43 protein-coding genes are annotated in these 49540 nt (G+C 73.3%); 24 read left to right on the plus strand and 19 right to left on the minus strand.

The window, feature by feature from the left end:
* The 3 genes from AB0B41_RS13760 to AB0B41_RS13770 form a co-directional block, all read right to left on the minus strand.
* Positions 1 to 503 (minus strand): hypothetical protein (locus AB0B41_RS13760; RefSeq protein WP_358202631.1); only part of this gene is annotated, 503 nt, incomplete at its 3' end.
* Between the two features lie 11 nt (positions 504 to 514).
* The gene (locus tag AB0B41_RS13765) at positions 515 to 2263 is read right to left on the minus strand and encodes a nickel-dependent hydrogenase large subunit (protein ID WP_358202722.1); all 1749 of its coding nucleotides are present in this window, start codon (positions 2261 to 2263) and stop codon (positions 515 to 517) included.
* 59 nt (positions 2264 to 2322) lie between these two features.
* Entirely contained in the window at positions 2323 to 3393 is a 1071-nt protein-coding gene (locus AB0B41_RS13770) for a hydrogenase expression protein HypE (RefSeq protein WP_358202634.1), read from the minus strand.
* A gap of 371 nt (positions 3394 to 3764) precedes the next feature.
* Between AB0B41_RS13770 and AB0B41_RS13775 the strand changes: the two genes are divergently transcribed.
* Both AB0B41_RS13775 and AB0B41_RS13780 read left to right on the plus strand, forming a co-directional pair.
* Entirely contained in the window at positions 3765 to 4466 is a 702-nt protein-coding gene (locus AB0B41_RS13775) for a YoaK family protein (RefSeq protein ID WP_358202636.1), read from the plus strand.
* 1 nt (position 4467) lies between these two features.
* The gene (locus AB0B41_RS13780; RefSeq protein ID WP_358202638.1) at positions 4468 to 5244 is read left to right on the plus strand and encodes a DUF6544 family protein; all 777 of its coding nucleotides are present in this window, start codon (positions 4468 to 4470) and stop codon (positions 5242 to 5244) included.
* On the opposite strand, the gene AB0B41_RS13785 is transcribed toward AB0B41_RS13780, so the two are convergent.
* Positions 5237 to 5614: a hypothetical protein gene (locus AB0B41_RS13785; protein WP_358202724.1), complete on the minus strand. Its 378-nt coding sequence runs from the start codon at positions 5612 to 5614 to the stop codon at positions 5237 to 5239. The two genes, AB0B41_RS13780 and AB0B41_RS13785, sit on opposite strands and share 8 nt — an antisense overlap.
* Positions 5615 to 5912: 298 nt before the next feature.
* The gene (locus tag AB0B41_RS13790; RefSeq protein WP_358202641.1) at positions 5913 to 6068 is read right to left on the minus strand and encodes a DUF6131 family protein; all 156 of its coding nucleotides are present in this window, start codon (positions 6066 to 6068) and stop codon (positions 5913 to 5915) included.
* A gap of 308 nt (positions 6069 to 6376) precedes the next feature.
* On the opposite strand from AB0B41_RS13790, the gene AB0B41_RS13795 reads away from it, so the two are divergent.
* Both AB0B41_RS13795 and AB0B41_RS13800 read left to right on the plus strand, forming a co-directional pair.
* The gene (locus AB0B41_RS13795) at positions 6377 to 7555 is read left to right on the plus strand and encodes an LLM class flavin-dependent oxidoreductase (RefSeq protein ID WP_358202643.1); all 1179 of its coding nucleotides are present in this window, start codon (positions 6377 to 6379) and stop codon (positions 7553 to 7555) included.
* Positions 7552 to 8883: an MFS transporter gene (locus tag AB0B41_RS13800; RefSeq protein WP_358202645.1), complete on the plus strand. Its 1332-nt coding sequence runs from the start codon at positions 7552 to 7554 to the stop codon at positions 8881 to 8883. The genes AB0B41_RS13795 and AB0B41_RS13800 overlap by 4 nt, the downstream gene beginning before the upstream one ends.
* Here AB0B41_RS13800 and AB0B41_RS13805 read toward each other — a convergent pair.
* The 5 genes from AB0B41_RS13805 to AB0B41_RS13825 all read right to left on the minus strand — a co-directional run bounded on the left by AB0B41_RS13805 (position 8807) and on the right by AB0B41_RS13825 (position 16056).
* Positions 8807 to 10993, minus strand: coding sequence for an FUSC family protein (locus tag AB0B41_RS13805; RefSeq protein WP_358202648.1), 2187 nt, complete (start codon positions 10991 to 10993; stop codon positions 8807 to 8809). The two genes, AB0B41_RS13800 and AB0B41_RS13805, sit on opposite strands and share 77 nt — an antisense overlap.
* Positions 10990 to 12450: a glucose-6-phosphate dehydrogenase gene (zwf, locus tag AB0B41_RS13810; RefSeq protein ID WP_358202650.1), complete on the minus strand. Its 1461-nt coding sequence runs from the start codon at positions 12448 to 12450 to the stop codon at positions 10990 to 10992. Before zwf ends, AB0B41_RS13805 begins: the two co-directional genes overlap by 4 nt.
* Positions 12447 to 13472, minus strand: coding sequence for a phosphogluconate dehydrogenase (NAD(+)-dependent, decarboxylating) (gene gnd / locus AB0B41_RS13815; RefSeq protein WP_358202652.1), 1026 nt, complete (start codon positions 13470 to 13472; stop codon positions 12447 to 12449). The genes zwf and gnd overlap by 4 nt, the downstream gene beginning before the upstream one ends.
* Before the next feature lie 19 nt (positions 13473 to 13491).
* Positions 13492 to 15366, minus strand: a complete 1875-nt coding sequence (locus AB0B41_RS13820) for a glycoside hydrolase family 15 protein (RefSeq protein ID WP_358202655.1) — start codon at positions 15364 to 15366, stop codon at positions 13492 to 13494.
* Between the two features lie 63 nt (positions 15367 to 15429).
* Positions 15430 to 16056, minus strand: coding sequence for a QsdR family transcriptional regulator (locus AB0B41_RS13825; protein WP_358202657.1), 627 nt, complete (start codon positions 16054 to 16056; stop codon positions 15430 to 15432).
* A 126-nt stretch (positions 16057 to 16182) separates the two neighbouring features.
* Between AB0B41_RS13825 and AB0B41_RS13830 the strand changes: the two genes are divergently transcribed.
* The gene (locus AB0B41_RS13830; protein WP_358202659.1) at positions 16183 to 17262 is read left to right on the plus strand and encodes an alpha/beta hydrolase fold domain-containing protein; all 1080 of its coding nucleotides are present in this window, start codon (positions 16183 to 16185) and stop codon (positions 17260 to 17262) included.
* A 189-nt stretch (positions 17263 to 17451) separates the two neighbouring features.
* Here the strand turns inward: AB0B41_RS13830 and AB0B41_RS13835 are convergent, their stop codons facing one another.
* The gene (locus tag AB0B41_RS13835) at positions 17452 to 18162 is read right to left on the minus strand and encodes a GntR family transcriptional regulator (RefSeq protein WP_358202661.1); all 711 of its coding nucleotides are present in this window, start codon (positions 18160 to 18162) and stop codon (positions 17452 to 17454) included.
* A gap of 149 nt (positions 18163 to 18311) precedes the next feature.
* Between AB0B41_RS13835 and manD the strand changes: the two genes are divergently transcribed.
* From manD to eda, 6 genes are all read left to right on the plus strand, one after another.
* Positions 18312 to 19520, plus strand: a complete 1209-nt coding sequence (gene manD, locus AB0B41_RS13840) for a D-mannonate dehydratase ManD (protein ID WP_358202663.1) — start codon at positions 18312 to 18314, stop codon at positions 19518 to 19520.
* A 2-nt stretch (positions 19521 to 19522) separates the two neighbouring features.
* A complete protein-coding gene (locus AB0B41_RS13845; protein ID WP_358202726.1) occupies positions 19523 to 20959 on the plus strand; it encodes a mannitol dehydrogenase family protein in 1437 nt (478 codons plus the stop codon).
* A 64-nt stretch (positions 20960 to 21023) separates the two neighbouring features.
* Entirely contained in the window at positions 21024 to 22400 is a 1377-nt protein-coding gene (locus tag AB0B41_RS13850) for an MFS transporter (protein ID WP_358202666.1), read from the plus strand.
* Positions 22397 to 23413: an L-idonate 5-dehydrogenase gene (locus AB0B41_RS13855; RefSeq protein WP_358202668.1), complete on the plus strand. Its 1017-nt coding sequence runs from the start codon at positions 22397 to 22399 to the stop codon at positions 23411 to 23413. Before AB0B41_RS13850 ends, AB0B41_RS13855 begins: the two co-directional genes overlap by 4 nt.
* Positions 23410 to 24381, plus strand: coding sequence for a sugar kinase (locus AB0B41_RS13860; RefSeq protein ID WP_358202670.1), 972 nt, complete (start codon positions 23410 to 23412; stop codon positions 24379 to 24381). Before AB0B41_RS13855 ends, AB0B41_RS13860 begins: the two co-directional genes overlap by 4 nt.
* A 17-nt stretch (positions 24382 to 24398) precedes the next feature.
* On the plus strand, positions 24399 to 25028 hold the full coding sequence (gene eda / locus AB0B41_RS13865) for a bifunctional 4-hydroxy-2-oxoglutarate aldolase/2-dehydro-3-deoxy-phosphogluconate aldolase (protein ID WP_358202673.1): 630 nt from the start codon (positions 24399 to 24401) through the stop codon (positions 25026 to 25028).
* A 3-nt stretch (positions 25029 to 25031) separates the two neighbouring features.
* On the opposite strand, the gene xylA is transcribed toward eda, so the two are convergent.
* The 6 genes from xylA to AB0B41_RS13895 form a co-directional block, all read right to left on the minus strand.
* Positions 25032 to 26222, minus strand: coding sequence for a xylose isomerase (gene xylA, locus AB0B41_RS13870; RefSeq protein WP_358202675.1), 1191 nt, complete (start codon positions 26220 to 26222; stop codon positions 25032 to 25034).
* Between the two features lie 79 nt (positions 26223 to 26301).
* Entirely contained in the window at positions 26302 to 27543 is a 1242-nt protein-coding gene (locus AB0B41_RS13875; RefSeq protein WP_358202677.1) for an ROK family transcriptional regulator, read from the minus strand.
* Between the two features lie 32 nt (positions 27544 to 27575).
* Entirely contained in the window at positions 27576 to 28076 is a 501-nt protein-coding gene (locus tag AB0B41_RS13880) for an NAD(P)H-dependent oxidoreductase (protein WP_358202679.1), read from the minus strand.
* Entirely contained in the window at positions 28073 to 29200 is a 1128-nt protein-coding gene (gene ribB, locus AB0B41_RS13885) for a 3,4-dihydroxy-2-butanone-4-phosphate synthase (protein ID WP_358202682.1), read from the minus strand. The genes AB0B41_RS13880 and ribB overlap by 4 nt, the downstream gene beginning before the upstream one ends.
* A complete protein-coding gene (locus AB0B41_RS13890; protein WP_358202684.1) occupies positions 29200 to 29697 on the minus strand; it encodes a flavin reductase family protein in 498 nt (165 codons plus the stop codon). Before AB0B41_RS13890 ends, ribB begins: the two co-directional genes overlap by 1 nt.
* A gap of 172 nt (positions 29698 to 29869) precedes the next feature.
* Positions 29870 to 30697, minus strand: coding sequence for a GntR family transcriptional regulator (locus AB0B41_RS13895; protein WP_358202686.1), 828 nt, complete (start codon positions 30695 to 30697; stop codon positions 29870 to 29872).
* Between the two features lie 402 nt (positions 30698 to 31099).
* Between AB0B41_RS13895 and AB0B41_RS13900 the strand changes: the two genes are divergently transcribed.
* The 13 genes from AB0B41_RS13900 to AB0B41_RS13960 all read left to right on the plus strand — a co-directional run bounded on the left by AB0B41_RS13900 (position 31100) and on the right by AB0B41_RS13960 (position 47148).
* Complete coding sequence (locus tag AB0B41_RS13900) at positions 31100 to 32020, plus strand: ABC transporter ATP-binding protein (protein ID WP_358202688.1); 921 nt, start codon at positions 31100 to 31102, stop codon at positions 32018 to 32020.
* Complete coding sequence (locus tag AB0B41_RS13905) at positions 32017 to 32874, plus strand: ATP-binding cassette domain-containing protein (RefSeq protein WP_358202690.1); 858 nt, start codon at positions 32017 to 32019, stop codon at positions 32872 to 32874. The genes AB0B41_RS13900 and AB0B41_RS13905 overlap by 4 nt, the downstream gene beginning before the upstream one ends.
* Positions 32871 to 33956: an ABC transporter permease gene (locus tag AB0B41_RS13910; protein WP_358202692.1), complete on the plus strand. Its 1086-nt coding sequence runs from the start codon at positions 32871 to 32873 to the stop codon at positions 33954 to 33956. Before AB0B41_RS13905 ends, AB0B41_RS13910 begins: the two co-directional genes overlap by 4 nt.
* On the plus strand, positions 33953 to 34846 hold the full coding sequence (locus tag AB0B41_RS13915) for an ABC transporter permease (RefSeq protein WP_358202694.1): 894 nt from the start codon (positions 33953 to 33955) through the stop codon (positions 34844 to 34846). The genes AB0B41_RS13910 and AB0B41_RS13915 overlap by 4 nt, the downstream gene beginning before the upstream one ends.
* A gap of 109 nt (positions 34847 to 34955) precedes the next feature.
* A complete protein-coding gene (locus tag AB0B41_RS13920; RefSeq protein WP_358202696.1) occupies positions 34956 to 36638 on the plus strand; it encodes an ABC transporter substrate-binding protein in 1683 nt (560 codons plus the stop codon).
* Positions 36635 to 37942, plus strand: a complete 1308-nt coding sequence (locus AB0B41_RS13925) for an NtaA/DmoA family FMN-dependent monooxygenase (RefSeq protein ID WP_358202698.1) — start codon at positions 36635 to 36637, stop codon at positions 37940 to 37942. Before AB0B41_RS13920 ends, AB0B41_RS13925 begins: the two co-directional genes overlap by 4 nt.
* Positions 37942 to 39258: an NtaA/DmoA family FMN-dependent monooxygenase gene (locus AB0B41_RS13930; protein WP_358202701.1), complete on the plus strand. Its 1317-nt coding sequence runs from the start codon at positions 37942 to 37944 to the stop codon at positions 39256 to 39258. The genes AB0B41_RS13925 and AB0B41_RS13930 overlap by 1 nt, the downstream gene beginning before the upstream one ends.
* 13 nt (positions 39259 to 39271) lie before the next feature.
* Complete coding sequence (locus AB0B41_RS13935; RefSeq protein WP_358202703.1) at positions 39272 to 40582, plus strand: NtaA/DmoA family FMN-dependent monooxygenase; 1311 nt, start codon at positions 39272 to 39274, stop codon at positions 40580 to 40582.
* Entirely contained in the window at positions 40582 to 41871 is a 1290-nt protein-coding gene (locus AB0B41_RS13940) for an NtaA/DmoA family FMN-dependent monooxygenase (RefSeq protein WP_358202706.1), read from the plus strand. The genes AB0B41_RS13935 and AB0B41_RS13940 overlap by 1 nt, the downstream gene beginning before the upstream one ends.
* A 1-nt stretch (position 41872) precedes the next feature.
* Positions 41873 to 43327, plus strand: coding sequence for an MFS transporter (locus AB0B41_RS13945; protein ID WP_358202708.1), 1455 nt, complete (start codon positions 41873 to 41875; stop codon positions 43325 to 43327).
* Complete coding sequence (locus tag AB0B41_RS13950; RefSeq protein WP_358202710.1) at positions 43327 to 44631, plus strand: NtaA/DmoA family FMN-dependent monooxygenase; 1305 nt, start codon at positions 43327 to 43329, stop codon at positions 44629 to 44631. The genes AB0B41_RS13945 and AB0B41_RS13950 overlap by 1 nt, the downstream gene beginning before the upstream one ends.
* A 10-nt stretch (positions 44632 to 44641) precedes the next feature.
* Positions 44642 to 45928, plus strand: a complete 1287-nt coding sequence (locus AB0B41_RS13955; RefSeq protein ID WP_358202712.1) for an NtaA/DmoA family FMN-dependent monooxygenase — start codon at positions 44642 to 44644, stop codon at positions 45926 to 45928.
* Between the two features lie 17 nt (positions 45929 to 45945).
* Positions 45946 to 47148, plus strand: a complete 1203-nt coding sequence (locus AB0B41_RS13960; protein ID WP_358202714.1) for an MFS transporter — start codon at positions 45946 to 45948, stop codon at positions 47146 to 47148.
* A 40-nt stretch (positions 47149 to 47188) separates the two neighbouring features.
* Here AB0B41_RS13960 and AB0B41_RS13965 read toward each other — a convergent pair whose 3' ends face one another.
* Positions 47189 to 48079, minus strand: coding sequence for an acyl-CoA thioesterase domain-containing protein (locus AB0B41_RS13965; protein ID WP_358202716.1), 891 nt, complete (start codon positions 48077 to 48079; stop codon positions 47189 to 47191).
* 330 nt (positions 48080 to 48409) lie between these two features.
* The gene (locus AB0B41_RS13970; protein ID WP_358202718.1) at positions 48410 to 49408 is read right to left on the minus strand and encodes a 2-oxoglutarate and iron-dependent oxygenase domain-containing protein; all 999 of its coding nucleotides are present in this window, start codon (positions 49406 to 49408) and stop codon (positions 48410 to 48412) included.
* Positions 49409 to 49540 lie beyond the last annotated feature (132 nt).

Here is a 49540-nt window from a genome sequence, read left to right on the forward strand (position 1 = left end):
GACCCACCCCCGCGGACCCGGTTCTGCCGGTGGCGCGGGCGGGGGTGGGGTTGGCCGACCGCGACCCCGGCCGTGTCCGGCGCCGCGGCCGCGACCTCGTCGGCGACGATCTCGCGCATCGTCCCGGTGCCGCAGCCGTTCGCCGGCACCGCGACCCGGACGGTGCCATCCGGGTCGATGCCGAGGAGCTCGACGTCGCCGCCGTGGGAGCCGAGCTTGCGCGCGGCGACGCCCATGGCCTGCTCCACCCGCACCCGCAGCTCCACCGGATGCAGGTCGTGCAGCGCGAGCAGGCCCCCCACCAGGGGGTCCGCCGCCAGGCGGTGCACCAGCGCGTCGCCGCCCGCGGCCCGCGCCACCGTGACGACCTGCTCCAGCCCCGCCCCGTAGAGCTGCATCAGCAGCCGGACGAGTTCCTCGCCGGCCGGGCGGGTGCGTGGATCGAGCCGGTCGAGCACCTCCTCCAGACGTTCGGCGACCCGCGCCGGGTCCCAGTCGCCCATCTCGACCGTCCCTACAGGACGTTCAACGAGCCGGGGGAGTGCGTCTTGTGCAGTTCCTTCCCGCCGCCGAGGTACATGTGCACGCCGCAGGGCAGGCACGGGTCGAAGCTGCGGACCGTGCGCATGATGTCGATGCCCTTGAAGTTCTCCCGCCCGTTCTCCTCGAAGATCGGCGTGTTCTGCACGGCGTCCTCGTACGGGCCGGGGGTGCCGTAGGTGTCGCGGACGCTGCCGTTCCACGGCGTCGGCGGGTACGGGTGGTAGTTCGCGATCTTCCCGCCGCGGATGACCATGTGGTGGCTGAGCACGCCGCGGACCGCCTCGGTGAAGCCGCAGCTGTTCGCGTCCTCGGGGACCGTGAACTTCTCCCAGGTCTTCGTGTTGCCCGCGCGGACCTCGGCGAGCGCCTGCTCCACGAAGTGCAGCGCGACGGCGGCGGAGTAGGCCTGGAAGTAGGTGCGGGCGCGGTTGCGCTCGATCGCGTTGGACAGCGGCCTGCCCTGCTCGTCCGTCGGAGGCCTCCACTCGAAGCCCACCTCGGGCCTGAGCGCCGTGCGCGGCAGGTTGATCTGCACGCTGTGCCCGGTCGACTTCACGAACCCGCAGTCGACCAGACCGGACAATGCGGTCGCCCAGAGCCGGGCGAGGGGACCGCCGCCGGTGTCGAGCGGCAGGTGGTCGGTGCCGTCGAACCAGCGCGGCGACATCGTCCAGGAGTACTTGTCGTCGAAGTCGCGCTTCTGCGGTGCCGGGATGGTGTGCTGGTTCCACGGGTGCCGCCGGTCCACCGGGTTGCCCAGCGGGTCGTGCGTCACGAAGGTCTCCTGGTCCTCCCAGTCCCGGTAGAAACTGTGCCCCAGCAGGATCCGGATGCCGAGGTTGATCCGCACGAGGTCGTTGGTGACCAGCTCCCCGTCGACGACGACGCCGGGCGTCACGAACATCTTCCGGCCCCAGTCCGTCATGTGCCGGTAGTCGAAGTCGCAGTGCTCCGGGTCGTTGAGGGAGCCCCAGCAGCCGAGCAGCACGCGCCGCCGGCCGACCTCCTCGTAGCCCGGCAGGGCCTCGTACATGAAGTCCCACAGGTCGTCGTGCATCGGGACGACCTTCTTCATGAACTCCACGTACCGCATCAGGCGCGTGTAGTAGTCGGTGAACAGCTGGATCGTGGCGTGCGTGCCGACGCCGCCGGGGTAGAGCGTCGACGGGTGGACGTGCCTGCCCTCCATGAGGCAGAACATCTCGCGGGTGTACCGGCTGACCTGCAGCGCCTCGCGGTAGAACTCGCCGGTGAACGGGTTGAGCGCCCGCATGAGGTCGCCGACGGTCCGGTAGCCGTGGTCGCCCGCGTGCGGCGCCTCGGTGCGGTCCGCCAGCTCGAGCACCCCGGGGTTGGTCTCCGAGACCATCTTCTCGCAGTAGTCCACCCCGACCAGGTTCTCCTGGAAGATGTTGTGGTCGAACATGTACTCGGCGGCCTCGCCGAGGTTGATGATCCACTCGCCGAGGTGCGGCGGGCGCACCCCGTAGGCCATGTTCTGGTTGTAGACCGAGCAGGTGGCGTGGTTGTCGCCGCAGATGCCGCAGATCCGGCTGGTGATGAAGTGGGCGTCGCGCGGGTCCTTGCCCTTCATGAAGATCGAGTAGCCGCGGAAGATCGACGACGTCGAGTGGCACTCCGCCACGCGCTTCTGCGAGAAGTCGATCTTCGTGTAGATCCCGAGGCTGCCGACGATGCGGGTGATCGGGTCCCACGCCATCTCGGTCAGTCCGGTGGTCCCCTCCGGCGCGATGCGGGGTTCGGTGGCGGTCACGTCGGTCACCAGGCCTTCCGGTAGCCGGTGGTGAGCTCCTCGCCGCGGTGCCGCCACTTCGGCTCGGCGTCGAGCTTCCTCTCGGTGATTGCGCGCAGCTTGCGGATCACGCCGCCGTAGGCCTTGCTGGCCGTGCCGGAGACGAGGCTCCCGGGCGGGGCGTCCATGAACGGCATGAACTTGTCCGGGAAGCCCGGCATGGTGCAGCCGATGCAGATCCCGCCGACGTTCGGGCAACCGCCGACGCCGTTGATCCAGCCCCGCTTCGGGACGTTGCACTTCACGACCGGGCCCCAGCAGCCGAGCTTGACCAGGCACGTCGGCTGGCCGTACTCGGTCGCGAACTCGCCCTGCTCGTAGTAGCCGCCCCGGTCGCAGCCCTCGTGCACGGTCCTGCCGAACAGCCAGGTGGGGCGCAGGGCGTCGTCGAGGGGGATCATCGGTGCGGCGCCGGTGGCCTGGTAGAGCAGGTAGAGGATGGTCTCGGAGAGGTTGTCCGGGTGAGTCGGGCAGCCGGGGACGCAGACGATCGGGATGCCGGCCTTCGACTTCCAGTCCCAGCCGAGGTAGTCGGGCACACCCATCGCGCCGGTGGGGTTGCCGGCCATCGCGTGGATGCCGCCGTAGGTGGCGCAGGTGCCCGCGGCGAGGACCGCGAGGGCCTTCGGTGCCAGCCGGTCCAGCCACTCGCTCGTCGTCATCGGCTGGCCGGTGAGGGGGTTGTTGCCGAAACCGCACCAGTAGCCCTCGGGCTTGATCGCCTCGTTGGGGATCGACCCCTCGACGACGAGCACGAACGGCTCGAGCTCGCCGCGCTCGGCCTTGAAGAACCACTCGATGAAGTCGTTCGTGCCGCCGACCGGCCCGTTGTCGAAGTCGATCAGCGGCCAGTGCACGGCGACCTTCGGCAGGCCGGGAAGCGCACCGAGGGCGATCTCCTCGATGGTGGGCTGGGTGGCGGCGGTGAGGGCGACCGAGTCGCCGTCGCAGCTCAGCCCGGCGTTGATCCAGAGGATGTGGACGGGGGCCTCCTCGGCCGCCTCCGCGGGGCCGGTCCCCGTGGTCGGTGCTGACATCGCGGTCACCCCCAGAGGCAGCGGTCGTTGCGCCGCCGAGCCGACGTGCGGAAGGAGATCACCGTTGTAGCGGCGGCGCCCTTGCGGAGTAAGTGCGCGGGACAGATAGGCGCGTGGGGCAGCGAGAACCGACAAGATCGACTTGCGGGCTACCGGCGGCGCCCCGACGCTCGATGCCGAGACGTCGGGAGGCGGTGGCGCGGGTGGCGCGGATACTGAAGGACCTGAGCGGCCCTCGGCGTGGGCCGCGTCCGGCGGGCGGCCCGCTCGGCCGGGTGCTGGTGCTGGTGCCGCTGATCGGTTCCCTGGTGCGCCGGGGTCCGCGGGCCTGACCCTTCCGCGTGCGGCGCGGGGCTGCTTCACTCGTCCGTATGACGGCCGGCCCGCGGTTGCTCCTCGCCGGGGAGCGCCACGGGTCCCTCCCCGTGCTGCTGCTCGTCCTCACCACGGTCACCGGGGTCATCGACGCGATCAGCCTGCTCACCCTCGGCCGGGTCTTCGTGGCCAACATGACCGGTAACGTCGTGATCACCGGTTTCGCCATCGCGGGTACGCCGGGGTTCTCCCTCCGCACCTCGCTGGCCGCGCTGGTGGGGTTCCTGGCCGGCGCGACGGCGGCGGGGTTCCTCATCGACAGGGTCGACGGGCGGGGTGCGCTGCTGCGGGCCGCGGTCCTGATCGAGTGGGTGCTGCTGGCGGTCTGCCTGGTCCTGGTGGTCGTGCACCCGCCGGTGGTCGACTCCGCCTCGACCCTGGCGACGGCCGTGATCGCGGCCGTGGCGATGGGCCTGCAGAACGCGGTGGGCCGGCGGATCGCCGTCCCGGACCTCACCACCAGCGTCGTCGGGATGTCGATGACGGGGCTCGTCGCGGACCGCACGCATTCGACCCGGGAGGCGGTCCTGCGGCGGGCGTCGGCGGTGCTCAGCCTGCTCGTCGGGGCGATCGTGGGGGCGGTCCTGGTGCGGACCGTCGGCGACGTCCCCGCGTTCGCCCTGATCCTCGTGCTCCTCGCGGGCGTCGGGATCGCGGCCCACGCGCTGCTGCGGCGGGGGCCGGACTGGGAGGGGTGAGGTGGCGCTGCGGCGACTCGACCGGGCCGTCCGTGCCCTGGCGCTGCCCTGGGACCCGGCCGAGCGCCCGGCGGTGACCGCGGCGGACCTGGCGGGCCTGCCCGAGCCGGCGCAGCGGTACCTGCGGGCGATGGGCGTGCCGGGCCGGCCGCGCCCGCGGTCCTTCCGTGTCCGGCTCCGCGCCCGGTTCCGTGTGCGGCGCACCGGGGGTCGGTTGCCGTGCGTCGCCTGGCAGTACAACCTCGCCGACCCCGTCGCCCGAGTGTTCGTCATGCGGCTGCGGGTCGCCGGCGTCGTCCCGATGCTCGGCATGGACACCTATGTCGGCGGGCACGGGCGGATGCGGGGCACGCTGCTCGGCCTGGTCCCCGTCGCCGACGGGCGGGGGCCGGAGTTCGACCTCGGCGAGCTCGCCACCTGGGTCGACGACGCCTGCCTCCTCGCCCCGGCCATGCTCCTCACCCCCGCCGCGACCTGGAGCCCGGTCGACGACTCGTCGTTCGACGTCACGGTCGTCGACTCGGGCCTGACCGTCACCGTCCGGCTGACGGTCGACCAGCTGGGCCGGCTCGTGGACGTCTCCACCACGGACCGGTACCTCGCCCTGCCCTCCGGACCGGTCCGGGCCCGCTGGACCACGCCGGTCGACGGCTGGGAGTGCGTCGCCGGGCACCTGCTCCCCACCCGGGCGCGGGCGGTGTGGCATCTCGACGACGGCGACTTCTGCTACGTCGACGGCCGGTTCGAGCAGTTGCAGCTCGACGTGCGGCCTAGATGACGGCGAACGCGGCGAGGCCGAGCACGACGAGCCCGCCGACCTTGACGACCTCCAGGGCGATGTAGGCGAGGTGGGCCCGCGAGCCGGTGTGCGGGTCGCCGGCGAGGACGCGGCGGGTGCGGGCGGTGAGCGCGGGCCGGATCGCGGCGAGCTGGACGACGAGCAGGAGGGCGACCGCGGCCGTCGTCCAGAGGATCGGCGCGGACCGCGGCCCGGCGAGCAGAGCGACCCCGATCCCCAGGAGCAGCACGACCTCGACGATGTTCAGTGCCCGGAACACGAGCCGCCCGATGCCGAGGCCCAGCGGCACCGTGATGCCGGGGGCGCGGAACTTCAGGGGCGCCTCCAGGAACGACAGCGCGAGCACCATGCCCAGCCACACGAAGGCGATCGCACCGACCGCGAGGTTCACCGCCGACTCCCTTCTCCTGCTCCCCTCATCCTGCCTCGGCGCCGAGGTGGTGGCGGACCACCTGAAGCGTCGCTCCTACCCCTGTGAGTGGCGATAGTCGTGATAGCGACTATTGCCACTCACGGTGTGCGGAGGTCCAGAGGAGACCGGCGCCGGAGGAGCGGGTGGTGACACACCGCGGCCGTGCCGGCGCACGGGGCGTCGGCACGGCCGCGAGGTGACCCCGGAAGCCCGGGCCCGAGAAGGAGCAGGGCTCCTAGAAATAGTGCTTACGCCCACCGACCGCCCGGCCGGCGGTACCGAGGATCGCCAGGACCGCGCCGACGACCAGCAGGATGATCCCGAGGATCCACAGCAGGGAGATCTTCAGCAGGAATCCCAGCACCAGCAGGATCAGACCGAGAATGATCATTGTGTTCCGTTTCCTCCACAGTGTCGCGCCCCCACACGCACTGTCGGCAGAGGACGGATCTCCTAATCACGGGTTGTCGTTTCGATGCGAAACCGTGATCACCCGTGGAGGAGAGCGGTACGGGAGTCGGTCACACCACGCCGCCGCCGGCTTGCCCCGGCGACGCGGTCGTGCTGGTGTCGGGGCATGGGAGGGAGCGAGCTGACCCGACGTCGGTGGGTCGACCTCGGCCGGATCCGGTCCGCGGTCTGTCCGGCCTGACCTCGCCCCGACGTCCGCACCGCTCCGCCTCCCTCGAAGGACCCCGCATGCCCCCGCTCACCCTGCACTGGTTCCTGCCCACCAACGGCGACGGCCGCCAGCTCGTCGGCGGCGGCCACGGCGTCGGCACCGGCTCCGCCGGGTCGATCCGGCCGGCGTCGCTCCCGTACCTGACCCAGGTCGCCCGCGCGGCCGAGCAGGTCGGCTTCACCGGCGCGCTCACCCCGACCGGCGCCTGGTGCGAGGACGCCTGGCTGACGACCGCGATGCTGGTCGCACACACCGAGCGGCTGAAGTTCCTGGTCGCCTTCCGGCCCGGCTCGATCTCGCCGACGCTGGCCGCCCAGCAGGCCGCGACCTACCAGCGCCACTCCGGCGGCCGGCTGCTGCTCAACGTCGTGACCGGCGGCGAGTCGAAGGAGCAGCGCGCCTACGGCGACTTCCTCGACAAGGACGGCCGCTACGCCCGGACCCGCGAGTTCCTGCAGGTCGTGCGCGCGTTGTGGCGCGGCGAGACCGTGGACCTCGACGGCGGGCACGTGCACGTCGAGGGCGCGTTCCTCGACCGGCTGCCCGAGCCGGTACCACCCGTCTACTTCGGCGGGTCCTCGCCGGTCGCGGGCGAGGTGGCCGCCGAGCACGCCGACGTCTACCTGACGTGGGGCGAGCCGCCGGCGCAGGTCGCCGAGAAGATCGAGTGGATCCGCAAGCTGGCCGCCGACCGGGGCCGCACCGTGCGCTTCGGCATCCGGCTGCACGTGATCACGCGGGACACCGCCGACCAGGCCTGGACGCAGGCGGAGTCGCTGCTCACCGCGCTGGACCCGGCGACGATCGAGAAGGTGCAGGCCGGGCTCGCAGCCAGCGAGTCCGAGGGGCAGCGGCGGATGCGCGCCCTGCACAACGGCGTCCACGGCGGCACCGCGAAGAGCCTGGAGATCGCGCCGAACCTGTGGGCGGGCGTCGGCCTGGTCCGCGGCGGCGCGGGCACCGCGCTGGTCGGCAGCCACACCGAGGTCGCCGACCGGATGAGCGAGTACCACGAGGCCGGCATCGACGAGTTCGTGCTCTCCGGCTACCCGCACCTCGAGGAGGCGTGGTGGATGGGGGAGGGCGTGATGCCGATCCTCCGGCGCCGCGGCCTCTGGGAGCCGCCCGCGGGTGGCGGCGTGACGACCGACGCGGCCCGGACCGTGCCCTTCGCCTCGCTGGAGGGTCGCCGGTGAGCGCGACGGTCGACACCCGCCCGGCGTCGACCACCCGGCCGCGCACCGTCCTCCTCGCGAGCCTCGTCGGCACCACCGTCGAGTGGTACGACTTCTTCCTCTACGCCACCGCCGCCGGGCTGGTCTTCCCGCAGCTCTTCTTCCCGGTCGGGAACGAGGTGGCCGGCACGCTGCTGGCCTTCGGCACCTTCGCCGTCGGGTTCGTCGCGAGGCCGGTCGGCGGGGTGCTGTTCGGGCACATCGGGGACCGGCTGGGCCGCAAGCGGACGCTCGTCGCGACGATGGTGCTGATGGGCGCGGCCACCGCGCTGATCGGGCTGCTGCCCTCGTACGCGACGATCGGGATCGCGGCGCCGGTGCTGCTCGTCGTCCTGCGGGTGCTGCAGGGTCTCGCCGTCGGCGGGGAGTGGGGCGGTGCCGTGCTGCTCGCGGTGGAGAACGCGCCGCCGGGGAAGCGGGCGCGGTTCGGCAGCGTCCCGCAGATCGGCCTCGGGCTGGGGCTCGCGCTGGGCACCGGGGTGTTCGCGCTGCTCGGCGAGGTGCTCGACGACGAGACGTTCCTGCGCATCGGCTGGCGGATCGCGTTCCTGATCAGCGTGGTGCTGGTGGCGGTCGGGCTCCTCGTGCGGCTGGCCGTGCTGGAGACCCCGGAGTTCCGCCGGCTGCGCGAGTCCGGCGCGACGGCGAAGGTGCCGGTCGTCGAGGTGTTCCGCACCCGCGGGCACCGCCGCGGCCTGGTCGCCGGCCTGCTCGCCCGCTGGGCCGAGGGCGCGGCGTTCAACACCTGGGGCGTCTTCGTGGTCACCTACGCGACGGCCACGGTGAAGGTCGACAAGATCGTCGTGCTGCTCGCCGTGACGGCCGGAGCGGTGCTGATGGCCCTGCTGACCCCGCTCGCCGGGGTGCTGGCGGACCGGTTCGGCCGGCGCCCGGTGTTCGGGGCGGGCGTGGCCGGGTTCGGGATCACGGTCGTGCCGTCCTTCCTGGCCCTGCAGACCGGGATCACCTGGCTGGTCGTCGTGGTGATCCTGGTGCAGCTCGGAGTGTTCTACGCGTTCATGACCGGCGCGGAGTCCACGCTCTTCGCCGAGCTGTTCGACACCGACGTCCGCTACACCGGGATGTCGCTGGTCTTCCAGGGCTCCGGGATCTACGCGTCCGGTCTCACCCCGGTCTTCCTCACCGGCCTGCTCGCCGCGGGGTCGGGCGGCCCCTGGTGGGCCGCGGGCTACCTGGCCCTGACCGCGGTGATCAGTCTGGTGGCCGTCGTCGCGATGCCGCGCTGGATCGGCTGGCGTCCCGCGTGGACCCGGGAGGATCGCTGGTGACGGGCGGTCCGGCGTCGCCGGCCAGGGCACGCCGGACGCGGGCGAGGTTGTCGCACAGCGCGTGCAGCCACCCCCAGCCGTCGAGCAGCCGGGAGTCGCCCTCGGCCGGGACCGGCGGGAACCGGCCCCGGCACTCCTCGGCGAGACCCTCCGGCACCCGGTCCTCGGCGACGGCGTCGGCGGTGCGCCGGTAGGCCCGTGCGACGTCGGCGGCCGCCTCGCGCAGCGCGTCCGCGTCGGGATCGGCCGGGCCGGAGCGGACGGTCAGCAGCGCGGGATGGCGCTCGCGGAGGGCGCCGGCGTAGGAGTCGAGCCGGTGCACCACGAGCACGACGGCCAGCCAGTCCGGGCCCGCGGCGCCGTGCGGCATCGGCTCGGTCCGGTACTGGACGTAGGCGTGCTCGAGCAGGACCGCGGTGGTGTGCAGGCGGTCGGGCTCGTCGGCGTCCGCGACGGGGGACCGGCTCAGCACCGCGGCGACGGCCTCGGCGTCGTCGGCCACCGCCCGCAGGGCGTCGGCGGCCACCCGCCGGACCTCCCCGCCGCCGCCCCGCGGCCACACCGCCGCGCCGATCACCGCGCCGATCACCCCGCCCACCAGCACGTCGACGAGCCGGACCTCGGCCAGCTGCCAGGTCGGCGGCGCGAGCTGCGCGAACAGTGCGGCGACCAGCACCGTGAACCCCGCCTGCCCGGCGGCGAGGCCCAGCAGCGGGCCGGCGGCGAACGTCGCGACCATGACGACCGGGAGCAGCCAGACGTAGACCGCGCGATGGTCGCCGACGAGGACCAGTACCCCGGCGGCGAGCACCGCGCCGACGATCGTGCCGGCGAAGGCCCGGACCAGCACCGGCCGGTCCGCCGACGCCGACGTGCGCATCAGGCTGAGCGTCGCCAGCAGGACCCAGAAGCCGTGCTGCAGGTCGAACACCCCGGCCACGACCCGCGCGACGGCCAGACCGAGCGCGAGGCGGACGGCGTTCTGCAGGTAGACCGAGCGCGGGGTGAGGTGCGCCCGCAGCCGCCGCCCCCACAGCTCCGCCCGCCCGGCGTGCAGGAACCACAGCATCGGCGGTGTGTCCGCGGGCGCCGGCCGGGGCGCGCCGGACCAACCGGACACGGCCAGCGCGGCGAGCCGGGAGTCCTCGGCGAGGGCGACGGCGGCGAGCCCGGCCCGCAGCGTCGTCGCCGGTCCGGGGGTGCGGGCGGCGCCGTGGGCGGCGAGCACGGCGTCGAGTCCGATGACGTCGACCGGCAGCGCCTGCCGACCGGCCTGCAGGGTGCGGGCGACCCCGTGGAGGACGTGCCCGGACTCCGCGACGAGGTCCGCGGTCCGCGGGTGCGGCGGCTCGCCGGGCGCGGACAGCAGGTCCGCCAGGGCGACCGACCGGTCCGCCGCCGCCCGGATCGCGGCGGCGGTCGCGAGCAGGCTGCGGTCGCGGCGCCCGGGCCCGAGGGGCCGTTCCTCCCGGGCGAGCTTGGTGATCCGCAGGTCCTCCGCCGAATCCAGCACCTCGCGCTGCCGGGCGAGCTCCGGTGCCGTCCGCGCCGGGACCCGGAGCGAGTTCGCCAGCGCGCCGGCGAACCCCGCGACCTCGTCGGCGAGGACCGCCATCCGGTCCGGTACCGGCGTGGGCACGGACCGGGGCAGCAGCCAGCGGTCGCAGACGATCAGCAGCGCGGCTCCCAGCACCAGCCCGAGCAGCCGTTGGTCGAGCGTGTCCGGCTGGAACGGTGGGAAGCACGGGAGCACGTAGAGCAGCAGCAGCCCGTTGGCCACGCCGACCACCCGCGGCCCGCCCGTCCCGGCGTAGGCGACCACGAACCCGACGACGAGCATCCCCGCCGCCGCGGCCCAGGTCGAGACGGCCAGCAGGGTGCCGAGGCTGACGAGCACCACCCCGGCCGCGGCAGCGCCCAGGAACGTCCGCAGCCGCCGGTCGGGCGAGCCGGTGACCTCGGACAGCGCGCCGAGCGCGATCACCGTGAACAGCGCGTAGATCGCGACGACCGAGTCGCCCAGCCCGTACAGGCCGCCGTAGAAGCCGACGAGCGCGGGCACCGACACCCGGATCGACCGGCGCAGGGCCGGTCCGGCGGGCCGCCTCACCGGGCGAGGGCCCCCTCCGGTGCGGCCTGCGGGGCCGGTGTCGTGGGCGGGGTCGAGGGTGCCGCGGGCGGGAGCGGCACCCAGCCCTCGGGGCCGGGCAGCCGCTCGGCCGCCTCGGGCCCCCACGAGCCCCGGGGGTACGGCGCCGGCGGTGTCGCGGGGTCGAGGATCGGCTCGACGATCCGCCAGGCCTGCTCGATGGTGTCCATCCGGGCGAAGTGCGCCGGGTCGCCGGCCAGCGCGTCGGCGAAGATCCGCTCGTAGGGGGCGTGGACGGGCCCGAGCACCTCCCGGAAGTCGACGGCGAGCGGGATCTCGGCCGGCACGTCCCCGCGGCCCGGCTGCTTGGCGAGCAGCGTGATCGTGACGCCGGCCCGGGGCTGCAGGCGCAGCCGGATCCGGTCCGGCTGCATCGTGCCGGCGCCGCCGGAGAAGAGTGCGCGCGGCGGCGGCCGCAGCACGGCGACGATGTCGAGCAGCGTGTCCGGCAGCGCCTTGCCGGCCCGCAGGTACACCGGCACCCCGGCCCACCGCCAGTCGTCGACGTGGAAGGTGGCGGCGACGAACGTCTCGGTGGTCGAGTCCGGCGCGACGCCCGGGGTGTCGAGGTAACCGTCGTACCGCCCGCGGACCACGGCGCCGGCGTCGAGCCGGCGCACGGCGCGCAGCAGCCGGAACTTGGCGTCGCGCTGGTCGTCCGCGGCGTCGGAGAGCGGGGCGTCCATGAGCAGGTAGGCCATGACCTGCAGCAGGTGGTTCTGAACGACGTCGCGCACCGTGCCCACGGCGTCGTAGAACGAGCCGCGGTCGGCGACGTCGAAGTCCTCGGCCATGGTGATCTCGAACCGGTCGATCCACTGCCGGCTCCACAGCGGTTCCAGCAGCGTGTTCGCGAACCGCAGCACCAGCAGGTCCTCCACCGGCTCCTTGCCGAGGAAGTGGTCCACCCGGAAGATCCGGTCCTCCGGGTAGTGCTTCGCGAGCAGGGCCTGCAGCTGCCGCGCCGAGGCGAGGTCGCGCCCGAACGGCTTCTCGACGACGAGCCGCGACCGGGTGTGCAGGCCGACCCCGGCCAGCCCGTCCGCCACCGTGCCGAACAGCGAGGGCGGCACGGCGAGGTAGTGCACCGCGAAGGCCGTCGGCCCGGCCTCCGCGGTGATCGCGTCGGCGAGGCGGCTGAACACGGCCGGGTCGGTGTAGTTCCCCGCCACCAGGTGCGTCGAGGCCTGCAGCCGCTGCAGCGCGGACTCGTCGACCTCGTCCACCGCGGCCCGGACGCAGTCGGCCATGTGCGCGCGGAGCCGGTCGTCGTCCCAGTCGGTCAGCGCGACGCCGATGACCGGCACGGTCAGCTCGCCGCGTCCGACCAGCCGGTACAGCGCCGGGATGATCATCTTCTTGGCGAGGTCGCCGGTGATGCCGAAGAGGACCAGGACGTCCCCCTGCCGAGCGGTCACGCCGGGCCACCCGTCTTCTCGACGTGCCCGCCGAACTCCAGCCGTTGGGCGGACTCGACCTTGTCGGCGAACAGCTCGCTGCCGCGGGAGGCGAAGCGGCTGTAGAGCGCGGCGGTGAGCAGCGGCGCGGACACGCCCTCCTCGATCGCGGCGATCGACGTCCAGCGTCCCTCGCCGGAGTCCGACACCCGGCCCGCGAACTGCTCCAGGCCCGGGTCCTGCTGCAGCGCCTCGGCGGTGAGGTCGAGCAGCCACGACCCGATCACGCTGCCGCGCCGCCACACCTCGGCGACCTCGGAGAGGTCGATGCCGTCGTAGGGGTAGTACTTCGGGTCGCGCAGCGGGGCGGTCTCGGCGTCGGCCTCCGGCGGCCGGACGCCTGCGCCCGCGTTGCGGATGACGTTGAGGCCCTCGGCGTAGGCGGCCATCAGGGCGTACTCGATGCCGTTGTGCACCATCTTGACGAAGTGCCCGGCGCCGGACGGGCCGCAGTGCAGCCAGCCCTGCTCGGCCGGGCTCGGGTCGCCGCTGCGGCCCGGGGTGCGCGGGGCGGTCGCGACGCCCGGGGCGAGCGAGGAGAACACCGGCCGCAGCCGGGAGACCGCCCGGTCCGGGCCGCCGATCATCAGGCAGTAGCCCCGGTCGAGCCCCCACACCCCGCCGCTGGTGCCGCAGTCGACGTAGTCGATCCCGCTCGCCGCGGCCAGCTCGGCGCGGTCGATGTCGTCCCTGTAGGAGGAGTTGCCGCCGTCGACGATCGCGTCGCCGGCGTCGAGCGTGCCGAGCAGCGCGGTCACGGTGTCGCCGGTGATCGCGGCGGGCAGCATCAGCCACACCGACCGCGGCGCGTCCAGGCCGCCGACCAGCTCCTCGAGCGAGCCGGCGCCCCGCGCCCCCTCGGCCACCAGGGCGGCGACGGCGTCGGGGGAGACGTCGTACACGTGGCACTCGTGCCCGGCGCGCAGCAGCCTGCGCACCATGTTGGCGCCCATCCGGCCGAGCCCGATCATCGCGATCTGCATCCCGTCGTCCTCCCGTGCGTCAGGTGAGCCGGTGCGGGCCGGAGGCGTGCGCGACCCGACCAGGCCCGTGGTCGAGCTGGTGGTCGAGGTCCACCGCCGCGCTGATCAGCGCGAGGTGGCTGAAGGCCTGCGGGAAGTTGCCGAGCTGCTCGCCGGTCGCCCCGATCTCCTCCGAGTAGAGGCCGAGGTGGTTGGCGTAGGTCAGCATCTTCTCGAAGGCGGTGCGGGCGTCGCCGAGCCGGCCGGAGCGGGCCAGCGCGTCGACGTACCAGAAGCTGCAGAGCGAGAACGTGCCCTCGGTGCCGGTCAGGCCGTCGGGGGAGGCGGACGGGTCGTAGCGGAACACCAGCCCGTCGGACACCAGGGTCCGGTCGATCGCCTCCAGCGTGGAGTGCCACAGCGGGTCGCTCGGGACCACGAACCCGGCCCGCGGCATCATCAGCACCGACGCGTCGAGGACGTCGCCGCCGAGGTACTGCACGAACGCCCGCCGGCCGGCGTCGAACCCCGTGGTCATCACCTGGTCGTAGATCGCGTCCCGCCGCGTCGTCCACCCGGGCATGTCGCCGGGCAGCGCGCGCTCGCGCGCCATCCGCGTCGCCCGGTCGAAGGCGACCCACGACATCAGGCGGCCGTAGACGAAGTCCTTCGCCCCGCCGCGGGTCTCCCAGATGCCCTCGTCGACCCGGTCCCAGTTCTCGCAGAGCCACGACACCATGTCCCGCACGGCCTGCCAGCCGCGGTGGTCGAGCCGCACGGCGTGCCGGTCGGCCAGGTACAGCGAGTCCAGGGCCTCGCCGACGATGTCGAGCTGCAGCTGGTCGGCGGCGCCGTTGCCGATCCGGACGGGCCGCGACCCCCGGTAGCCCTCCAGGTGGCCGAGGGTCTCCTCGGTGAGGTCGGCGGTGCCGTCGACCCGGTACATGATCCGCAGCGGCCTGCCGTCGGGGCCGTCGTGCTCGCCGACGCGGTCCGCCAGCCAGCGCCCGAAGGCCGCGGCCTCGTCGGTGTAGCCGAGGCTGAGCAGGGCGTGCACCGAGAACGACGCGTCGCGGATCCAGGTGTAGCGGTAGTCCCAGTTCCGCTCCCCGCCGACCTGCTCGGGCAGCCCGGCCGTGGGGGCGGCGACGAGTGCGCCGGTCGGGGCGTAGGTCATGAGCTTGAGCGACATGGCCGAGCGGTGGACCGTCTCGCGCCAGCGGCCGACGTAGGTCGAGCGCTCCAGCCAGGTGCGCCAGAACTCCACGGTGGCGTCGAACCGCTCGTCGGCCTCGCCGATCGGGATGCGGCGGGGCTGCAGGCCGGAGCCGGACTCCAGCACGGTGCCGACCGACTGGCCCGCGGAGAGGGTGATCGACGCCCGGACGTCCGGCCCGTCGCGCTCCCAGTCGAGGGCGCCGCCGCCGTCGACGACCGTGTGCAGGCAGAGGTCCATGTCGGGGCCGTGGAAGACGACGCCCTCGGCCGTGGTCTCGGTCGTGTGACCGGCCCGGCCGTAGTCGAAGCGCGGCCGGCACTCCACGGTGAACCGCATCGTCCCGCGGACCACGCGCAGCACCCGGACGATCTCGTGCCGGTCGGTGGCGGCGCCGTCCCGGACGGGCATGAAGTCGTAGAGCGCGCCCACGCCGTCGGCCGTCATGAACCGGGTCATCAACACGGCGGTGTCGTGGAAGTACCACTGCCGGCGCGTGATCTCCCCGTCCGTGTCGGGCGCGATCCGGAAGAACCCGCCGCGCCGGCGGTCCAGCAGCGCGCCGAACACGCTCGGCGAGTCGAACCGCGGGCAGCAGTACCAGTCGACGCTGCCGTCCGTGGTCACCAGTGCCGCGGTCTGCAGGTCCCCGATCAACCCGTGCTCGGCGATCGGGGGATAGTCGTCGGGATAGGCCACGCCGCTCCTCCCTCTCACGCCGGACGACCGGCGTGATCGCGTTCGTCCCGATCACGCCCGCCGTTACGTCCGTCCGGCCGAGCGACCCGGATCAGCCGGGCGGGGGAGCAGCGCCTGCAGCACGCGGGCGGCGCGGGTGCCGTCCGGCTCCTCCCCGGTGATCGTGCGCAGGTAGACGTAGGACTCGATCACGCGCACCAGGGTGTAGGCCAGGTCGTCGAGCGGGATCGGGCTGGCCAGCCGGCCCGCCGCCGTCTCCGCCGCGGCCAGCTCGCGGACCAGGCCGACCAGACGGGGCTGGAAACCGCCCGACGACAGCGTGAGCAGCCGCAGGGCGCACTCACCCTCCTCCTCGAGGAACCGGCGCATGCCGCGGTGGGCGAGTGTGTCGGTGACGAACCGGCTCAGGACCGCGGCGAGGCGCGACCCCGTGCCGTCGGTGGCCGGCGGGTCCCGGCGGAGGGTGCGTTCCGTGAGGGACCAGACGACCTCGCACAGCAGCAGCTCCCGGGAGCCGACCCAGCGGTAGAGCGTGGCCCGGTTGACGCCCAGCTCCCCGGCGAGCGCCTGCATGTCGATCCGCTCGCCCGCCTGGAACCGGCGCCGGGCCAGCAGGAACGCGTCGAGCGCGCCGGGACGGACGGCGGACCCGGCGAGGCGCCGCTGCAGCGGCGTCGGTGTTCCGGCCACGGTCCCTCCGTTGACGCCCGGATGTGACGCGCACCATACTATGCGACACCTGGCAGCTCTGTCGCATCGCTGCGACAGGGAGCGTGTCTCGTACCGCGACCGACGATCTCGACGAGGAGAGCGCCCATGGCGACGGACGTGTCGACCCCGCACACCCCGCCCGGCCGGCTGGGGGACCCCGGCCTGACGATCGGCACGGACCCCCGCGCCGATCCGCGGATGGTCGCGGTGATGGGCCGGCTCGGGCTCCTCGACCACGCCGACGGCGCCCCGCTGACGCCCGACGTGGGCCGGGAGACGCTGCTGCAGTTCGTCGACGCCGTCGAGGAGGGGTTCGAGGGGCTCTTCGCCACGCTCGCCGAGGACCTGCCGCCGATCCACGGCGTGACCTCGGAGCTGCGCACGATCACCGGCGAGGGCGGCCACGAGATCGGCCTGCACGTGCACCGGCCGGAGGGGAGCGAGGGCCCGCTCCCGGTGATCTACCAGGTGCACGGCGGCGGCATGGTCATGCTGGCCGCGAAGGGCGCGCTCTACACGCGCTGGCGGGACGAGCTCGCGGCGGCCGGGGCCGTCGTCGTCGGGGTGGAGTACCGCAACGGCGGCGGCGCGCTCGGACCGCACCCGTTCCCGGCCGGCCTGGAGGACTGCGCGACCGGGCTGCGCTGGGTGGCCGACCACCTCGGCGAGCTCGGCGGCACGCACGTCGTGGTCACCGGCGACTCCGGCGGCGGCAACCTCGCGCTGGCCCTGCCGATCAAGGCGAAGCGGGAGGGCTGGGCGGAGGCGATCGCGGGCGTCTACGCGCAGTGCCCGTACATCCTCGGCGACTGGACAGAGGCGTCCCTGCCGTCGCTGGTCGAGAACGACCGCTACTGGCTCAACCGCAGCCTGTTCCCGCTGCTCGCCGAGGTGTACGACCCGGGGGCCGGCAATGCGGTGGAGGCGACCTGCTGGCCGTACCACGCCACGGCCGAGGATCTCCGCGGCCTGCCGCCGCACGTGATCTCGTGCAACGAGCTGGACCCGCTGCGGGACGAGGGCGTCGCCTACCACCGCGCGCTGCTCGCCGCCGGCGTCCCGTCGATCGGCAAGGTCAACCTCGGGCTCTGCCACGTGGGCGAGCTGATGTTCCGGGCGGAGATGCCCGACGTCTACGCCGAGGCGGTCCGGGACGTGCTCGGGTTCGCGAGGTCGCTGGGCTGACCGTCGTCGCCTCGGGCCGGCGTGGCGAGCGCCAGCACCGCCAGGCCCGAGGCGACCACCATCACCACGGCCATCACGAGCGGGCTGGACCCGACCAGCGGCGACACGACGGCCTGAGCCACGACGCCCGAGCTGCCCCGGCGGGCCGCCCTGGCGGAGCGTGGCGTGGCCGAGTGTCAGGCCGGGCCGTCACTCCCAGACGACCACGTTGCGGCGCACCGGGACCGCGCCCGACGCCGAGGCGAACAGCTCGGGGGAGCGCTCCCGGATGGCCTCGACGTCGTCGAACACCGCTCGCAGGTGCGTGCGCATGGCAGCGCGCGCCCCGGCGACGTCCCCGGACAGCACCGCCCCGAGGATCTCGACGTGCTGGTCGGCGAAGCCCTCCGGCGGCGTCTCCTGCAGGCCGAGCCGGCGCGCCCGGTCCAGGTGGCCCTTGGCCGACACCACCGTCGCCCACGCGCGGCCGTGCCCGGCGAGGCGCAGCAGGCCGTGGTGGAACTCCTCGTCGAGGGCGAAGAAGTCCTCGACCGTGAGCCCGGGCCGGTGCTGTTCGTCGAGGTTGCGGCGCAGCTCGGCGACGAGCTCCGGGTCGAGATCGGCGGGCAGGTCCTCCAGGGACGCGAGCTCCACGGCCTCCCGCAGGAACTGGGCGTCGGCGACCCGGTCCGGGTCCACCCGCGAGACGAACGACCCGACCTGCGGGAAGACCTGGACCAGGCCCTCCTCCACCAGCAGGATCAGGCTCTCCCGCACCGGGGTGCGGCTCACCCCGAGCGAGGCCGCCAGCTCGTTCTCCGAGAGCGCGGCGCCGGGCGGCAGCTCGAGGGTGAGGACCTTGCGGCGCAACGTCTCGTAGACGGCGCGACGGCTGGTCCGCCGGCTGTTCGTCCGGGTCACGGACCCACGATATCGGGTGTGGCGCGTCACTGACCGCTCCTCCGGACCGGTCTTGCACAGCTTCGCGACGGATGCTTGTATACAAGCACTGCGCGACCAGTCTGCCGGAGAGTGCGCGCGGACCGGATCGTCCGAAGGAGTGGGACCTGGTGAGCGAGATCGAGCGGGCCGAGGTGTTGGTCGCCTCCCCGGGACGGACGTTCGTGACGCTGCGGATCACGACGACCGACGGGGTCGTCGGCCTCGGCGACGCGACGCTGAACGGCCGCGAGCTCGCCGTCGCGAGCTACCTGCGCGACCACCTGGTCCCGCTGCTCATCGGCAAGGACCCGGCGCGCATCGAGGACATGTGGCAGTACCTCTACAAGGGGGCCTACTGGCGCCGCGGCCCGGTGACCATGACCGCGATCTCCGCCGTCGACACCGCGCTGTGGGACATCAAGGGCAAGGTCGCCGGCCTGCCCGTCTACCAGCTGCTGGGCGGCCGCTCCCGGGACGGCGTCATGGTCTACTCGCACGCCAGCGGCCGGGACACCGCCGAGCTGCTCGACGACGTCGAGCGTTTCCTGTCGCTGGGCTACAAGGCCGTGCGCGCCCAGGCCGCGGTGCCGGAGGTCGGCGGCACCTACGGCGTCCGCAAGGGCAAGCTCTACGAGCCCGCGGCCACCGCGCTGCCCGACGAGCAGCCGTGGGACACCGAGGCGTACCTGAACTTCGCGCCCACCTACCTCGAGGCCGTCCGCGAGCGCTTCGGCTTCGGCTTCCACCTGCTGCACGACGTCCACCACCGGCTCACGCCGCTCGAGGCGGCCCGGTTCGGCAAGGCCGTCGAGCCCTGCCGGCTGTTCTGGATGGAGGACCCGACGCCCGCCGAGAACCAGGAGGCGTTCCGGATCATCAGGCAGCACACGACCACCCCGATCGCCACCGGCGAGGTGCTGAACTCGATCTGGGACGTCCAGACCCTGATCACCGAGCAGCTGATCGACTACGTCCGGACCACGGTCGTGCACGCGGGCGGCCTCACCCACCTGCGCCGGATCTTCGACCTCGCCGCGCTCTACGGGGTCCGCACCGGCTCGCACGGCGCCACCGACCTCTCGCCGGTGAGCATGGCCGCGGCGGTGCACCTCGACGTCGCCGTGCCGAACTTCGGCATCCAGGAGTACATGGGACACGCCGACGAGACCCTCGAGGTCTTCCGCGGCGGGCCCACCCTCGCCGCCGGCATGCTGCATCCGACCGAGGTGCCCGGCCTCGGCGTCGAGTACGACGAGAAGGCCGCCGAGCGTTTCCCGTACGAGGCCCGCTACCTGCCGGTCGCCCGCCGGCTCGACGGCTCGGTGCACGACTGGTGAGCATGCTGCTGCGCACCGGCCTGGGCCGCGACACCCTCGCCCGGATCCCCGCCGACGCCCGCCCGCTCGTCGAGCCCGGCGCGCTGCGGCCGCGGGTCCTGCATCTCGGCCTGGGCGCCTTCCACCGTGCCCACCAGGCCGTCTACACCGAGCGTGCCGCGGCCGCCGCCGGCGAGCCGTGGGGGATCGCGGTCGTCGCGCCCCGGTCCGCGGACACCGCGGCGGCGCTGCGGGCCCAGGACTGCCTGTACTCGGTGACCGAGCGGGGTGTGGACGGTAGCCGGACCTTCGTCGTCGGCTCGGTGGTCGAGGCGCTCGCCCTCGGCCCCGACGCCGCGCGCGTCGACGCCCTGCTCACCGACCCGGACGTCGCCGTGGTCACGCTGACGATCACGGAGAAGGGCCACCACCGGCGCCCGGACGGCACGCTCGACACCACCGACCCGGCGATCGCGGCGGACCTCGCCGCGGGGCCGGACGGGGCGCGGACGGTCGTCGGCCGGCTCGCCGCGGGCCTGGCCGCCCGGATGCGTGCCGGTGCCGCGCCGATCAGCGTGGTGTCCTGCGACAACATGTCCGCCAACGGCACCGCGCTGGCCGCGGTGGTGCGGGGCTTCGTCGCGGCGTCGAGCTGGCCGGACCGCGACCGGGTCCTCGAGCTCATGGCCGCGGCCGTCACCTTCCCGTCGACGATCGTCGACCGGATCGTGCCGGCCACCACGGACGTGGACCGCGAGGCCGCCGCCGCGGCGCTCGGTGTCGTCGACGCGCTGCCGGTCGTCGGCGAGCCCTACCGGCAGTGGGTGCTCGAGGACCGGTTCGCCGGGCCGCGCCCGCCGTGGGAGCGCGACGGCGCCCTCGTCGTGCCGGACGTCGCGCCCTACCAGCTCACCAAGCTGCGGCTGCTCAACGGCGCCCACTCCGCGCTGGCCTACCTCGGCCTCGCGGCCGGGGCCACGACCATCGCGGACGCCATGGCGACGGGCTGGGGCGAGACCCTCGTCCGGACCCTGGCCACGGAGGTCGCGCCGACTCTGCCCGCCGACGGGCCGGACGCAGCCGCGTACGCCGCGGACCTGGTCGAGCGCTTCGACAACCCGCGGATCCGGCACCTGCTGCGCCAGGTCGGCTCGGACGGCTCGCTCAAGGTGCCGGAGCGCTGGCTCCCGGTCCTGCGCGAGCGCCGCGCGCCGGTGCTGGAGCTCGCCCTGGCCGGCTGGGTGCACGCCACCCGGCCCGGCCCGCAGGGTCAGCACTTCGGCACCACCGACCCGGCCGCCGAGGCACTCGCCGCCTGTTGGCGCGGCAGGGACCCCGAGGCGACCGTCCGGGGACTGCTCGACGCGATCGGCGCCCCCGACCTGGCGGCGACGGACGGCCTGGTCACTGCTGTCGCCGCCCACCTTCCCGCCCTCTCCGCGGGGCGTGTCGAGCTCTGAGCAGAGCCCGGCCGACCCCGCGAGCCTCACCTCACCCAGCGGTCACTGAGCAACGGAGTTCACGATGACGGACAGCACGACCGACAGCGCCAGGACGGAGCCCCCGGGCGTGGTCACCCGCACGACGCGCGACCTCACCAAGGCCGCCGTGTCCGGGTGGTTGGGCACCGCGATGGAGTTCATGGACTTCCAGCTCTACTCGCTGGCGGCCGCCATCGTCTTCAACACGGTCTTCTTCCCGGACGTCAGCCCGGCGATCGGCCTGATCGCGGCGATGGCGACCTACGGCGTCGGGTACGTCGCCCGGCTCGCCGGCGCCGTCTACTTCGGACGGATGGGCGACCGGCTGGGCCGCAAGAAGGTCCTGTTCATCACCATCCTGCTGATGGGTGTGTCGACCACGCTGATCGGCGCTCTGCCGACCTACGCGACCATCGGCATCCTCGCCCCGATCCTGCTGGTCGCACTGCGGCTGCTGCAGGGCTTCGGCGCCGGCGCGGAGATCGCGGGCGCCACGGTGATGCTGGCCGAGTACGCCCCCGCGAAGCGCCGCGGCCTGATCTCGTCGCTGGTCTCGCTGGGCACCAACTCCGGCACGCTCGCGGCGTCCGGCATCTGGGCGATCCTGCTCGCGGTGCTCTCCGAGGAGCAGTTGGTCGAGTGGGGCTGGCGGATCCCGTTCCTGCTGAGCTTCGCCCTGATGATCTTCGCGGTGTGGCTGCGCCGGAACCTCAAGGAGAGCCCGGTCTTCGAGGAGCGGGCGGACGTCGTCGACGGCGTGGCGCTCTCGAAGCAGGAGGCCGCGTCCGAGGGCGTCCTGGAGGCGGGTCTCAAGCAGCGCAAGGGCAAGGCGTTCTTCCTCGCGCTCGGCCTGCGGTTCGGCCAGGCCGGCAACTCCGGGCTGGTGCAGACCTTCCTGGTCGGCTACCTCGCCACCACGCTGCTCGTCGACCGCTCGATCCCGACCGACGCGATCGTCTACGGCTCGCTGCTCGGCTTCGCCACCGTGCCGCTCATCGGCCTGCTCGGCGACAAGGTCGGCCGCCGCCCCGTCTACATCGGCCTGACGATCGCGACGATGCTGGTCGCCTTCCCGGCGATGCTGCTGATCACCAGCGGGAGCGCCGTGGCCATCACGCTGGGCATGATCATCGCGCTCAACATCGGCGTGCTCGGGCTGTTCTCGATGGAGAGCGTCACGATGGCGGAGCTGTTCGGCGCCCGCACGCGGTTCACCCAGCTCGCGCTGGCGAAGGAGATCGGCGGCATCCTCGCCACCGCGATCGGCCCGGTCCTCGCGGCCTCGCTGACCGCGCTCACCGGCAGCTGGTGGCCGATCGCCGCGATGCTCGTCGTCTACTCGGCGATCACCCTCGTCTCGACCCTGCTCGCCCCGGAGACCCGCGGGCGTGACCTGGTGAAGCTGGAGGACGCGGCGTGAGATCCGTTGTCGTCCACGGGGCCGGCGACCTGCGGGTCGACGAGCGCCCCGAGCCCGTCGCCGGGCCCGGCGAGGTCCTGGTCGCCATGGAGTGGGGCGGGATCTGCGGCTCCGACGTGGCGTACTGGAAGAACGGCGCGTCCGGCACCGCGTCGCTGACGCACCCGCTGGTGCTCGGGCACGAGGTGGCCGGCCGGGTCGCCGCGCTGGGGCCGGGGGTGACCGGCCCCGAGGTCGGCACCCCGGTCACCGTCCACCCGGCCGAGCTGGTCGGCGACGGGCACCTGCCGGACCGCATCGCCGGCCGCACCAACCTGTACCCGCAGGTCCGGTACTTCGGGTCGGCGGCCTTCGACCCGCACACCGACGGCGGCTTCAGCGGCCTGCGGGCGGTCCGCGCCGCGCAGCTGCGGGCGCTGCCCACGGGCGTCGACACCCTGTCCGGGGCCCTCGCCGAGCCGCTCGCCGTGGCGATGCACGCCGTGTTCCGGGCCGGCGACCTGCGCGGACGTACCGTGCTCGTCAACGGGGCCGGCCCGATCGGCTCGCTGGTCGTGGCCGCGGCGAAGCACTCCGGGGCGGCGACCGTGGTCGCCTCGGACATCGCGGAGGTGTCCCTCGACGTCGCCCGCGCGATGGGTGCGGACGAGACCGTCGACGTCTCCGCGGGGTCCCTGCCCGACGACGTCGAGATCGTCTTCGAGGCCTCGGGCGCGCCGGCCGCCCTGGGCCCGGTGCTCCGCGCGACCGCCCGCGGCGGCACGCTCGTGCAGGTCGGGAACCTGCCGGGGGCGGCGATCTCCGCCGCGCTCGGCGACCTGGTCACCCGCGAGATCACCTGGATCGGCTCGTACCGGTTCGTCGAGGAGATCTCCGACGCGCTCGCCGCCATGGCGGCGGGCCTGGACGTCACCCCCGTGATCAGCCACCGGTTCCCGATCGACGCCGCCGCCGACGCCCTCGCGGTCGCCGCCGCGCCCGGGAGCAGCAAGGTCATGCTGGAGCTGTCGTGAGCCCGCGCGTGGTGACCCTCGGCGAGACGATGGCCCTGCTGACCCCGCGGGGCCGGTTGGTCGCGGGCTCCGCCCTGACCGTCGGCATCGGCGGGGCGGAGTCGAACGTCGCCATCGGGCTGGTCCGGCTCGGCGTCGACGCCACCTGGGTCTCGCGGGTCGGATACGACGACCTGGGCCGCGCCGTGGCCCGCGAGATCCGCGCCGAGGGGGTGCGGGTCCTCGCCGACACCGACCCGGACGCCCCGACCGGGATGATGCTCAAGGAGCTGCGGGGCGGGCGGCCGCACCGGGTGCGGTACTACCGCGCCGGCAGCGCCGCCTCGCGGCTGGCGCCCGCGCACGTCGACGCGGTCGCGGACGAGATCGCCGCGGCTCGGGTGCTGCACCTCACCGGCATCACCCCGGCCCTCGGGCCCGGTCCCCGCGCCGCCGTCGCCCGCGCCGTCGAGATCGCGCGGGAGGCGGGGGTGCTCGTCTCGCTCGACGTCAACCACCGCCGCACGCTCTGGTCCGACACCGAGGCCCGCGCGGCCCTGGGGGACCTGATCCCCTTGTGCGACCTCGTGTTCGCCGGGCCGGAGGAGGCGGCGCTGGTGCTGGGTCTGGACCCGGCACCGGTCGACGCCGAGAGTGGCGCCGAACTCGCCGCCCGGCTGGCCAAGCTGGGGCCCGCCACCGCGGTGATGAAGCTCGGCCCGCTCGGTGCCGTCGCGCACACCGGCGGCACCGCCGTCCACGCACCGACCCGGCCGGTCGAGGTGGTCGACGCCGTCGGCGCCGGCGACGCGTTCGTCGCCGGCTACCTCGCCGAGCTCGTCGCGGACCGGCCCGTCGAGGCCGCCCTCGCGCTCGGCAACGCCGCGGGGGGTGCGGTCTGCCTGGTCCCGGGGGACTGGGAGGGGCTGCCCACCCGCGCCGAGCTCGCGGCCCTGCGGACCGACCCGATCACGGACGTCGTCCGGTGACCCGCTCAGGAGAAGACGTGTCCCTGCTCGCCCGCTGCCCGGTCCTCCCGGTCGTCGTGCTCGACGACCCGGGCCAGGCGCTGCCGCTCGGCGAGGCCCTGCTCGCCGGGGGCGTCGACGTCGTCGAGATCACCCTGCGGACCGCGGCGGGCCTCGCCGGGATCCGCGCCCTGACCGCGCTGCCCGGGCTGCACGTCGGCGCGGGGTCGGTCGTCGTGCCGCGACACGTCGACGAGGTCGTCGACGCCGGGGCCCGGTTCGTCGTGAGCCCCGGGCTGTCCGTGTCCGTGCTCGACCGGGCCGCCGAGCTCGACGTGCCGGCCCTGCCCGGGGTGTCCGGTGCGTCGGACCTCATGGTCGTCACCGAGCGCGGGGTCACCGAGGTGAAGTTCTTCCCGGCGAACCTGCTCGGCGGTGTGGCCGGGATCCGCGCGCTGGCCGCGCCCTTCCCCGGCATGTCCTTCCTGCCCTCCGGCGGGGTGAAGCCGGAGAACATGGCGGACTACCTCGCGCTCCCGTGCGTCCCGGCCGTCAGCGGCAGCTGGATGGTCGACCCGGAGCTGCTCGCCGCGGGCCGGTGGGAGGACGTCACCGCCCGCGCCGCCGACGCGCTGCGGCGGGCGCGAGGCGCGGTGCCGGTCGGCTGACCCCTATCGGGCGCCCATGAGGTGCTCGACGGCGAGCTGGTGAAGCCGGACGAACCCGTACCCGCGCTGCCCGGCCGCCTCGGCGTCGAAGTCCTCGAACGACGACCGGTCGGCCAGCAGCTCGGCGTAGCCCTCGCCCGGTGCGAGGGTCGGCGTCGACAGCTCGGGGACCCCCGCGGTGGCGAGGGCATCCTGCACCTCGGGGTCGGCGCGGAAGGCCGCGGCCCGCTCCTTGAGCAGCAGGTACGCGCGCATGTTGGCGGCGGCCGAGTCCCAGACGCCGGTGTAGCTCTCGGTGCGCGAGGGCTTGTAGTCGAAGTGCCGCGGGCCGTCGTAGGCCGGGCCGCCGCCGGGGCCGCCGTGCTCGAGCAGGTCGACCAGGGCGAAGGCGTTGAGCAGGTCGCCGTGGCCGAACACGAGGTCCTGGTCGTACTTGATCCCGCGCTGGCCGTTGAGGTCGAGGTGGAAGAGCTTGCCCGCCCACAGCGCCTGGGCGATGCCGTGCACGTAGTTCAGCCCGGCCATCTGCTCGTGGCCGACCTCGGGGTTCACCCCGACCAGCTCGGGGTGCGCGAGCTTCTCGATGAAGGCCAGCGCGTGCCCCACGGTCGGCAGCAGGATGTCGCCGCGGGGCTCGTTGGGCTTGGGCTCGAGCGCGAACCGGATGTCGTGACCGCGGTCCAGGACGAAGCCGCACAGCAGGTCCATCGCCTCGCGGTAGCGGTCGAGCGCCGCGGCGACGTCCTTGGCCGAGTCGTACTCCGAGCCCTCCCGGCCGCCCCACAGCACGAAGGTCCGGGCGCCCAGCTCGGCGGCGAGCTCGACGTTGCGCAGCACCTTGCGCAGCGCGAACCGGCGCACCGACCGGTCGTTGCTGGTGAACCCGCCGTCCTTGAACACGGGGTGGGTGAACAGGTTCGTCGTGATCATCGGGACGGTCATGCCGGTGGCGTCGAGCGCCTCCCGCAGCCGCGTGACCTGCTTGTCGCGCGTGCCGGCGTCGGGGCCGAAGCCGAACAGGTCGTCGTCGTGGAAGGTCAGGCCCCACGCGCCGAGCGCGGCCAGCCGCTCCACGGCCTCGACGACGTCGAGCGCGGGGCGGGTGGCCTCGCCGAAGGGGTCCCGGCCCTGCCAGCCGACGGTCCAGAGGCCGAAGGAGAAGCGGTCGGCCTGCGACGGCGACGGTGCGGTCATCGGGCACTCCCTTATTTAGTCCAGATCGCGAACTAAAGAGGGACGCTAGACCTGCCGCAGGGGTGGGGCAAGGGGGCCGTCAGGCCGGCAGGATCCGGACGGGATCGGCCAGGACCGCGTCGAGCACGCCGAGGGCGGCGCCGAGGACCGCGGCGTCCGTGCCGAGGGCCGAGGTGGTGACCGGGGGCGCGCTGCCGCGCAGCGCGCCGACCTGCGCGGCGAGGGCGGCGTCGAGCCGGGGGACCAGAACGGCGCCGAGCGCGGCGAGCGTCCCGCCGAGCACGATCAGGCCGGGGGCGAGCAGGTGGACCGCGGCGGTGAGGGCGAGGGCCAGACCGGCGGCGGCCTCGTCGACGGCGGCCCGCGCGGCATCGCCCGCCGGGTCCGCCGCGGGCCGGTCGAGGGCCGCGAGCAGCGGCGCGAGCCCGCCGTCGGGGTCGAGGCCGGCCGCGCGCAGCAGGGCGGGCAGCCCCGCGACCGTCTCCAGGCAGCCGCGTCCGCCGCAGGCGCACGGTGCGCCGCCGGGCACGACCACGACGTGTCCCAGCTCGCCGGCGAACCCGTCGGCGCCGGAGTACAGCCCGGACCCGACGACCAGCCCCGCCCCGATACCCACCTCGCCGGTCACCACGAGGAACGACGGGTGCCCGCTCCCCGCGCCGAGCCGCAGCTCGCCGAGCGCGGCCAGGTTGGCCTCGTTGTCCACCGCGACCGGCAGGCCCGCCCGCGGCGGGAGCCCGGCGAGGTGCGGGTCGAGCGGGACGTCCCGCCACCCGAGGTTCGGCGCGGCGACGACCCGTCGCCCGCCGGCAGGACCGCCGTCGACGGGACCGTGGTCGAGCAGGCCCGGGATGGCGAGCCCCGCGCCGACGAGGGTCAGTCCCGCCGCGTGGGCCCGCCGCTCGGCATCGGCGGCCAGCGCCGCGAGCTCGGCGAACACGGCAGCAGGGGAGCGGCGGTTGGACCCGACCCGCTCGAGCCGCACCCGGGTGCGCCGGCGGAGGTCGACGACGCGGACCGCCAACCGGCGCGCCCCGATCTCGCACCCCAGCCCGGCGACGTGCCCGCCGTCGAGCCCCAGCCCGATGCCCGGCCGGCCGCGCTCGCCCTCACCCGTGCGGCCCTCGGCCACCAGCAGCCGCGCCTCGACCAGCTCGCCCACCAGCGACGACACCGTCGACTTGGTGAGCCCGGTCGCCACCGCCAGCCCGGCGCGGCTGATGGTGCCCCGCCGGGCCACCTCGCCCAGCACCACGCCCAGGTTGTGGTCCCGCATGCTGCGGTGCCGCATGCCGGGGGCCGCGGCCGGGCGATCGGTCATGCGCGCATCCTGCCCTGCCGGGCGGGGGCCGGTCAGTCGCGCAGTGCGGTGAGTGCCTTCGCGACCGGGGCCCAGCGCTCGGCATACGCCGGCAACGCGGGGTCGTCGGCGAACCCGGAGTCGAGGAGGTAGAGACCGGGCAGGGCGCAGGTGCCGCCGAGCTCGGCGAGGACGGGCTTGAGCGTGAGGTCGGGCGCCATCGCATGCGCGGGCCCGGCGCCGAGCATCAGCGGCACGGCGACGACGTCCTGCAGCCCGGTGCCGCCCGCGAACTGGTCGAGGAAGAGCTTGAGCAGGCCGGTGTAGGTGGCCTTGAAGGTCGGGCTGGCGAACACGACCAGCGAGGAGGCCTGCACGGTCTTCACCGCGGTGGCGACGGCCTCGTCGCCCCAGCCGAGCAGGCCGGCGCCGAGGTCGGTCAGCTCGACGACGTGGTCCGGGGCGGTGCCGGTCAGCCGCTCGGCGAGCAGCTCGCCGGCCGCGCGGGTGCGGGATCCGGGTTTCGGGTTGCCGACGACGACGGTGACGCTCACGAGATCTCCAGGAGGCGGACGGGGCGGTGCCCGGGGGTAGGAGCGGGGACGGGCAGCACGGCGAGGTCGGGCCGGGCCAGCCCGGTGGCGCTCGCCGGACCGGGGAGCAGCCGGACGGCGCGGTGCCCGAGGTCGGCGAGGATCGCGCCGGCGGCGCCGTCGTCGGCCGGGGTCCAGGCGTGCCCGTCGAGCGCGCCGACGGCCCGCGGGCCCGGCCGGCGCAGGTAGACCAGGATCCCGCCCTCGCGAGCGACCTGGGCCGCGGACTCCGCGAAGCGCCGGGCGCAGTCGCAGGCCAGGGCGCCGAAGACGTCCCCGGTCACGCACTCGGCGTGCACCGCGACGAGCGGCCGGGTCGCCGGTCCGCGCCCGACGAGCGCGACGTGCTCGGCGCCGGTGACCTCGTCGCGGTACCCCACCGCGTCGAGCACGCCGTGTTCGGTGGGCAGCCGGGTGGTGACGGCGCGGGTGACCCGGCCCCGCTCGCCGTCGCCGAACCGCAGGCGGTGGTCGATGAGCTCGGCGATGTCGAGGACCGGCAGGTCGTGCCGCGCGGCGAGGAGGGCCGCGTCCTCGCTGCCGGCCATGCCGGTGCCGTCGCCGACCAGCTCGGCGATCAGGGCGACCGGGGGAAGCCCGGCCAGCCGGCACAGGTCCACCCCGGCCTCGGTGTGCCCGGGCCGGGCGACCACGCCACCGGCGCGGGCCCGCAGCGGGAGCAGGTGCCCCGGCCGGACGAGGTCGGCGGGCCGGCTGGCGGGATCGGCGAGGACCCGGGCCGTGCGGGCCCGGTCCTTCGCGCTGATCCCCGTGCCGATGCCGTGGGCCGCGTCGACCGAGACCATGTAGGCCGTGCCGCGCGGGTCCTGGTTGTCGCGGACCATCGGGTCCAGGGCGAGGGCGTCGGCGCGCTCGGCGGTGATCGGCGCGCAGAGCAGCCCCGACGTGTGCCGGACGGCCCACGCGGTCCACCGCGGCTCGGCCAGCGCGGCCGGGAGGATCACGTCGTACTCGTCCTCCCGGCCGGCGTCGTCGGCGACGAGGACCGGGCGCCCGGCGCGCAGGGCGGCGACGGCGGGGCCGACCCGGTCGACGGGGCCGAGGGTCTCGGGCTGGACGGACATCAGGCCGCCAGCGCTGAGAGGGCGTGGAAGCGGCTGCCGTGGAAGACGAGCGGGGCGACGTCGTCATGGGTCTGCAGGGCCTCGACGCGCAGCAGCACCAGATCGTGGTCCCCGGCGGTGACGATCTCGTGGACCGAGCAGCCCAGCCACGCCGCGGCGTCGTGCAGCAGCACCGCGCCCTCGCCGGTCGCGGTGTAGCCGATGCCCGCGAACCGGTCGCCGGTCTTCGAGGCGATCTGCCGGCACGCCCGGTCGTGCGTGGACCCGAGCACCGACAGCCCGAGCCGCGGCCGGTCGGCGAGCAGCGGCCAGGTCGTGGAGGTGTGCTGCACGCACACCGACACCAGCGGCGGGTTCATCGACACCGACACGAACGAGCTGGCGGCGATGCCGACCGGGGCGCCGTCGCGCAGCGCGCAGACGGCGGTCACCCCGCTGGGGAACGTGCCGTAGGCCCGCCGCAGCGCGCTGGTCTCGGCGGGGTCGGGGACGATCATCTTCAGGGCCTCCTGTCGCCTGCGGTGAGGCCTACGGAACCCGCCGAGTGTTGCCTCCGCGTTACGCGCGACGGTCGCCCGATTTGCGCTCCCGCCGGTCACCGGTCCGGGCCTCCGACCTGCGAAGACGCTGCCGAAGCCGGGGAATTACGCCATGGGGCGCCGGTCACGCCTACCCCACGCGGTAGCCGGAGTCCGTGAACGTGCCGATCCCCGACAGGGCCACCCGGCCACTTCGGAAGTAGGTGAAGCTCAGCTCGAAGGGCCTGCCGTCGACGTCCGCCGTCGTCAGCTCCCGCAGGAGGGTCGGGACCTCCGGCTCGACGTGCAGCAGGGCGGCGATGCGCTCCTCCAGCGCGACGGCCTCCACCGAGTAGATGCTCGCGCCGTAGGGGCGCCCGAACACCCGCTCGAAGACGACGGGCAGCGGCGGGTAGTCGACGTGGCAGCGGTCGAGCAGGGCGAGGAACGCGGGTGCCCGGAGGTCGGTGACCAGATAGCCGGTGCGGACGTAGAGCGGCTCGGAGTCGTAGTTCCCCACCTGCTCGATCCGCATGACCTCGGCCGTCGGTTCGATCTGCAGCCGACGGGCCACCTCGCGACCGGCGACCACGCGCGTGCACTCCAGGGTCTCGACGGCGAGACGGCCCTCGTGCGGGGTTCCCTCGTACACCCGGGGCCCGACGTCGGTGGGGGCGACCGGCACGATCGTGCGGCTGAGGCTGGTGCCGACCCGGCGGGTGCGGTCGAGCAGGCCCTCCTCGGCCAGCGCCTGCAGAGCTCTGCGCACCGAGTTGCGGCTGCCGTTGTAGGCGCGCACGAGCCGCTGCTCGTCCAGCTGCTCGCCGGCGCCGATGGAGCCGTCCCGGATGCTGGCCCGCAGCAGCTCGTAGATGCGGCGGGACGAGGTGTCGGCGGGGCGGGCCCGGCCACCGCGGGCCGTCCGGTACGCCCGGCGGCCCTCGTCGTCGTCCTTGCGCAGCGGGACAGGATGTGTCACGGGTGAACCTCCGCTGGGTGCGAACCGGGGGTGCGGGCGGCTCACCCGGGTGGGTGGGGACCGGTCGGGCGCCGCAGCCCATGCCGCGTCGCACCGGGACGAACGGTGACGGTCCGTCCGCCGTTCGAGGCTAACGGCGACCCCCGATCCGCCGTATGTGACCTCGGTCATGGGGCCCGAGGTGGCGGTCATCGTCCGATTCGCCGGGCCCGCAACGCTGTGACCTGCGGATAAACGTTCGGGCGCGGCGGCGCAATAGAGCGGTTACCCCCAGCGTGCTTGTCGACGAAACATGCCGTCCCCAAGCTCTGCACTCACCGCCCGCCGACGACGCCCGGTCGGATCGCCCCCGTACTCCCGGCAGTTCCCGCACACGTCTGCCCACGCGAGAAGGACGAGATCGTGACAGAACACCCGGTGCCGGGCCCCCGCCCCGCGCAGCGCCTCGGCACTCCTGCCGGTCCACTCCTCGAGGTCCGCGGCCTCACCGTCGGCTACCCGATCCCCGACGGGGAGTCGGTCGCCGTCCGCGACGCCGCGCTGAGCATCGGCGTGGGCGAGCAGGTGGCACTCGTCGGCGAGTCGGGCTCCGGCAAGACCTCCCTGGCGATGGCGGTGGCCGGGTTCCTCGGCGGCTCCGCGCGCGTGACCTCCGAGCTGCTCGCCTTCGACGGCGTTCCGCTCGACCGCAACCCACGCGCCGGAGTGGCGCGCCGCACGCCGGGGATGGCCGTGGTCTTCCAGGACGCAATGACCTCGCTCGATCCCGTGTGGTCGGTCGGCAGCCAGCTCACCACGGTGGTCCGCAGTGCCACGCGCTGCTCCCGCCGGGAGGCCACGGAGCGGGCCCGCGAGTGGCTGGTCCGGGTCGGGCTCACCGATACCCGGCGGGTCCTGCGCAGCCGGCCCTACGAGCTGTCCGGCGGCATGCGGCAGCGTGCGATGCTCGCCCTCGCACTGGCCGGCGCGCCGAAGCTGCTGATCGCGGACGAGCCCACCAGCGCGCTGGACGCGAGCCTGTCCCGCGCGGTGATGGAGCTGCTGCAGCAGCTCGCCACCGACACGGGCACCTCGCTGCTGATCGTGTCCCACGACATCCGGCTCTGCCAGGAGTTCTCCGACGCGATGGTGGTCATGTACCACGGCGAGATCGTCGACGCGGGTCCGTCCGCCGAGCTCGAGCGGACCGCGACCCACCCGTACACGCGCGGCCTGCTGCGCTGCGTGCCCGATCTCGACGCCCGGCACGCCCACCGGCTGCCCACGCTGGACACGGTGGACACCGGCGTCGGGGCCGAGCTCGTCCGCACGAGCGTCGCATGAGGACGCCCGGGATGCGGCTGCTCCGGCAGCGCCCGGCCGCCGACCCGGTCGGTGACCGCGGCCTGGTGCAGATCACCGCGGAGTCGCTGGAGAAGACGTTCGTGGTCAACCGGTCCCGGCACCGCGCCGTGGCCGCGGTCGACGTCACGATCGGCTCGGACCGCACGATCGGCGTGATCGGCGAGTCGGGTTCGGGCAAGTCCACCCTGGCCCGGATGCTGTCCGGCCTCGAGCGACCCGACGGCGGCACCCTCGACTACAACGGTGTGCCGCTCGGTCACCACCTCGCCTCGCAGAGCGGCCGCCGGGACTTCCGCCGGGCGGTGCAGCTGGTCAGCCAGGACGTCAGCTCGTCCTTCGATCCGCTGCGCACGCTCCGCGACGCCGTCCGGACACCGGCCATGGTGCTCTGCGGGCTCGGGAGCTCCGCAGCCGACGAGCGGGTCGACGAGGTGCTGGAGACCCTCCAGGTCTCCCCGGCGATGGCCGACCGCCGCCCCCACGAGGTGTCCGGAGGGCAGCGGCAGCGGTTCGCGCTCGCCCGGGCGCTGGTCGTCCGGCCGCGGGTGCTGCTCTGCGACGAGGTCGTGTCGGCGCTGGACGTCTCGGTGCAGGGCGCCGTGCTCAACATGCTGAAGGACTACGTCGAGCAGAACCGGGCAGGGCTGTTCTTCGTCTCGCACGGGATCCCCGCCACCGCCTTCCTGGTCGACGAGCTGATCGTCATGCGGGACGGCGTGATCGTCGAGCGCGGCAGCACGGACGAGATCGTGGACCGGCCGCAGCACGAGTACACCCGGTTCCTCGTCGCGGCCGCGCGGTGCAGCGGCCGGATCGAGGCGGTGGCCTCGTGACCGCCGCCGTGTCCGCCGCCGCGCCGGACGCCGGCTCCCTGCTCGCCGCGGTCCGCCGGCAGCGCTGGTGGGCCCTGCGGGTGCTCGTCCTGCCGATCCACATCCTCGTGTTCGCGCTGATCGCGTTCTTCCTGGTCCGGCTCATCCCCGGCGACCCGGCCCGCGCGATCGCCGGGCCCGACGCCACCCCGGAGACCTACGAGGCGGTCCGTGCGCAGCTCGGTCTCGACGGGAGCATCTGGACGCAGCTCGGGCACTACGTGTCCGGCCTGGCGCGGTTCGACCTCGGCACCTCGATCACGAACGGCCGACCGGTGTTCGGGGAGATCACGGCCCGGTTGCCCGGCACCGTGGAGCTGGCCGTGGTGTCCTTCGTGATCCTGGTCCTGGCCAGCCTGCTGCTGTCCCTGGTGGTGGTCCTGGCCCCGCGGAGCGTGGGCGCCCGGATCGTGTCCGGCTACTCGCAGGCGGCCGGAGCGGTCCCGGACTTCGTGGTCGGGGTGATCGGGATCCTGCTCTTCTACGCCACCCTGCAGGTCGTCCCCGCGCCGAACGGACGGACCCGCCCCGGCCTGCAGGAACCGGACCCGATCACGCACTTCCCGCTGCTGGACTCGATCCTCTCCGGGAGGTTCGCGGTCACCTCGTCGATCCTGAGCCACTACCTGCTGCCGATCGTGGTGTTAGTCGTGTCGCTGGCCCCCCTGCTGCTCAAACAGCTGCTCGGCGCCCTCGGCCCGGCCGCGGAGGACCGCGCCACGCTCTTCCGGATCGCCACCGGCACCCCGCGCTGGAAGGTCGTCGTGAGCATCTACCGGCGCGCGCTGCCGCCCACCATCGCGGTGTTCGGCACGATCTTCGGCACGCTGCTCGGCGGCACGGTGATCATCGAGCAGCTGTTCGGCCTCGGTGGCCTGGGTACGTACGCGGTGACCGCCGTGGCCGGCCTGGACTTCACCGCGCTGCAGGGCACGCTGGTGCTGGTCGCCGCCATCTCGATGATCGTCTTCCTGCTCTCCGACGTCACGACCATGCTGCTCGATCCGCGGCGCCGCCCCGGCGTCCGAGGGAGTGGATCATGACCTCCACCCTGCCGCCGCCCGCGGCCCCGACCGAGACCCTCGCCCCGGCCGCCGCCGCGGCCGGCCACCGCCGTCCCCGGCTCGGGCCGGGTACGTGGATCGCCGCCGTCCTCCTGGGGTCGGTGCTGGTCGTCGCGGTGATCGGGCCGCTGATCGCTCCCCACGACCCGACGGAGGTCGTGGGCCTGCCGTCCCGCCCGCCGAGCGGCGACCACTGGGGCGGCACCGACTCCACCGGGATGGACGTGTTCTCCCGGACGCTCGCCGGGACCCGCATCGACGTGGCCATCGCGGTCTTCTCGACGCTGCTGGCCACCGCGCTGGGCATCGTCGTCGGGCTCGCCGTCGGGATGAACGAGTCCCGGCGCGGTCCGGTCGGCACGGCGGCCCGGGGCATGTCTCGGCTGCTCGACCTGCTCCAGGCGATCCCGGTGGTGATCATCGGCCTGGTGGTGGTGTCCTTCTTCGGGACCAACACCACGACGATGATCCTGGCGATCGCCGTGATCCTGATGCCGATCCAGGCGCGGCTCACGCGAACCGAGGTGCTCCGGGTGCGCGGCGACGCCTACCTCGACGCCGCCCGCCAGGCCGGTCAGCACGAGCTGCGGCTGATCGTCCGGCACGTGCTGCCGAACTCGGTCCGCCCGGCCCTGCTCAACGTCTCGGTGATCCTCGGCATCAGCATCGTGCTGACCGCCGCGCTCGGCTTCCTCGGCGTCGGGCTGCCGCCGCCCACGCCGGAGTGGGGCTCGATGATCGCCCACGGCGCCGGCGACGCCGCGGTCGGGAAGTGGTGGTCGGCCGGCTTCCCGGCGGCCGTCCTGTGCATCACCATCGCCTCCGCCTCCGTCCTGACCCACCGCTTCACCGTGAACCGCGTCGGCTGACCGGACGCACGACCCGCTCCACCCCGCACGACCGACGGACGGCGCCGGTGCCGCCCGGCGGTCGGGCGTGCCCGTAGGACTCCACCCCCTCACACCCCCGAGGAACCCCATGCCCGCTCCACCCGGCCTGCGCCGACTCGCCCGAGCCACCGTCGCCGTCCTCGCTCTCGGCCTGGTCGCCACCGCCTGTGCCGACACCGGCGACTCCGCCTCCGGCAGCGGCGCCGCGCGCGACACGATCGTCGTGGTCACCGGCGACCAGGCGTCGAACGTCGTGCGCGACTACGGCTTCACCAACGGCACCGACAACCAGGAGGTCACCAACAGCATCCACGCCCAGCTCATCCGCAAGCCGTACATCGCGGAGGAGGGCGCGAACGTGCAGGTCCAGGACCTCTACCACTTCGAGCCGTTCCTGGCGCAGAGCTACGACGTGAGCCCGGACGGCAAGGTCTTCACCTTCCACCTGCGCCAGGGCCTGAAGAGCCAGCAGGGCAACGAGCTGACCTCCGACGACGTGGTCTGGTCCTTCAAGCGGAAGTTCTCGTCGAAGGGCGGCGGCATGCCGGGCTACTACGCCCCGATGCTGACCGACATCGACAAGCAGGTCGTGGCCGTGGACAAGTACACGGTGACCTTCACGATCGACCAGCCCGGGTACGGCTTCACGCTGCTGGGCAACCTGGCCGAGAACATCGGGTCGATCTACGACAGCACCTATCTCAGGCAGCACGCCACCGCCGACGATCCCTACGCGATCCAGTGGGGCGTCTCGAGCATGATGAACGGCAACTCCGGGTTCGGGCCCTACATGCTGCAGAGCGTCACGCCGAACCAGGAGATCGTGATGACGGCCAACCCGAACTACGTGTTCGGGCCGCTGCCGATCACGACGATGATCCGTCGGGTGGTGCCCGACGCGGCGACCCGGGCGAACATGCTCGTCCGTGGTGACGCCGACGTCGCGCTGGACCTGCGCCCCTCCGACCAGGCGGACCTCGCGTCCAACGAGGACGTGTTCACCCCGACGGCATCGTCGAACCTCTACCACTCGATCACGTTGAACACGAAGCAGGCGCCGTTCGACAACCGGACGGTGCGGCAGGCCCTGGCCTACGCCGTGCCCTACGACCAGATCGTCAAGGACGTCTACCACGGCCGCGCCTACGCCTACCAGCACCTGCTCGACGACAAGCAGCCCTACTACGACGAGTCGTCCCTGCCGAAGTACACCTACGACCCGGCCAAGGCGAAGGCGCTGCTGGCCCAGGCGGGGATCACCACACCGGTGTCGTTCACCCTCACGGTGAGCAACGCGTCGCCGTCGGTCCAGGACTCGGCCGTCGTGCTCGCCTCGGCGGCGAAGGACGCCGGCTTCGACGTGAAGATCAACCAGGTCCCCGCGGCGCAGCTGTTCTCCGACGGTCTCGCCGGCCGGCTGCAGGCGAACATGGGCACCGGGTCCGCGGTCACCATGTCCCCGCCCTACGAGCTCCAGCTGGTGACCCAACCCGGCGGCGGCAGCAACCTCTCGTTCTGGTCCGGCCCGGACTACGACGCCTTTGCCCAGGTCATGAAGCAGGGGCTCGCCTCCACCGACGCCATCGGCCCCGAAGCCGGCCCGCTGTGGAGCAAGGCCGAGGGGATGCTGGTCGACAGCGCCGCCAACATCTTCGTAGCCCGGGTCATGTCGCCCTACTCCATGCGCGCCGACGTCCACGGTTACGCGCAGCGCACCGACCGCCGCATCGACTACGCGGCCATCACCGCCGGAGGCGAGCAGAGCTCATGAGCGCAGACATGTTCCACCTCGGATGGTTCGGCAGCTTCATCCCGACGACCTGGACCACAGGCTGGGACGGTACGGACGCCGCCCGCTGGATGGACGGGAAGTTCTACGTGGACAAGGTCCGCACCCTGGAGCGGGCCTGCTTCGACTTCATCCTCTTCGAGGACTCGTCGATGGTGTCCGACGTCTACGGCGGCAGCGCCGAGGCCACCCTCAAGCGCGGCGGCTGGGCGCCCAAGGGCGACCCGGTGGCGCTGGCCCCGATCCTGGCCCGGGCAACCGACCGGATCGGCATCTCGGTCACGATGTCGACGTCGTTCTACCCGCCGTGGATGCTGGCCCGCTCCGTCGCGACGCTGGATCACCTGTCCCGCGGCCGGATCGGCTGGAACATCGTGACCTCGTCGGAGGACCTGGCGGCCAAGAACTTCGGCATGGACGCCCTGCCCCCGCACGACGAGCGCTACGCCCGCGCCGACGAGTTCGTGGACCTGGTGACCCAGCTCTGGGACTCCTGGGACCCCGATGCCCTCGTCATGGACCGCGAGCGGGGGGTCTACGTGGACCACACGAAGGTCCGACCGATCGACTTCGTCGGGAAGTACTACAAGTCCCGCGGCCCGCTGAACACCCTGCGCCCGCCGCAGGGCCGCCCGGTGCTCACCCAGGCCGGCGGCAGCCCCGCCGGCCGGCAGTTCGCGTCCCGCTACGCCGACATGGTCATGGCGCTGCCGAAGGGCGTGCCGGCGATGAAGGAGTACCGGGAGGACATCCGGGCCCGCGCCGCCGCTGAGGGCCGGGACCCGGACTCGGTGAAGGTCATGTTCGTGGTCTCGCCGATCCTCGGCGAGACCCACCAGCACGCGCTGGACCGCAAGGCGCAGAAGGACGAGGCGGTCCGGGCCCATCCGGAGGGCCAGCTGATCGGCTGGTCGGGCAGCATGGAGATCGACTTCTCGAGGTTCGACCTCGACAAGCCGCTACCCGACGACGCGCAGACCAACGGCCACCAGAGCACCCTCGCCAACTTCCGCAGGTGGGCGAACGGCCGCACGTTGCGCGAGGCCTGCGTGGCGTACCGCACCGAATCCATGGAGCTCATCGGCACCCCGGACGAGGTCGCGGCCCAGATGGACGAGGCCATGCAGGAGGTCGGCGGGGACGGGTTCCTCATCTGGAACCAGCCGCACAACCGCCGCTACATCGGCGAGATCGCGGACGGCCTGGTGCCCGCCCTGCAGAAGCGCGGGCTGATGCGGACCGGCTACGGCCACGAGCACTTCCGCGACAACCTGCTGGAGTTCTGATGACCACCGCTGTCGATCCCCGCTTCCACCTCGCGTGGTTCAAGAGCTTCACCCCGCACGACTGGCGCTCGCAGTGGGCGGGCCCCGAGGACCGCGAGTGGATGAACGGCGACTCGCACGTCGACTTCCTGCAGGCCCTGGAGCGGGCGCGGTTCGACTTCCTCATGCTCGAGGACTCGCTGATGGTGTCCGACACCTACGCGGGCACCGCGGAGGCCTCCCTCGCGCAGGGCGGCTACGCGCCGAAGGGCGACCCGGCCCTGCTGGCGTCCATGCTGCTCAGCGAGACGAAGCGGATCGGCGTGATCGCGACGATGTCGTCGACCTTCGTGCCGCCGTGGCTGCTGGCTCGCACGTCGGCCACCATCGACCATCTCTCCGGCGGCCGGTTCGGCTGGAACTGTGTGACCTCCAGTGAGAACCGGGCGGCTCAGAACTTCGGCATGGACGCGCTGCCCCCGCACGACGAGCGGTACGAGCGGGCCGCCGAGTACGTGGACCTGGTCAAGAAGCTGTGGGACTCGTGGGAGGACGGCGCCCTCGTCATGGACGAGGAGACCGGCACCTATGTGGACCACACGAAGGTGCACCCGATCCACTTCGAGGGCCGGTGGCACCGCAGCCGCGGACCACTCAACCTCATGCGCCCGCCGCAGGGACACCCGGTGATCTGCCAGGCCGGCGGCTCCCCCGCCGGCAAGGCGTTCGCCGCCGCCAACGCCGACGTGCTGCTCGCGCTGCCCAAGGGGCTCGCGGACATGAAGCGCTACCGGGACGACATCCGGGAGCTTGCCGCGCAGGCGGGCCGCGACCCGGACGACATCAAGGTCATGTTCATCGTCTCGCCGATCCTCGCCGACACCGACGAGGAGGCCCGCGAGCTCCAGGCCATGATGAACGCGAACGCCGACGCGAAGATCAAGGCCCAGATGGTCAACTGGTCGGCCACCATGGAGATCGACTTCTCGACGTTCGACCTCGACCAGCCGCTGCCGGACGACGCGGCGACCAACGGCCACCAGAGCACCCTGTCGACCTTCCGGAAGTTCGCCGGTGGTCGGACCCTGCGGGAGGCCTTCACCGCCTACCGCACCGAGTCGATCGAGGTCGTCGGCAGCCCGGCGACCGCGGCCGACGTGCTGCAGGAGGCGATGGAGTTCGTCGGCGGGGACGGGTTCCTGATCATGGGCGGGACGACCCACCGCCGCTACGTCCACGAGATCACCGACGGCCTGGTCCCCGAGCTGCAGCGGCGCGGCCTGGTGCGCTCCGAGTACACCGGCGCGCACCTGCGGGATCACCTGCGAGAGTTCTAGAAGGAGCACGACGATGAGTTCGCGGATGTTCCACCTGGGCTGGTTCCTGGGCAACGGGTTCGGGGTCCAGGCCTGGAACCAGGAGTGGGCCGGCACGGGGGCCACCGACTGGATGCTGCCGGACCAGTACGTCGACCTCGCGCGCTCGATCGAACGCGGCGGGTTCGACTTCCTGATGATGGAGGACTCGGTCCAGATCCCCGACGCCTACCAGAACTCCACCGAGTACTACCTCAGGACGGCGAGCGCAGCGCCGAAGCACGACCCGGCGGTGCTCGCAGGGATCCTGTCGCAGTTCACGGACAAGGTCGGGATCGTGGCCACGCTGACCACGACCTTCTACCACCCGTTCACCGTGGCCCGGATGATGTCCACCCTGGACCATGTGTCCAAGGGTCGGATCGGCTGGAACATCGTGACCGGCAGCGCCACCCGGGCGGCGCAGAACTTCGGGTTCGACATGCCCGAGCACGACCTGCGCTACGACATGGCCGACGAGTTCGTGGAGCTCGCCTGCAAGCTGTGGGACTCGTGGGAGCCCGACGCCGTGCTCGCGGACGCCGAGAACGGGATCTACGCGGACGCGTCCAAGGTCCACACCCTGGACTTCGAGGGCAAGTTCTACTCCTCCCGCGGCCCGCTGAACACGATTCCCTCGCCGCAGGGCCGGCCGGTGTTCCTGCAGGCCGGCGGTTCGGACAAGGGCAAGGACCTCGCCGCGAAGTACGTCGAGGCGATCATCGCGAACCCGCCCGGCGTCGAGAAGATGAAGGCCTACCGCGACGACATCCGCCGCCGTGCCGTGGAACACGGCCGGGACCCGGACTCGATCAAGGTGATGTACCTGGTCTCGCCGGTACTCGGCGAGACGGACGCGGAGGCGCAGGAGAAGTTGGCCCGCCGCGAGCAGGCCAAGGCGAGCAACATCGAGGGCCTGCTCGCCGGCCGCTCGCACCTCGCCAGCATCGACCTCTCGCAGTTCCCGCTCGACGAGCCGCTGCCGGACGACCTGATCTCCAACGGGCACCGCAGCAGCTTCGCCAACTTCAAGGGCGACGGCACCCAGACGCTGCGCGAGCGGATCCTGGCGCACAGCGCCACGGACGCGGTCCCGCTCGTGGGCACGCCGGCGACCGTCGCGGCCCAGATGGACGAGGTCATGCAGGAGGTGGGCGGCGACGGCTTCCTGATCGTCGGCACCCCGATGCACCGTCGCTACGTCGCCGAGATCACCGACGGGCTCGTCCCGGCGTTGCGCCGCCGCGGGCTCACCCGCGACCACTACGAGCACCAGCTGCTCCGCGACAACCTCCTGGCGTTCTGATGCTGCACCTCGGATGGTTCCTGTCCTTCCAGGTGCAGTCCTGGAACCAGATGTGGTCCGGCAACGGCGGCCGCGAGTGGAACAAGCCGCAGCTCTACATCGACGCGGCGCGCTCGCTGGAGCGCGCCGGCTTCGACTACATGATGTTCGAGGACGGCTCGTTCGTCCCGGATTCCTACGGCGGCAACCACGACTGGTGGCTCGCGGCCGCCCGTTCGGTGCCCAAGCAGGACCCGCTCGCGCTGGTCCCGATCCTCGGCGAGCACACGAAGAACATCGGCTTCTTCGCCACGGTCACCACGTCGTTCCACCCGCCGTTCATGGCGGCCCGTAGCGCGGCGACGATCGACCACCTCACGAACGGCCGGTTCGGGCTCAACCTCGTGACCAGCCACAACCACCGGACCGCGCAGAACTTCGGGCACGACGCCCTGTTCGACCACGACGAGCGCTACAAGATGGCGGACGAGTGGATCGACCTGGTGCGCAAGCTCTGGGACTCGTGGGACGCCGACGCCGTGGTGCTCGACGAGGAGCACGGCGTGTTCGCCGACGGGTCGAAGGTGCATGCCGTCGACTTCGAGGGCGAGTACTACCGCAGCCGCGGTCCGCTCAACACCACGCGCCCGCCGCAGGGGCGGCCCGCGTTGTGCCAGGCCGGCGGCTCGAAGGCCGGCCGGGCGTTCGGCGCGAAGAACGTGGACACGATCATCGCGCAGGTCAACGGCGTCGAGGACATGAAGGCGTACCGCGAGGAGGTCACCGAGCACATGGTCGCCGCGGGCCGCGACCCCAAGGAGTGCAAGGTCCTGTTCATCGTCACGCCGGTCCTCGGCGAGACGGACGCCGAGGCACAGGACCGGGCCGAGCGCGGCCGCGTCGCCATGGCCGGCGCCGTCGAGAGCAACCTGGCATCGCTGTCCTACGCGACGGGCGAGGACTTCGCCAAGTACGACCTCGACGCCCCGTTCCCGGACATCGAGACCAACGCGACGCAGAGCTCGCTCGCGCTGTTCAAGAAGCTGGCCGCGGGCAAGACGCTGCGGGAGTTCGTCACCTCGGACACCCGCAGGTCCGTCGACCTGGTCGGCACGCCGGACACGGTGGCCGGGCAGATGGACGAGATCATGCAGGAGGTCGGCGGCGACGGGTTCCTCATCTCCGGCTCCCTGCACCGCCGGTACGTCAGCGAGATCGCGGACGGGCTCGGCGCGGCGCTGCGCCGGCGCGGGCTGGCCCGGGACGGGTACTCCGGCTCGACGCTGCGCGAGAACCTGCTCGAGTTCTGACATGGCGCTCGCGGAAGCGCCCGCCGCGGACCTGAGGTACGCGTGGCGGGTCCTCTCGGTGACCGGGCTGGGCATGTGGGTCACCTTCTCCAGCGTCAGCATGGTCCCGCTCGCGTTGCCGCACATGGTCGGCGACCTGAACGCCGGGCCCGCCCAGGGCGACTGGTTCGTGCTGGCCTACCAGCTGCTCACGGCCACACTGATGCTGCCGCTCGGCCGGCTGTCCGACGTCGTGGGCCGGCGCGCGATGTACATCGGTGGGCTGTCCCTGGTCACCGTCGCGAGCCTGGCGATCTGCTTCTGCACGGCCCCCGGACCGGTGATCGCGCTCCGGGCGCTGCAGGGTGTAGGGGCCGCCGCAGTGATCACCAACACCACGGCCCTGCTGGTCGACGCGTTCCCCGCCAGCCACGTCTCCCGCGGCATCGGCTGGAACATCACGATCATGTCGACGGCGGTGGCGCTCGGCCCGTTGCTCGGCGGGGTGCTCACCGAGAGCCTCGGCTGGCGTGCGGTGTTCGCGTTCACCGTGCCGCTGGCGCTGCTCGGCACGGTGTGGTCGGCGGTGTCCCTGCACCGGACCCGGCCGGTCACGAACGGCCGGCTCAGGGCGGACGTCTCAGGCACGGTCACGTCGATCGTCGGCGTGGGCGGGGTCGTGCTTGCGGTCAACCGGGTGGGCGACGGCGTGGGATCCGCGTCGTTCCTGTTGCCGGCGGCCGCGGCGGTGCTCGGGCTCACCGCGTTCGTGCTGGTGGAGCGGCAGGTGCCGAACCCGATTCTCGACCTGCGGCTGGTCCTGGTCCGCTTCCGCGGCAGCGCGTACGCCACGACGGCGTTGCTGAACCTGGGGCTCGCCGCGGGCCCGCTGCTGGTGTCGCTGTACCTGCAGAGCCTGCACGGGCTGACGGCGCTGTCGGCCGGGCTCTGCATCACCGCGCAGGCCTGCGGGAACATCCTCGTCGGGCCGCTGGCCGGGCGATGGGCGGCGCACATGGAGGCCCGGGTGCTCGCCACGGCGGGCGCGCTCGTGGCGGTGCTCGGGGCGGTGTTGCTGGCCGCGGTGTTCGCCCTCGGAGGCTCGGGGCTCGCGGTGGCCGGCGCGCTGTTCGTGACGGGCCTGGGCAACGGGATCTTCCAGACGACGAACGCCTCGGTGATCAACATCGGGGTGCGGCCCTGGGAGCGCGGCATGGCCAACGGGTTCCGCGTGATGATCGACAACTCGGCGGCCCTGCTGGGTTCCGCGGTGGCGCTCACGCTCCTCACGTCGGGGCTGCCGGAGGCGCTGCGGGCCGGGGCGCTGTCCGGGGAGACGGACGGGTTCGGCGCCACGGACCTCACCGTCTACGCCCACGCCTTCCCGCTCACCGTCGGCGTGCTCGCCGTGCTGTCGCTGATCGCCGTCTGCATCTCGGCGGTCCGCGGCCGGACCCCCGTCCCTGAGGAGAGCTGATGTTCCACCTCGGCTGGTTCACCAACTACATGACCCCGGCCTGGAACAAGCCGTGGGCGGGCAACGCCGGCCGCACCTGGGCAAATGGGGACTTCTACCTGGACATGGCCCGCCAGCTCGACCGCGCCGGGTTCGACTTCATCATGCTGGAGGACTCCACCGCGCTGTCGGATACCTACGGCGGCACGTTCGAGGCGGAGCTGCGGCAGATGGTCCGCGCGCCCAAGCACGATCCGGTACCGCTGGTCCCGCTGCTGGCCCACGTCACCCGCGGCCTGGGCGTGGTGGCGACCTGCTCGACCTCGTTCTACCCGCCGTACCTGCTGGCGCGCACCATGTCCACACTGGACCATCTGACGAACGGGCGGGCCGGCTGGAACATCGTCACCTCGGCCGGCTCGGCGGCGGCGCAGAACTTCGGCATGGACGACCTGCCGCCCCACGATGAGCGGTACGACATCGCCGAGGAGTTCGCGACGCTCGTCGAACAGCTGTGGGACTCGTGGGAGCCCGAGGCGCTGCTCGTCGACCACGACACGAACACCTACATCGACCACGAGAAGGTCCACCGGGTCGACTTCCGCGGCAAGTACTTCGCCAGCCGCGGGCCGCTCAACACGCTGCCGGGACCGCAGGGTAGGCCGGTGATGCTGCAGGCCGGCGGCTCGCCCGTCGGCCGGGCGTTCGCCGCCCGGCACGCCGACGCGGTCGTCTCGATCCCGAAGGGCGTCGAGGCGATGCGGACCTACCGCGACGACGTGTCGCGGCTCGCCGCCGACGCGGGGCGGGACCCGAAGGCGGTCAAGGTGTTCTACATCGTCTCGCCGATCGTGGCGGAGACCCACGAGGAGGCCGTGGCCCGCAAGGAGCGTCTCTACGCGCTCGAGACCGAGCGGCTGGAGAAGCGGCTGCTGCTGATGTCCGGCGGCGATCTCGACCTCTCCCGCTTCCCGCTCGACGAGCCGCTGCCGGCGATCGCCGCGGCGTCCTCGAACGGCAGCCAGAGCATCCTGCAGACCTTCCTCGACCGCGCGCAGGGCAAGACCCTGCGCGAAGCAGCCGTGGCCGACCAGACCGAGTCGCTCGAGCTCGTCGGCACCCCGGACGCCGTCGCCGGGCAGATGGCGGAGGTCATGGCCGAGGTCGGTGGCGACGGCTTCCTCGTCTACAGCGGCTCCGGACAGCTCACCCGCCGCTACATCACCGAGATCTGCGACGGGTTGGTGCCGGAGCTGCAGCGCCGCGGCCTGACCCGCACCGAGTACACGAGCCCGCTCCTGCGGGACAACCTGCTGGCCTTCTGAAAGGGCTCCGATGTTCCATCTCGGCTGGTTCTGCAACTTCTCCAACCCGCCCTGGTCGGGGCAGTGGTCGAGCACCGAAGGTGCCGACTGGCCGACCGGCGAGGCCCACATCGAGTTCGCCCGCTCGCTGGAGCGCGCGTGCTTCGACTACGTGATGCTCGAGGACTCCTCGATGGTGTCCGACGCGTACGAGGGTTCCTCGCGCGTGGACCTCAAGTACGGGCTCTACGCGCCCAAGCACGACCCGATGATCCTCGCGCCGGCGCTCACCGACGTCACCACGGACATCGGCATCATCGCCACCTGCTCCACGACCTTCTACCCGCCGTGGCTGCTGGCCCGCCGGTTCCAGACCCTCGACCACCTCTCGGGCGGTCGGATCGGCTGGAACATGGTGACCTCCAGCGAGGACCGCGCCGCGCAGAACTACGGCATGGACAAGCTCCCCGAGCACGACCTTCGCTACGACGTCGCGGGTGAGTTCGTGGAGGTCGCGCGGCAGCTGTGGGACTCGTGGGAGCCGGACGCGCTCGTCATGGACGAGGAGACGGGGACCTATGTAGACCACACCAAGGTCCACCGGATCGACTTCGAGGGCCGTTTCCACCGCTCCCGCGGCCCGATGAACATGGTCGCCTCCCCGCAGCGCCATCCGGTGCTCTGCCAGGCAGGCGGCTCGCCGAAGGGGCGTGACTTCGCCGCCCGGTACGCCGACACCCTGCTCAGCGCCGAGACGCACTCGGTCGAGGCGATGAAGGCCTTCCGTGACGACATCCGGGCCCGGATGATCGGCCACGGCCGGGACCCCGACGAGCTCAAGATCATGTTCATCACCCAGCCGGTACTCGCCGAGACGGCGTCCCTGGCCGAGGCGAAGAGGGAACGGATGCTCGCCGGGATCGACGCCCGGATCGAGTCCAGCCTGGGCCACATCTCGGCGCTGACCGAGAACGACCTGTCCCGGTTCGGGCTCGACGACGAGTTCGGCGACCTGACCACGAACGGGCACCGGACCACCCTCGCGGACTTCATGCGGGCCGGGCGGACCCCGCGCGAGGCGGCGCTGGGCTGGTCGATGAAGAACGTCAGGTTCGTGGGCACCCCGGACTCCGTCGCCGCGGAGATGGGTGAGGTCATGGACGAGGTCGGCGGCGACGGCTTCCTGATCACCGGCAGCATCACCCGCCGGTTCGTCGACGAGATCACCGAGGGCCTGGTGCCCGCGCTGCAGCGGCGCGGGCTGACCCGGACCGAGTACGGCGGCGGAACGCTGCGCGAGACCCTCCGTGAGTTCTGAGCGATGAGCACCGAGACATGAGCTCGGGCGAACGAACGGCGGCCGGGGACCGCACCCCCGTCCCGGTCGCCGTCGTCGTCCTCGCGGGGGTGAACGTCTGCATCGGCCTGGGCTACGGGATCGCCGCTCCGGTGATCCCGCTGCTCGCGGCCGCGTTCGACGTGAGCGACCTGGCGGCGTCCGGTGTCGTCAGCGCCTACGCGCTCGCACGCATCGTCGCCGCTCCGGCGGCGTCGCGGCTCGCGGCCCGGGCCAGCCCGGCACCGGTGATGGCCGTGGCCATGGCGGTCACCGCCGTCACCAGCCTGCTGGCCGGCATGGCCGGGTCGTTCACCGGCCTGCTGGTGTGGCGGGCACTGGGTGGTGCCGCGACCGTCGTCACCTCGGTCGCGGGCCAGACGGTGCTCTACCGGGTGGCACCCGCGGGGTCCCGCGGCCGCGCCACCGCCGTGTTCCACGGCGGTTTCCTGGCGGGCGGCCTCGCGGGTCCGCTCGTCGGCGGTGTGATCGCGGGCGTCTCCCTGGCCGCGCCTCTGCTGGTCTACGGCGCGCTGCTCCTGCTGGGCGGGGCGCTCGCCGCCGGGTTGCTCGGGCGCGCCCGGCGTGCGTCGACGCCGGAGGACGGCGACGCCGCGAGCGCGTCGATGAGCCTGCGCGAGGCGTGGGCCGACCGCCGGTTCCGCGTCGCCGTGCTCACCCAGTTCGCCAACGCCTGGATAGGGAACGGGCTACGGTTCACGGTGATCCCGCTGTTCGTGGCTGCGGGCCTCGGCCTCGGGCCCGTCTGGACCGGCCTCGGGCTCCTGCTTGCGGGGGCGACGCAGGTACTGGTCGCGCCCGTCAGCGGGCGGCTCACCGACTCCTGGAGCCGGCGCTGCCCGCTGGTGCTCGGCGGCCTCGCAGGGGGCGCGTCGGCCCTGCTCCTGGCGATCGACGAGACCACGCCGGGCTACCTCGCGGCGATGGTCCTCTCGGGCGTCGCGGGCTCGCTCGGTGCCGTCGCGGGCGGGGCCCTGCTCGGCGACGTGCTCGACGGGCGCAGCGGCCCGCCCATCGCGTGGTACCAGATCGCCTTCGACGTCGCGGGGGTCGTGGGACCGCTCGCCAGCGGCGCCGTGGCCGAGGCGACCTCGTACTCCGCCGCCTTCGTGCTCGCGGCGGCGGTCTCCGTCCTCAGCGCCGTCGTGGCCGTCGCCGGTCGCCCGAAACCTGCCCGGTGACGCGATCCGCGGCGCGAGAGAAGCACGGGGCCGGGCCCGCTCACCCCACCCGCCGGCGGATCATCGCCTCCTGCGCGACCGTGGCGACGAGCCGGCCCGACGGCTCGAACAGGCGGCCGTGGCACAGCGCCCGGCCGCCGTCCGCCCAGCTGCTCTCCTGCTCGTAGCAGAGCCAGCCGTCCGCGCGGAGCGGCCCGTGGAACCAGACGGCGTGGTCGAGGCTGGCCGCGGTGACGTCCGGGGCGCCGAACATCGTGGCGTGCGGGGCGAGGGCGGTGGACAGCAGCATCATGTCCGACACGTAGGCGACCACGGACCGGTGCACCAGGGCGTCGTCGGGCAGGGGGTCGCGGGTGCGCACCCAGAACCGGTGACGCGGTGGGGCGGCCTCGCCGCGGTGGGCGGCCGAGCGCGGCAGCTCGCCCTCGAACCGCAGGTCCACGGGATGCAGCCGGGCCAGCCGGGTCCACCAGCCGCGCACCGCTTCGTCGGCCCCGGCGACGCACTCCAGCGGCGTCGGGAGGCCGTCGGGGTCGACGCTCCCGACGTCGAGCCGGGGCAGCTGGTGCGCCCAACCCTCCTCCGGCACCTGGAACGAGCCCGTGAGCAGGAAGACCTCCTTCCCGTGCTGCTCGGCGACGACCTGCCGGATGCTGACCGTCGCGCCGTCGCGGACCGGCGTGACGTGGAACCGGGTCGGGGCGCCGGCGTCGGCGGGCCGCAGGAAGTGGCCGTGCACGGAGTGGGCCGGGCGGCCCGGGTCCACGGTCAGCCCGGCCGCCCGCAGCGACCGGCCGACCACGACGCCACCGAACCCGCGCTCGAGCGGGCCGCCCTGGCCGGGCGCCTCGAAGACCTGCGCGCCGGCCGGTACCACACCCAGGAGGGTCTCGACGGCGAGCGGTGCCGCCGTGGTGTCCAGGTCCGTCATCGTCGGCCCGCCACCGGCGGTGCGGGGGCGGTGGGGCGTGGGTCGACCGGCACGGGACCTCCTGACGAGTCCGGGCGCGCCGGGCCCCGTCCGGGGGTCGGGCGCCGGCGCACCGATCCTGGAACCCTCAGTCTGGGGTCGGGCGGCGCCCCGGTGGATCAGCCCGTGGTGCGCCTCACAGCCGTCCCGCCCGGGCCGCGGCACGGGAACTGCGGGGTGAGGTCGCGGCCCACGAACGGGCGGCTCCTCCGGGTGGGGCGGGGTCAGGAGCCGCGTCGAGCCCCGGCACCACCCAGCGCGACGTGGTCGAGGACCAGGGACATCAGCCCCTCATCCGGCCATGTTCAGCTCGTAGGTCTCCCGCTGGCGCTCCCGCGTGTGCTGCGCGGGGGTCGTCGGCGGGTAGCGGTCCGGCTCCCCGGGCCGCCGGCAGGTGGGGATCGTGGTGACCTCGGCGTCCGGCCGGCCGGAGAAGAAGAACGGCATCGAGTAGCGCTCGGCCCCCGAGGTGTTGACGACCCGGTGCAGCGTGGAGCGGTAGCGGTCGTTGGTCCAGCGCGCCATCAGGTCGCCGAGGTTGACCACGAAGGTGCCCGGGATCGGGGCGGCGTGGATCCAGCCCTCGTGCTCGTCGAGGACCTGCAGGCCGCCGTTGTCGTCCTGGGCGAGCAGGGTGATGCCACCCCAGTCGGTGTGCGCGCCCGCGCCCTTCTCGCCCGGCCGCGGGTTCGGCGGCTGCGGCGGGTAGTGCAGGATTCGCAGCGTCGGGGTCGGCTCGGCGCAGAAGTCGCGGAACCAGTCCTCGGGCAGGTCGAGCGAGAGCGCGAGACCGTCCATGAGCAGCGCCGCGACCTCGGTCATCCGCCGGTGGTACTCGGTGAGGACCTCACGGAACTCCGGGCGCGCGGGCCACAGGTTGGGGCCGAAGCCCACACCGGCGTCGCCCTCGGGCACGGTGCCGTCGGAGCGCGACTCGCGGCCCAGGTAGTAGCCCTCCTTGAGGTCCGGTGGTGCGCCGGCCTCGAGGGTCTGGCCGCCGACGTCCTCGTAGCCGCGGCCGTAGTTGTCCTTCGTCATCGCGACCCGCTGCTTCTCCGCCGCGGGCAGCGCGAAGAAGGCGCGGGCCTCGGCGAACGCGGCCTCGAGCAGCGCGGGCTCGATGCCGTGCCCGGAGACGTAGAAGAAGCCCTTGTCGACGCAGGCCGCGCGCAGCGCCCGGCCGACGGCGGCGCGCGCCCCGGGGTCGTCCGTGCGCAGGCCCGAGATGTCGACGACGGGCAGGGCGCTGGTCTCGACCGTGCGGGCGCCGAGCTCGGTGGACCGGGTCATGGTTCCTCCGTGAGGCGGGGCGGCCCGGGGGGGGCGGGGGCGGGCCGCGGCCGGGGGGGGCCGCCCGGCGGGTCCTCGCGGGACCGGGCGGGAGCGACGGCCGGTAGCTACGGGCTGCGCACCAGCTCGGCC

Origin of the sequence: Pseudonocardia sp. NPDC049154 (genome assembly GCF_040648315.1) — a bacterium.
In the GTDB taxonomy this organism is placed as follows: Bacteria; Actinomycetota; Actinomycetes; order Mycobacteriales; family Pseudonocardiaceae; genus Pseudonocardia.

Excerpts from the sequence above, each read along its gene's own strand:
- AB0B41_RS13765 (WP_358202722.1), bottom strand. The coding sequence starts at position 2,263 with ATGGCGTGGGACCCGATCACCCGCATCGTCGGCAGCCTCGGGATCTAC.
- AB0B41_RS13770 (WP_358202634.1), bottom strand. The coding sequence starts at position 3,393 with ATGTCAGCACCGACCACGGGGACCGGCCCCGCGGAGGCGGCCGAGGAG.
- AB0B41_RS13775 (WP_358202636.1), top strand. The coding sequence starts at position 3,765 with ATGACGGCCGGCCCGCGGTTGCTCCTCGCCGGGGAGCGCCACGGGTCC.
- AB0B41_RS13785 (WP_358202724.1), bottom strand. The coding sequence starts at position 5,614 with ATGGTGCTCGCGCTGTCGTTCCTGGAGGCGCCCCTGAAGTTCCGCGCC.
- AB0B41_RS13790 (WP_358202641.1), bottom strand. The coding sequence starts at position 6,068 with ATGATCATTCTCGGTCTGATCCTGCTGGTGCTGGGATTCCTGCTGAAG.
- AB0B41_RS13795 (WP_358202643.1), top strand. The coding sequence starts at position 6,377 with ATGCCCCCGCTCACCCTGCACTGGTTCCTGCCCACCAACGGCGACGGC.
- gnd (WP_358202652.1), bottom strand. The coding sequence starts at position 13,472 with ATGCAGATCGCGATGATCGGGCTCGGCCGGATGGGCGCCAACATGGTG.
- AB0B41_RS13830 (WP_358202659.1), top strand. The coding sequence starts at position 16,183 with ATGGCGACGGACGTGTCGACCCCGCACACCCCGCCCGGCCGGCTGGGG.
- AB0B41_RS13845 (WP_358202726.1), top strand. The coding sequence starts at position 19,523 with ATGCTGCTGCGCACCGGCCTGGGCCGCGACACCCTCGCCCGGATCCCC.
- AB0B41_RS13850 (WP_358202666.1), top strand. The coding sequence starts at position 21,024 with ATGACGGACAGCACGACCGACAGCGCCAGGACGGAGCCCCCGGGCGTG.
- xylA (WP_358202675.1), bottom strand. The coding sequence starts at position 26,222 with ATGACCGCACCGTCGCCGTCGCAGGCCGACCGCTTCTCCTTCGGCCTC.
- AB0B41_RS13875 (WP_358202677.1), bottom strand. The coding sequence starts at position 27,543 with ATGACCGATCGCCCGGCCGCGGCCCCCGGCATGCGGCACCGCAGCATG.
- ribB (WP_358202682.1), bottom strand. The coding sequence starts at position 29,200 with ATGTCCGTCCAGCCCGAGACCCTCGGCCCCGTCGACCGGGTCGGCCCC.
- AB0B41_RS13890 (WP_358202684.1), bottom strand. The coding sequence starts at position 29,697 with ATGATCGTCCCCGACCCCGCCGAGACCAGCGCGCTGCGGCGGGCCTAC.
- AB0B41_RS13905 (WP_358202690.1), top strand. The coding sequence starts at position 32,017 with ATGAGGACGCCCGGGATGCGGCTGCTCCGGCAGCGCCCGGCCGCCGAC.
- AB0B41_RS13915 (WP_358202694.1), top strand. The coding sequence starts at position 33,953 with ATGACCTCCACCCTGCCGCCGCCCGCGGCCCCGACCGAGACCCTCGCC.
- AB0B41_RS13920 (WP_358202696.1), top strand. The coding sequence starts at position 34,956 with ATGCCCGCTCCACCCGGCCTGCGCCGACTCGCCCGAGCCACCGTCGCC.
- AB0B41_RS13925 (WP_358202698.1), top strand. The coding sequence starts at position 36,635 with ATGAGCGCAGACATGTTCCACCTCGGATGGTTCGGCAGCTTCATCCCG.
- AB0B41_RS13930 (WP_358202701.1), top strand. The coding sequence starts at position 37,942 with ATGACCACCGCTGTCGATCCCCGCTTCCACCTCGCGTGGTTCAAGAGC.
- AB0B41_RS13935 (WP_358202703.1), top strand. The coding sequence starts at position 39,272 with ATGAGTTCGCGGATGTTCCACCTGGGCTGGTTCCTGGGCAACGGGTTC.
- AB0B41_RS13940 (WP_358202706.1), top strand. The coding sequence starts at position 40,582 with ATGCTGCACCTCGGATGGTTCCTGTCCTTCCAGGTGCAGTCCTGGAAC.
- AB0B41_RS13945 (WP_358202708.1), top strand. The coding sequence starts at position 41,873 with ATGGCGCTCGCGGAAGCGCCCGCCGCGGACCTGAGGTACGCGTGGCGG.
- AB0B41_RS13950 (WP_358202710.1), top strand. The coding sequence starts at position 43,327 with ATGTTCCACCTCGGCTGGTTCACCAACTACATGACCCCGGCCTGGAAC.
- AB0B41_RS13955 (WP_358202712.1), top strand. The coding sequence starts at position 44,642 with ATGTTCCATCTCGGCTGGTTCTGCAACTTCTCCAACCCGCCCTGGTCG.
- AB0B41_RS13960 (WP_358202714.1), top strand. The coding sequence starts at position 45,946 with ATGAGCTCGGGCGAACGAACGGCGGCCGGGGACCGCACCCCCGTCCCG.
- AB0B41_RS13965 (WP_358202716.1), bottom strand. The coding sequence starts at position 48,079 with ATGACGGACCTGGACACCACGGCGGCACCGCTCGCCGTCGAGACCCTC.
- AB0B41_RS13970 (WP_358202718.1), bottom strand. The coding sequence starts at position 49,408 with ATGACCCGGTCCACCGAGCTCGGCGCCCGCACGGTCGAGACCAGCGCC.